The 55854-nt window shown below is 64.5% G+C and carries 58 protein-coding genes and 1 riboswitch (2 of these 59 running past the window's edge); of the genes, 30 read left to right on the top strand and 28 right to left on the bottom strand.

Annotated elements, in window-relative coordinates; all coding sequences use genetic code 11:
• The 12 genes from sucD (C2I35_RS19975) to C2I35_RS19920 all read left to right on the top strand — a co-directional run.
• Positions 1-330: the 3' portion of a succinate--CoA ligase subunit alpha gene (gene sucD, locus C2I35_RS19975; RefSeq protein WP_103764792.1), read on the top strand. The gene continues 555 nt to the left of window position 1, outside the view; 330 of the gene's 885 nt are visible here — the last part of the coding sequence; its start codon lies off the left edge, out of view; its stop codon occupies positions 328-330.
• A gap of 201 nt (positions 331-531) precedes the next feature.
• Positions 532-1698: a succinate--CoA ligase subunit beta gene (locus C2I35_RS19970; protein WP_103764791.1), complete on the top strand. Its 1167-nt coding sequence runs from the start codon at positions 532-534 to the stop codon at positions 1696-1698.
• The gene (gene sucD, locus C2I35_RS19965) at positions 1698-2570 is read left to right on the top strand and encodes a succinate--CoA ligase subunit alpha (protein WP_103764790.1); all 873 of its coding nucleotides are present in this window, start codon (positions 1698-1700) and stop codon (positions 2568-2570) included. Before C2I35_RS19970 ends, sucD (C2I35_RS19965) begins: the two co-directional genes overlap by 1 nt.
• 212 nt (positions 2571-2782) lie before the next feature.
• A riboswitch (cobalamin riboswitch) is annotated at positions 2783-2993 on the top strand.
• 126 nt (positions 2994-3119) lie between these two features.
• Positions 3120-5066: a TonB-dependent receptor plug domain-containing protein gene (locus C2I35_RS19960; RefSeq protein ID WP_103764789.1), complete on the top strand. Its 1947-nt coding sequence runs from the start codon at positions 3120-3122 to the stop codon at positions 5064-5066.
• A 1-nt stretch (position 5067) separates the two neighbouring features.
• Positions 5068-5922, top strand: a complete 855-nt coding sequence (locus tag C2I35_RS19955; protein WP_103764788.1) for an ABC transporter substrate-binding protein — start codon at positions 5068-5070, stop codon at positions 5920-5922.
• On the top strand, positions 5919-6902 hold the full coding sequence (locus C2I35_RS19950; protein WP_103764787.1) for a FecCD family ABC transporter permease: 984 nt from the start codon (positions 5919-5921) through the stop codon (positions 6900-6902). The genes C2I35_RS19955 and C2I35_RS19950 overlap by 4 nt, the downstream gene beginning before the upstream one ends.
• A complete protein-coding gene (locus C2I35_RS19945; RefSeq protein ID WP_103764786.1) occupies positions 6899-7657 on the top strand; it encodes an ABC transporter ATP-binding protein in 759 nt (252 codons plus the stop codon). Before C2I35_RS19950 ends, C2I35_RS19945 begins: the two co-directional genes overlap by 4 nt.
• Positions 7658-7812: 155 nt before the next feature.
• The gene (locus C2I35_RS19940) at positions 7813-10062 is read left to right on the top strand and encodes an acyl-CoA dehydrogenase (RefSeq protein WP_103764785.1); all 2250 of its coding nucleotides are present in this window, start codon (positions 7813-7815) and stop codon (positions 10060-10062) included.
• The gene (locus tag C2I35_RS19935) at positions 10059-11357 is read left to right on the top strand and encodes an acetyl-CoA C-acetyltransferase (protein WP_103764784.1); all 1299 of its coding nucleotides are present in this window, start codon (positions 10059-10061) and stop codon (positions 11355-11357) included. Before C2I35_RS19940 ends, C2I35_RS19935 begins: the two co-directional genes overlap by 4 nt.
• On the top strand, positions 11354-13429 hold the full coding sequence (locus tag C2I35_RS19930) for a 3-hydroxyacyl-CoA dehydrogenase NAD-binding domain-containing protein (RefSeq protein WP_103764783.1): 2076 nt from the start codon (positions 11354-11356) through the stop codon (positions 13427-13429). Before C2I35_RS19935 ends, C2I35_RS19930 begins: the two co-directional genes overlap by 4 nt.
• Positions 13422-15254, top strand: coding sequence for an acetyl-CoA hydrolase/transferase C-terminal domain-containing protein (locus C2I35_RS19925; protein WP_245890569.1), 1833 nt, complete (start codon positions 13422-13424; stop codon positions 15252-15254). The genes C2I35_RS19930 and C2I35_RS19925 overlap by 8 nt, the downstream gene beginning before the upstream one ends.
• 64 nt (positions 15255-15318) lie before the next feature.
• The gene (locus C2I35_RS19920; RefSeq protein WP_103764782.1) at positions 15319-16557 is read left to right on the top strand and encodes an FAD-binding domain-containing protein; all 1239 of its coding nucleotides are present in this window, start codon (positions 15319-15321) and stop codon (positions 16555-16557) included.
• Positions 16558-16561: 4 nt separating this feature from the next.
• On the opposite strand, the gene C2I35_RS19915 is transcribed toward C2I35_RS19920, so the two are convergent.
• The 5 genes from C2I35_RS19915 to dctP all read right to left on the bottom strand — a co-directional run bounded on the left by C2I35_RS19915 (position 16562) and on the right by dctP (position 22272).
• Entirely contained in the window at positions 16562-18079 is a 1518-nt protein-coding gene (locus C2I35_RS19915) for a malonate--CoA ligase (RefSeq protein ID WP_103764781.1), read from the bottom strand.
• Positions 18076-19338: a malonyl-CoA decarboxylase gene (locus C2I35_RS19910; RefSeq protein WP_103764780.1), complete on the bottom strand. Its 1263-nt coding sequence runs from the start codon at positions 19336-19338 to the stop codon at positions 18076-18078. The genes C2I35_RS19915 and C2I35_RS19910 overlap by 4 nt, the downstream gene beginning before the upstream one ends.
• On the bottom strand, positions 19335-20651 hold the full coding sequence (locus tag C2I35_RS19905; RefSeq protein ID WP_103764779.1) for a TRAP transporter large permease: 1317 nt from the start codon (positions 20649-20651) through the stop codon (positions 19335-19337). Before C2I35_RS19905 ends, C2I35_RS19910 begins: the two co-directional genes overlap by 4 nt.
• On the bottom strand, positions 20651-21202 hold the full coding sequence (locus tag C2I35_RS19900; RefSeq protein WP_103764778.1) for a TRAP transporter small permease subunit: 552 nt from the start codon (positions 21200-21202) through the stop codon (positions 20651-20653). The genes C2I35_RS19905 and C2I35_RS19900 overlap by 1 nt, the downstream gene beginning before the upstream one ends.
• An 83-nt stretch (positions 21203-21285) precedes the next feature.
• A complete protein-coding gene (dctP, locus tag C2I35_RS19895; protein WP_103764777.1) occupies positions 21286-22272 on the bottom strand; it encodes a TRAP transporter substrate-binding protein DctP in 987 nt (328 codons plus the stop codon).
• A 133-nt stretch (positions 22273-22405) separates the two neighbouring features.
• Between dctP and C2I35_RS19890 the strand changes: the two genes are divergently transcribed.
• Positions 22406-23062 carry a GntR family transcriptional regulator gene (locus tag C2I35_RS19890; protein WP_103764776.1) on the top strand — a complete coding sequence of 219 codons (657 nt, stop codon included), beginning with the start codon at positions 22406-22408 and terminating at the stop codon, positions 23060-23062.
• Between the two features lie 9 nt (positions 23063-23071).
• Here C2I35_RS19890 and C2I35_RS19885 read toward each other — a convergent pair whose 3' ends face one another.
• Positions 23072-24394 carry an aspartate aminotransferase family protein gene (locus C2I35_RS19885; RefSeq protein ID WP_103764775.1) on the bottom strand — a complete coding sequence of 441 codons (1323 nt, stop codon included), beginning with the start codon at positions 24392-24394 and terminating at the stop codon, positions 23072-23074.
• Between the two features lie 121 nt (positions 24395-24515).
• Here C2I35_RS19885 and C2I35_RS19880 point away from each other — a divergent pair, with 121 nt between their 5' ends.
• From C2I35_RS19880 to C2I35_RS19870, 3 genes are all read left to right on the top strand, one after another.
• On the top strand, positions 24516-25475 hold the full coding sequence (locus C2I35_RS19880) for a TAXI family TRAP transporter solute-binding subunit (RefSeq protein WP_103764774.1): 960 nt from the start codon (positions 24516-24518) through the stop codon (positions 25473-25475).
• Between the two features lie 115 nt (positions 25476-25590).
• Positions 25591-28182 carry a TRAP transporter permease gene (locus C2I35_RS19875; protein ID WP_425442951.1) on the top strand — a complete coding sequence of 864 codons (2592 nt, stop codon included), beginning with the start codon at positions 25591-25593 and terminating at the stop codon, positions 28180-28182.
• A gap of 12 nt (positions 28183-28194) precedes the next feature.
• Positions 28195-28614: a universal stress protein gene (locus C2I35_RS19870; protein WP_103764772.1), complete on the top strand. Its 420-nt coding sequence runs from the start codon at positions 28195-28197 to the stop codon at positions 28612-28614.
• Here C2I35_RS19870 and rnc read toward each other — a convergent pair.
• The 11 genes from rnc to folK all read right to left on the bottom strand — a co-directional run bounded on the left by rnc (position 28611) and on the right by folK (position 37893).
• Complete coding sequence (gene rnc, locus C2I35_RS19865) at positions 28611-29300, bottom strand: ribonuclease III (protein WP_103764771.1); 690 nt, start codon at positions 29298-29300, stop codon at positions 28611-28613. The two genes, C2I35_RS19870 and rnc, sit on opposite strands and share 4 nt — an antisense overlap.
• Before the next feature lie 7 nt (positions 29301-29307).
• Positions 29308-30147: a signal peptidase I gene (gene lepB / locus C2I35_RS19860; protein ID WP_103764770.1), complete on the bottom strand. Its 840-nt coding sequence runs from the start codon at positions 30145-30147 to the stop codon at positions 29308-29310.
• Between the two features lie 116 nt (positions 30148-30263).
• Positions 30264-30665, bottom strand: a complete 402-nt coding sequence (gene acpS, locus C2I35_RS19855; RefSeq protein WP_103764769.1) for a holo-ACP synthase — start codon at positions 30663-30665, stop codon at positions 30264-30266.
• 11 nt (positions 30666-30676) lie between these two features.
• A complete protein-coding gene (locus tag C2I35_RS19850; protein ID WP_245890568.1) occupies positions 30677-32104 on the bottom strand; it encodes an alpha/beta hydrolase in 1428 nt (475 codons plus the stop codon).
• Complete coding sequence (locus C2I35_RS19845; protein ID WP_103764768.1) at positions 32101-32547, bottom strand: hypothetical protein; 447 nt, start codon at positions 32545-32547, stop codon at positions 32101-32103. The genes C2I35_RS19850 and C2I35_RS19845 overlap by 4 nt, the downstream gene beginning before the upstream one ends.
• Positions 32548-32617: 70 nt before the next feature.
• Positions 32618-33061: an ABZJ_00895 family protein gene (locus tag C2I35_RS19840; protein ID WP_103764767.1), complete on the bottom strand. Its 444-nt coding sequence runs from the start codon at positions 33059-33061 to the stop codon at positions 32618-32620.
• Positions 33058-33828, bottom strand: coding sequence for a pyridoxine 5'-phosphate synthase (locus C2I35_RS19835; protein WP_103764766.1), 771 nt, complete (start codon positions 33826-33828; stop codon positions 33058-33060). Before C2I35_RS19835 ends, C2I35_RS19840 begins: the two co-directional genes overlap by 4 nt.
• A 153-nt stretch (positions 33829-33981) precedes the next feature.
• On the bottom strand, positions 33982-34695 hold the full coding sequence (locus C2I35_RS19830) for a DUF2062 domain-containing protein (protein ID WP_103764765.1): 714 nt from the start codon (positions 34693-34695) through the stop codon (positions 33982-33984).
• 19 nt (positions 34696-34714) lie between these two features.
• The gene (locus C2I35_RS19825) at positions 34715-36859 is read right to left on the bottom strand and encodes a RelA/SpoT family protein (protein WP_103764764.1); all 2145 of its coding nucleotides are present in this window, start codon (positions 36857-36859) and stop codon (positions 34715-34717) included.
• Positions 36860-36897: 38 nt separating this feature from the next.
• Positions 36898-37251 carry a DNA-directed RNA polymerase subunit omega gene (gene rpoZ / locus C2I35_RS19820; protein WP_103764763.1) on the bottom strand — a complete coding sequence of 118 codons (354 nt, stop codon included), beginning with the start codon at positions 37249-37251 and terminating at the stop codon, positions 36898-36900.
• A 75-nt stretch (positions 37252-37326) separates the two neighbouring features.
• Entirely contained in the window at positions 37327-37893 is a 567-nt protein-coding gene (gene folK, locus C2I35_RS19815) for a 2-amino-4-hydroxy-6-hydroxymethyldihydropteridine diphosphokinase (RefSeq protein WP_103764762.1), read from the bottom strand.
• A 157-nt stretch (positions 37894-38050) separates the two neighbouring features.
• Here folK and C2I35_RS19810 point away from each other — a divergent pair, with 157 nt between their 5' ends.
• The 10 genes from C2I35_RS19810 to C2I35_RS19765 all read left to right on the top strand — a co-directional run bounded on the left by C2I35_RS19810 (position 38051) and on the right by C2I35_RS19765 (position 44732).
• On the top strand, positions 38051-38614 hold the full coding sequence (locus C2I35_RS19810; RefSeq protein WP_103764761.1) for a LabA-like NYN domain-containing protein: 564 nt from the start codon (positions 38051-38053) through the stop codon (positions 38612-38614).
• A gap of 140 nt (positions 38615-38754) precedes the next feature.
• Positions 38755-39705, top strand: coding sequence for a 4-hydroxy-3-methylbut-2-enyl diphosphate reductase (gene ispH, locus C2I35_RS19805; RefSeq protein ID WP_103764760.1), 951 nt, complete (start codon positions 38755-38757; stop codon positions 39703-39705).
• Positions 39706-39911: 206 nt separating this feature from the next.
• A complete protein-coding gene (locus C2I35_RS19800) occupies positions 39912-40571 on the top strand; it encodes a lysophospholipid acyltransferase family protein (protein WP_103764759.1) in 660 nt (219 codons plus the stop codon).
• On the top strand, positions 40568-41518 hold the full coding sequence (locus C2I35_RS19795) for a phosphatidate cytidylyltransferase (protein WP_103764758.1): 951 nt from the start codon (positions 40568-40570) through the stop codon (positions 41516-41518). The genes C2I35_RS19800 and C2I35_RS19795 overlap by 4 nt, the downstream gene beginning before the upstream one ends.
• Positions 41515-41883: a hypothetical protein gene (locus C2I35_RS19790; protein WP_103764757.1), complete on the top strand. Its 369-nt coding sequence runs from the start codon at positions 41515-41517 to the stop codon at positions 41881-41883. The genes C2I35_RS19795 and C2I35_RS19790 overlap by 4 nt, the downstream gene beginning before the upstream one ends.
• On the top strand, positions 41880-42536 hold the full coding sequence (locus tag C2I35_RS19785; protein ID WP_103764756.1) for a CDP-alcohol phosphatidyltransferase family protein: 657 nt from the start codon (positions 41880-41882) through the stop codon (positions 42534-42536). The genes C2I35_RS19790 and C2I35_RS19785 overlap by 4 nt, the downstream gene beginning before the upstream one ends.
• A gap of 61 nt (positions 42537-42597) precedes the next feature.
• The gene (locus C2I35_RS19780; protein ID WP_103764755.1) at positions 42598-43050 is read left to right on the top strand and encodes a DUF3429 domain-containing protein; all 453 of its coding nucleotides are present in this window, start codon (positions 42598-42600) and stop codon (positions 43048-43050) included.
• Positions 43047-43652, top strand: a complete 606-nt coding sequence (locus C2I35_RS19775; protein WP_103764754.1) for a class I SAM-dependent methyltransferase — start codon at positions 43047-43049, stop codon at positions 43650-43652. The genes C2I35_RS19780 and C2I35_RS19775 overlap by 4 nt, the downstream gene beginning before the upstream one ends.
• Positions 43645-44112, top strand: coding sequence for a ribonuclease HI (gene rnhA, locus C2I35_RS19770; protein WP_103764753.1), 468 nt, complete (start codon positions 43645-43647; stop codon positions 44110-44112). The genes C2I35_RS19775 and rnhA overlap by 8 nt, the downstream gene beginning before the upstream one ends.
• The gene (locus tag C2I35_RS19765; protein WP_103764752.1) at positions 44109-44732 is read left to right on the top strand and encodes a trimeric intracellular cation channel family protein; all 624 of its coding nucleotides are present in this window, start codon (positions 44109-44111) and stop codon (positions 44730-44732) included. Before rnhA ends, C2I35_RS19765 begins: the two co-directional genes overlap by 4 nt.
• 1 nt (position 44733) lies before the next feature.
• Here the strand turns inward: C2I35_RS19765 and C2I35_RS19760 are convergent, their stop codons facing one another.
• The 5 genes from C2I35_RS19760 to def (C2I35_RS19740) all read right to left on the bottom strand — a co-directional run bounded on the left by C2I35_RS19760 (position 44734) and on the right by def (C2I35_RS19740) (position 47277).
• The gene (locus tag C2I35_RS19760) at positions 44734-44973 is read right to left on the bottom strand and encodes a GlsB/YeaQ/YmgE family stress response membrane protein (RefSeq protein ID WP_103764751.1); all 240 of its coding nucleotides are present in this window, start codon (positions 44971-44973) and stop codon (positions 44734-44736) included.
• A 14-nt stretch (positions 44974-44987) separates the two neighbouring features.
• Entirely contained in the window at positions 44988-45230 is a 243-nt protein-coding gene (locus tag C2I35_RS19755; protein WP_103764750.1) for a hypothetical protein, read from the bottom strand.
• A gap of 97 nt (positions 45231-45327) precedes the next feature.
• On the bottom strand, positions 45328-46233 hold the full coding sequence (fmt, locus tag C2I35_RS19750; RefSeq protein ID WP_103764749.1) for a methionyl-tRNA formyltransferase: 906 nt from the start codon (positions 46231-46233) through the stop codon (positions 45328-45330).
• Positions 46234-46253: 20 nt separating this feature from the next.
• A complete protein-coding gene (gene def, locus C2I35_RS19745; protein ID WP_103764748.1) occupies positions 46254-46748 on the bottom strand; it encodes a peptide deformylase in 495 nt (164 codons plus the stop codon).
• Between the two features lie 4 nt (positions 46749-46752).
• The gene (gene def, locus C2I35_RS19740; protein ID WP_103764747.1) at positions 46753-47277 is read right to left on the bottom strand and encodes a peptide deformylase; all 525 of its coding nucleotides are present in this window, start codon (positions 47275-47277) and stop codon (positions 46753-46755) included.
• Between the two features lie 97 nt (positions 47278-47374).
• Between def (C2I35_RS19740) and C2I35_RS19735 the strand changes: the two genes are divergently transcribed.
• Positions 47375-48562, top strand: coding sequence for a MalY/PatB family protein (locus C2I35_RS19735; RefSeq protein WP_103764746.1), 1188 nt, complete (start codon positions 47375-47377; stop codon positions 48560-48562).
• Between the two features lie 105 nt (positions 48563-48667).
• On the opposite strand, the gene C2I35_RS19730 is transcribed toward C2I35_RS19735, so the two are convergent.
• From C2I35_RS19730 to cbiE, 3 genes are all read right to left on the bottom strand, one after another.
• A complete protein-coding gene (locus tag C2I35_RS19730) occupies positions 48668-49018 on the bottom strand; it encodes a hypothetical protein (protein WP_103764745.1) in 351 nt (116 codons plus the stop codon).
• Positions 49019-49119: 101 nt separating this feature from the next.
• A complete protein-coding gene (locus C2I35_RS19725; RefSeq protein WP_103764744.1) occupies positions 49120-49650 on the bottom strand; it encodes a DUF6882 domain-containing protein in 531 nt (176 codons plus the stop codon).
• A 74-nt stretch (positions 49651-49724) separates the two neighbouring features.
• The gene (gene cbiE, locus C2I35_RS19720; protein ID WP_103764743.1) at positions 49725-50927 is read right to left on the bottom strand and encodes a precorrin-6y C5,15-methyltransferase (decarboxylating) subunit CbiE; all 1203 of its coding nucleotides are present in this window, start codon (positions 50925-50927) and stop codon (positions 49725-49727) included.
• Between the two features lie 215 nt (positions 50928-51142).
• Here cbiE and C2I35_RS19715 point away from each other — a divergent pair, with 215 nt between their 5' ends.
• On the top strand, positions 51143-52117 hold the full coding sequence (locus C2I35_RS19715; protein WP_103764742.1) for a glutathione S-transferase family protein: 975 nt from the start codon (positions 51143-51145) through the stop codon (positions 52115-52117).
• Positions 52118-52126: 9 nt separating this feature from the next.
• Here C2I35_RS19715 and C2I35_RS19710 read toward each other — a convergent pair whose 3' ends face one another.
• Positions 52127-53707 carry a methyl-accepting chemotaxis protein gene (locus C2I35_RS19710; protein ID WP_103764741.1) on the bottom strand — a complete coding sequence of 527 codons (1581 nt, stop codon included), beginning with the start codon at positions 53705-53707 and terminating at the stop codon, positions 52127-52129.
• 10 nt (positions 53708-53717) lie between these two features.
• Positions 53718-54023: a hypothetical protein gene (locus C2I35_RS19705; protein ID WP_103764740.1), complete on the bottom strand. Its 306-nt coding sequence runs from the start codon at positions 54021-54023 to the stop codon at positions 53718-53720.
• 231 nt (positions 54024-54254) lie between these two features.
• On the opposite strand from C2I35_RS19705, the gene rpmB reads away from it, so the two are divergent.
• Complete coding sequence (gene rpmB, locus C2I35_RS19700) at positions 54255-54545, top strand: 50S ribosomal protein L28 (RefSeq protein ID WP_103764807.1); 291 nt, start codon at positions 54255-54257, stop codon at positions 54543-54545.
• 129 nt (positions 54546-54674) lie between these two features.
• Entirely contained in the window at positions 54675-55349 is a 675-nt protein-coding gene (locus C2I35_RS19695; protein ID WP_245890567.1) for a YdeI/OmpD-associated family protein, read from the top strand.
• 97 nt (positions 55350-55446) lie between these two features.
• Here C2I35_RS19695 and rpe read toward each other — a convergent pair whose 3' ends face one another.
• Positions 55447-55854, bottom strand: the 3' portion of a protein-coding gene (gene rpe, locus C2I35_RS19690; RefSeq protein ID WP_103764805.1) for a ribulose-phosphate 3-epimerase. It continues 276 nt past the right edge of the window; the window shows 408 of its 684 coding nt (coding positions 277-684); its start codon lies off the right edge, out of view; it ends in the stop codon at positions 55447-55449.

Here is a 55854-nt window from a genome sequence, read left to right as displayed (position 1 = left end):
ACCGAGCATATCGACGTGCTGGAATGGTTCCTGGCCGATGACGAGACGGAATCGATCATCATGATCGGCGAGATCGGCGGCAGCGCCGAGGAAGACGCGGCGCAGTTCCTCAAGGACGAGGCCAAGAAAGGCCGCTCCAAGCCCTGCGCCGGGTTCATCGCGGGCCGCACCGCCCCTCCGGGCCGCCGCATGGGCCACGCCGGCGCCATCGTCGCCGGCGGCAAGGGCGGCGCCGACGACAAGATCGAGGCGATGAAATCCGCCGGTATCGTTGTCGCCGAATCCCCCGCGGGATTGGGTGAGGCGGTGCTCGAGGCGATCGGAAAATAAGACATCAAGCGTCGGGCCGGGAGCATTTCCCGGCCCACGCAGTCCGCGGCAGCCCCGCCATACGGACGCGTGTTCATACCAAGGTCTAGCCTTCAAGGGGGCTGGCGCCATAGGAGAACACAACGCATACTCACCTCATTGACACGACTGTTAGTCTTGGCATACCAAATACCAAGAGCCATCGCCGAGGGGAGGCCGCGCATGCTGCTTGCAGAATACCAGTCCAAGGAATTGCTGGCCCAGTACGGCGTGTCCGTGCCGCCGGGCAAGATGGCCCGCACGCCTGACGAGGCCGAGGCCGCCTGCGCCAACATTCCGGCCCGCAAGTTCGTGGTGAAGGCGCAGATCACCTCGGGCGCGCGCGGCCTTGCCGGCGGCATCAAGTTCGCCGCCACCGCCTCTGCGGTAAAGGACGAGGCTGCCAGGCTTCTGGGAAAGCAACTGATCACGAACCAGACCGGCGCCACCGGTGAAACGGTGCATGCCGTCTATGTCGAAGCCGACGTCAAGCATGACGCCCAGTATTACATTGCCTTCGCACTAGACCCCGACACTGGCGCACCGCTACTCGTCGCCTCCCCCGATGGTGGGGTGGAATTCGAGCAGAAGGCGCAGATGAACGCCAGCGAAGTCGCCAAGCACAGCCTGACCGGCAGCATTGATGCGGACCGCGCCGGTCTGACCGAGTTTCTGTCCGGCATCGGGATGGAGGACGAGAAGGCTGTCGAGCAACTGCTATCGGCCTGCGAAGCGTTCATCGAGAACGACATGGCGCTGCTGGAGATCAACCCGTTCGTCCGCACGCCCGACGGCACCTGGATGGCCATCGACGCCAAGGTCGCGCTGGATGCCAGTGCCGCGTTCCGGCACCCGGAATGGGATTCGATGGTCTCGGGCGAGGGTCTGCCCGCCGTGGAAACCGCAGCGCAGAAAAGCAACATCAACTTCGTCAAGCTGACCGGCAACCTCGGGGTCGTGGTCAACGGCGCGGGGCTGGGCCTGGCCACGAACGACATGATCATCGATGCGGGCGGCAAGCCCGCGAACTTCATGGATATCCGCACGACCGCCACCAGCATGGACATCGCCCGCGGCGTCGAACTGCTGCTGCAGGAGCCTTCGGTCACTGCCATCCTGCTGAATGTGCATGGTGGCGGCATGACGGTCTGCGATACCATCGCCGAGGGCGTGAACTTCGCCTATTCGCGCAACAAGGGCACCAAGCCCGTTATCGCCCGTCTGGCCGGCCAGAACGCCGAATGGGGCCAGCGCATTCTCGTCGACCGAAAGGTGCCGGTCGAGATTTGCGGCACCATGTCCGAGGCCGTCAACCGCGCGGTCGAAATCGCATCCAAGGGGGCACGCTGATGGCAATTCTGGTCAACGAGAACACCCGACTCCTGGTTCAGGGCATGACCGGTCGCGCCGGCACGTTCTATACCGACCAGGCGATGCGTTACGGAACGAACTGCGTTGCGGGCGTACGTCCCGGGCGTGGCGGCACCTCGCATCTCGGCTTGCCGGTCTTTCACACCTGCGCCGAAGCGGTCAAGGAAACGAAGGCCAATGCCAGCCTTGTCACCGTGCCCGCCCCCAAAGCCGCCGACGCCATGATCGAGGCGATCGAAGCCGAGATAGAGGTGGTCGTCTGCATCACCGAACGGGTGCCGCAACACGACATGCGCAGGGTCAAGGAGGCGCTCGAAGGGTCGCAGACAATGCTGATCGGCCCGAACAGCCAGGGAATCCTGACGCCCGGACAATGCAAGATAGGGGTGATGCCGACCGTCGACGCGAAGCCGGGCCAGATCGGCATCGCGTCGCGCTCGGCCTCGCTCACGTCCGAGGTTCTGGCCAGTTGCAGCGCCGCCAATCTGGGCCAGTCCACAACCGTCGGTGTCGGAGGCGACGTGCTGCACGGGATCGGCTTTGTCGGCTGCCTGGAAAAGTTCCGTGACGACCCGGATACGAAGGCCGTGGTGCTGATCGGCGAAATGGGCGGACGCGAAGAGGAACTGGCCGCCGAGTATCTCTCTTCGGTCGATTACGGCAAGCCCGTGGTGGGTCTGGTGGTGGGGCGCCACGCGCCGGTCGGCCGCCGGATGGGCCACGCCGGCACATTGTCGGTCTTCGGCAACCTGTCGGCTGATGACAAGGTTTCGCTTCTGCGCGATGCGGGCGTCGTGATTGCCCGCGACGCAGGAACCGTGGTGGAAACCGTCCAATCCTGCCTGTCCTGATTTCGGGAAATTCTCGAACGACCTGTCGCGTCGTACCCGAAGGCAGGCCAGGACACTCAAGAAAACCGCTCAGGCACCGGATGAACTTACGGATTCGGTTTCCTGGGCCGACGACCGTGCGACGCAGGTCGAAACCCAGACCAAATTGACACGGCAAGACGTCAGCCGGTCCCGCGTTGGGATTTTCTCTTTCCTCACCCAACGTCATGCACTAACACTCGAGTCGCTTCGGTTCCTGTCGGCTTTCCGGCGGGAGAATAGGGAATGCGGTGCGACGCGCCAGGCGTCAACTCCGCAACTGCCCCCGCAACTGTAGGCGGAGAGCGAGGCCGGACCATGTCACTGTCATGCGGCGCATGATGGGAAGACCCGGCCAAGCGTTGACCCGCAAGTCAGGAGACCTGCCGAGGTGATCACCCTGTCCGAACGCGGGGCGCGTTTCGACAACGGATCTTCCGTAGCGGTGACACTTGCACCGTCTGCGAAGAGTTTCCTTCCAGGCATGAACCAAAAAATCAGCGCATCAAGCGCGCCCCGGAGGGACAATCCATGTCACGCCCGTTCAAGTCCGTCCTTGCGGCAACCACCGCCCTTTTCATCCAGCCTGCCGTCGCGCAGGATGAACCCTATGACCTCGGCACGATCTTCGTCTCCGGCGGTCTGACGCCCATCGAAGGCAGCGCGTATGGCCGGGCCGGTAGCGTCATCACCGAGGAAGAAATCGAGGACCGCAACGCGGTCTACGTCGCGGACCTGCTGCGGTCGCTGCCGGGTGTTTCCGTATCCCGCACCGGCGCCTATGGCAGCGTCACCCAGGTGCGTCTGCGCGGTCACGAAGGCAACCACACGCTCGTTCTGATCGACGGGATCGAGGTCGCCGCCCCCAATACCGGCGAGTACGACTTTTCCGGCCTTCTGGCCGCCGATATCGAGCGCATCGAGGTCATTCGCGGACCGCAATCGGCGCTTTACGGCTCCAACGCCATCGGCGGGGTCATTTCGATCACCACCAAGACGGCGCAAGAGCCGGGTTTCTCTGGCAACGTCGGTTTTGAAGTGGGATCGGACGGCACCACCGAGGGCCGCCTCGGCCTGCGCCTGAATACCGAACGCGGTCAACTCAGCTTTTCCGCTGCGCGGCGCGAAACCGGCGGATTCGACATTTCCGGCACGCCCGGCGGCGAGGATGACGGCGATCTGAACCGCACCTACAACCTCAAGGGCCGCTACCGTGTGAACGAGGTTCTGACGATCGGCGGCAGTATCCGCCATGTCGACCGCACCGGCGACAGCGACAGCGGCGTGTTCGGCGCCCCGACCCGCGCAGGTCTTGTCGTCGATGACCTGTCGGGCACATCGCTTCAGGAAACCTATGGTGGCCTTTACGCAGAACTCGATACGCTTGGCGGGCGGCTCCTGAACCGGGTTGACCTGTCTTTCGGCACGATCGACCGCCAGGGTGTGAGCGGCGCCGGCGTGCGCAATTCAGACAATTCCGGCACCCGCGCAAAAGTCGCCTATCGCGGCACGGTCGCGCTGGACGCGCCCACCCTCAACAGCGCCAACCATACCCGTAGCTTCGCCGCCGAATGGGAGCGTCTGACCTACAAGGAAAACGATCCCACGATCGTCTTCGCGCCGGGACAGCTCGTCAAACGTTCGCGTGAACAGACGGCCATCGCGCTCGAATACCAGGGCGATTTCGGAAATGGCTTTGCGCTACAGGGCAGCGTGCGGCACGATTTCAATGACAAATTCGAGGATTTCACGACCTACGCGATCGGTGCCTCCTACCAGTTGCCCAACCAGACGACGCGCCTGCATGCCTCTTATGGCACCGGCGTCCAGAACCCGACGCTGATCGAGCAATTCGGCTTCTTCGCCAACTTCGCCGGCAACCCGAACCTTGAACCCGAACAGAGCAAAGGCTGGGATTTCGGTGTCGAGCAGCAATTCCTGAACGGTCGTGGCCTGATCGACGTGACCTATTTCAACGAGGAACTGACGGACGAGATCACGTCGGTCTTCGACCCTGGCACGGGGATCTCGACACCAGTCAACCAGACCGGCACAAGCGACCGGCAAGGCATCGAGGTCGCCGCCAGCGCCGCCCTGACCGACCGGCTGGACATGTCGCTCAGCTATACTTGGCTCGACGCCGAAAACCCTGACGGCAGCGTCGAGGTCCGGCGCCCCGAGCACGAGGCGCTGTTGCGGCTGGGCTACCTGATGCCGAATGACCGCACCCGCCTGAACCTCGAGGTGCAGCATGTCGCCGGTCTCTTCGACAGCGACTTCACCGCGGCGTCGCTCGGTGCGAATGTGGTAGAGCTTCAGGACTATACGCTTGTGAATGTCGGCTTCAGCCACGAAGTTACCGATGACATCCAGGTCTACGGACGGATCCATAACGTGACGGACGAAAGCTACGAAGAACTGGACGGATACTCGACCCAAGGCCGCACCGCGTTCTTCGGCGTGACCGCGAACTTCTGACATGGCGGCGCGGCGCTTTCATATCGTCGCGACCCGGCTCGCCCTCGCAGTGATCCTGTGTTGGGCGGGCCTTGCCTCCGCCGACGCGCCGCGCCGCGTCGTGTCGATGAATCTCTGCACCGATCAGCTTGCCATGCTGCTTGCCGGGCCGGGGCAGTTGCATTCGGTTTCCGACATCTCGCTCGACCCGCGGATGTCGGCGATGACCGAAGAGGCGCGGGACTACGTGATAAACCAGGGCCTGGCCGAAGAAATCTACCTGATGAAGCCCGACCTGGTTCTGGCGGGCAATTTCACGACGCGCGCCAGTGTCGCCATGCTGCGCCGGCTGGGCGTCGAGGTGGTCGAGTTCGAGCAGGCTCGATCCCTGCCAGAGATCCGCAGTAACATTCTTCGCATGGGTGAGATTCTGCACCGGCAGTCCGCCGCACGCGAGATGGTCGCCCATTTCGATGCGCGCCTTGCCGCGCTGCAACAGGACAGCGGCGACCGGCCCGACGCGATGCTGTACTACGCCAGCGGGTATACGTCGCCGGCAGGCACGTTGTCGGATCAGATCCTTCAGGCCGCGGGCTTCGACAACGCGGCGGTCAAGGCCGGGCTCGGCACTCAGATGAAAATCCAGCTGGAAACGCTGGCGATGCTTGATCCCGACATCGTCATCACTTCGCAGCCATATCCCGGCGCCTCGCGCTCCGAGGCGATCATGCAGCATCCGGTGGTCGAGGCGCTGCGCGCCGAATTGCCCTTTGCCACGGTCACGGACAGCGACTGGGTCTGTGGCACGCCCCACGTGCTGCGCGCCATAGAATCGCTGGCCGAGACCCGTCATCGGCTGACGAAAAACACGCCATGACCCGTCTGGCGATCATCCTGTGCGTTCTGGTCGTCGGGCTGTTCTTCGGATCCCTGCTGATTGGCCCCGCCGAGATCGGCATCACCGACAGCCTTTCAGCGCTCTTCGTCGACGACGGCGGCGCGATGACGCTTGTCATGCGCGAAATCCGCCTGCCCCGAGCCTTGCTGGCCCTGATGATCGGCGCCAGCCTCGGTCTTGCCGGTGCCGCGATGCAGGGCTACCTGCGCAATCCGCTGGCGGAACCGGGGCTGATCGGCGTGTCCGGCTCCGCGGCGTTCGGCGCGGTGCTGGCCATCCACACCGGCGTGGCCGCGTCCTTCGCGCTGGCCCTGCCCTTCTCGGCCCTGGCCGGTGCGCTTTGCGGCGTGTTCCTGATCATGGCGCTGGCCGGGTCGCGCGGCACGTCGCTGACCCTGATACTGGCCGGGATCGCCGTTTCGGCGCTGGCGGCCGCGCTGACGTCGCTCGTGCTGAACCTGTCGCCCAACCCCTTCGCCGCAAGCGAGATCGTCTTCTGGATGATGGGCTCGCTCGCCGACCGATCCATGACCCACGTCTGGCTTGCCGCGCCGTTCATGGCGGTGGGCTTTGCCCTGCTGGGCGGCCTTGGCCGCGGGCTCGACGCGCTGACCCTGGGCGAGGATTCGGCGCAGGCCATGGGGATCGGCCTGACCCGTCTGCGCCTGATGCTGGTGCTGGGGACCGCCTGTGTCGTCGGCGCGGGCACGGCCGTGGCCGGCGCAATCGGATTTGTCGGCCTCGTGGTGCCGCACCTGTTGCGGCCCCTGGTCGGCGCGCATCCGTCGCGCTTGCTCTGGGCCTCGGCCCTGGGCGGTGCGGCGATGGTGCTGACCGCCGACATCGCCGTGCGGGTGGTCCTTCCGTCGCGCGACCTCAAGCTGGGCGTGCTCACGGCCCTCGTCGGCGCACCGCTCTTCCTGCACCTGATCCTGAAACTGCGGCGGGAACGGATATGACGCTTCTCTCGGTCAAGGACCTGTCGGTGTCGCTCAAGGGGCGGGACGTTCTGCGCGACGTCACCTTCGATATCGGACCGGGCGAGTTCGTGGGGCTTATCGGCCCCAACGGCGCCGGCAAGACCACGCTGATGCGCGCGGCACTGGGTCTTCTGCCGTTCACCGGAACATGCAGTCTTGCGGCGCTGTCCGAGAACGCGCGGGCCCGGCAAGCGGCATGGATGCCGCAAGCGCGCGAGATCGCCTGGCCCGTCACCGTGGAAACCGTGGTCACGCTGGGCCGGACACCGCACCTGAAGTCGATCCAGAACCCCGCCGACCACGATCGCAAGGCTGTCGACACCGCGCTGGACCGGATGGAACTCGGCGGCATGCGCCACCGCGATGCCACCCAGCTTTCGGGCGGCGAACAGGCCCGGGTCCTGATCGCGCGCGCACTTGCGCAGGAGACGCCGCTGCTGCTGGCCGATGAGCCCATCGCGGGCCTTGACCCCGCACACCAGATCTCGACCATGCAGACCTTTGCGGCGCTGGCACGAAGTGGCAAATCCTCACTGGTTTCGCTGCATGACCTGGGGCTTGCAGCACGCCACTGCACCCGGCTCATCCTGCTCGGCGGTAAGGGCCTGGTTGCCGATGGTCCACCGCAGGATGTTCTGACCTCCCGGCGCCTGGCCGATGTGTTCGGCGTCACCGCCTGGTTCCAGGAGACGCCCAGCGGCATGGTGTTCCAGCTTTTGGACACGCTCAGCTGACGCGCCAGCTCTCGGGTTCCGGCCCCCCTCTGCCGGAACATCGCGCAAAATGCTATGATGCAGGTCTCATCCGAATGCGCTGTCGGTCTTGCCGACCGCGCGCGAACGGAACTTTTGCTCAAGCCCGCACGTTTTGTGCCGAAAGGAGTTCCCGCATGTCCAGCTTCCGCGCACGCGCGATCACCAAGCCCGTCTTCAAATGGGCCAAGGGCGTTTTGCCCGGGATGTCCAAGACCGAAAGCGAAGCGCTGAACGCCGGCGAAGTCTGGTGGGAGGCCGAGCTTTTCTCGGGGAACCCGGACTGGTCCAAGCTGCGCGCGGTCAAGACGCCGAAACTGTCGGACGAAGAACAGGCCTTTTTCGACGGTCCCGTGCAACAGCTGTGCGAGATGATCGACGATTGGAAGATCAACCACGAAACCGGCGACCTTGCCCCGGAGGTCTGGCAGTTTCTGCGCGACAACAAGTTCTTCGGGATGATCATTCCCAAGGCGCATGGCGGGCTGGAGTTCTCAGCCTTCGCCCATTCCGAGATCGTTCGCTATATCTCGACGCGCTCTGTCGCCGCCGCCGTGACCGTCATGGTGCCCAACTCGCTTGGCCCCGGCGAGCTGATCCACCAGTTCGGCACCGACGAACAGAAAGACTACTGGCTGCCCCGCCTTGCCGACGGGCGCGAACTGCCCGCCTTCGGCCTGACCAGCGCCGAGGCCGGGTCAGACGCAGGCGCGATGGTCGATGACGGGGTCGTCTGCAAGGGCCAGTGGAAAGGCGAGGAAGTGCTGGGCATCCGCTTGAACTGGGCCAAGCGGTACATCACGCTGTCGCCGGTCTGCACCGTGCTGGGTCTGGCCTTCAAGCTGCGGGACCCCGATGGCCTTTTGGGTGAAACGCCCGATATCGGCATCACTTGTGCGCTCGTTCCGACCGACCTCGAGGGTGTCGAAACCGGTCGCCGCCACATCCCGTCCTCCACGATGTTCATGAACGGCCCGACCACGGGCAAGGATGTGTTCATCCCGCTCGAAAACATCATCGGCGGGCAGGAGTATGCCGGCGAAGGCTGGATGATGCTGATGAGCGCGCTTGCCGCCGGGCGTGGCATCTCGTTGCCCTCCATGGGTTGCGCCGCCATTGCCCTGTCGGCCCACACGACCGGCGCCTACGCCCGTATACGCGAACAGTTCAACCTGCCCATCGGCAAGTTCGGCGGCGTGCAGGCGCGACTTGGACGCCTTGCCGCCGACGCCTATTCGATGGATGCCGCACGCCACCTGACCTGCGCCGGGCTGGACGAAGGGCGCGCGCTGTCGGTGATCTCGGCGATCATGAAGGCCCATGCGACCTTCCGCATGCGCGAGGCGCTGAATGATGCGATGGACGTGCATTCCGGCAAGGCGGTGATCGACGGGCCGTCGAATTACCTGCTGCCACTCTACCGCGCCGTGCCCATCGGCATCACGGTCGAGGGGGCGAACATCGTCACCCGCAGCCTCATCATTTTCGGGCAGGGCTCGATCCGCGCCCATCCCCATATGCTCGACAACATGCTGGCCTTGGAAGAGGACGACCCCGACAAGGCGCTTGAGATGTTCGACAAGTCCCTGTGGGCCCATGTCGGGCACAGCACCCGCACCCTGTTCCGCAGCTGGGGCCGGGCCTTGACCGGCGGCCGCTTCGCACCGGCCCCCGCGGCGGGCGATGCAACCGATATCTACAAGCAGCTGTCGCGCTGGTCCGCGGCCTATGCGCTGACCGCCGACATGCTCTTCCTGTCGCTGGGGGGAGAGCTCAAGCGCAAGGAAATGATCTCGGGCCGCATGGGCGACATCCTGTCCGAGATGTACATTCTCTCCGCCGCGCTCAAACGGTGGGAGGACGAAGGCCGCCAAAAGGCCGACCTGCCGGTTCTACGCTATGTGGCCGCCGACGCGTTCCACAACATCCAGACCGCCCTGGACGAGGTCATCGCCAACCTGCCGGCCCGCTGGGCGGCATGGCTGCTGCGTGTCTTCACCCTGCCGGGCATGGCCCAGCGCAAGCCCGGCGACAAGCTGACCGCACAGTGCAGCGACCTTCTGTACGATCAGTCCGAGGCCCGCGACCGCATCGTCGGCCGTATCGCCGGTGGATGTAACCGCGACGGTGTGCAGGTGCTGAACGAATGCTACGCCAAGGTCACCCAGATGGCGCCGGTCATGAAACGCCTGCGCGATGCGAAAAAGACCCCGCAGGAGGCTCTGGAGGCTGGCATTCTGAGCGATGCCGAGATGGCCGATATCGAGGAGATGTCGCGCCTGGTCGACGAGGTCGTCGCCGTGGAGGACTACGCGCCCGAAGATTTCGCCGCGCTTTTCCCCGCGCCGCAGCAACATGAGCGCACCCAGCGCGAGGCGGCGGAATGACGGCAACGAGTGGCAACCGCGTCTTTCTCGTAGACGGCGCCCGCACGCCTTTCCTGAAGGCGCAAGCCGGCCCCGGGCCGTTCACGCCCGTGGATCTTGCCGTGCAATGCGGCAGGCCGCTGCTGGCACGTCAGCCCTTCGACCGCGCCGCGCTCGACCTCGTGATCCTTGGATGCGTCAACGTCATCGCCGACGAGATGAACCCGGCGCGCGTCGCCGGATTGCGTCTTGGCCTGCCGGAGGCGACCGTGGCGTTCACGGTTCAGATCAACTGCGGCTCGGGGATGCAAAGCATCGACACTGCCTATCGTTACATCCGCGACGGCAGCCACCAGATGATCCTTGCCGGCGGGGCCGAGGCCCTCAGCCACGCGCCCCTGACCCTGCGCCAGTCCGCTGTCGAATGGTTCGGCCGGATGAGCACAGCCAAGGGACCGCTGGAGCAGGCCAAGAACATGGCTGGGATAAGACCTGAGTTCTTCAAGCCCGTCATCGGCCTGGAACGCGGCCTGACAGACCCCATCACCACGCTCAGCATGGGCCAGACCGCCGAGGTGCTTGCGCATCATTTCGGCATCGACCGCGAAACCGCCGATGCCTACGCCATGCAAAGCCACCACCGCCTTGCCGCCGCTCACGAGGAAGGCCGGCTGAAGGGCGAACTGATGCCCGCCTTCGCCAAGGACGGCACGGTTTATGACCACGACAACGGCGTGCGCCCCGACAGTGACATGGACGGCCTGGCAAAGCCCAAGCCGGTGTTCGAGCCGCCATACGGCAAGGTCACGGCGGGCAATTCCAGCCAGATCACCGACGGTGCAAGCTGGTGCATCCTGGCCTCCGAAAAGGCCGTCGACGCGCACGGCCTTGAACCGCTGGCCGAGATCACCGACAGCGAATGGGCCGGGCTCGATCCGTCGATCATGGGCCTCGGTCCGGTCATGTCCGCCACCCCGATTGTAAAGCGCCACGGCTTCGGCATCGGGGATATCGAGCTGTGGGAACTGAACGAGGCCTTCGCGGCCCAGGTGCTGTCCTGTCTCGCCGCCTGGAACGACGAAGACTTCTGCCGCGAGGTGCTGGGGCTCGACGGCGCCTTTGGCCGGATCGACCGCGATCAACTGAATGTCGATGGCGGTGCCATATCGCTGGGCCACCCTGTCGGCACCAGTGGCAACCGCATCGTGCTGCACCTTGCCAACGCCATGAAGACGCGCGGTGCGAAACGCGGCATCGCGACGGAATGCATCGGCGGCGGGCTTGGCGGCGCGATGCTGCTGGAGGCTGTGCAATGACCGGACATGTTCTGAATTTCCTCGGCGAGACCAAGCTGGAACTCGGCCCGGTCGGGGAAGCCGACGGCAACTGGCGCACGGCACGGGACGGCGACAACGTGCTTTGGCTCGTCCTCGACAAGGCCGGCAGCAGCGTCAACACGATCTCCGAAGACGTGATCCGCGAACTGGACGACCACATCGCCGCCGCCGAGGCGGACAAGCCCGCCGCCCTTGTCATTCGCTCGGCCAAGAAGGCCGGTTTTGCCGCCGGGGCCGACATCACCGGGTTCGAGTCCATGACCGATCAGGGCGCCGCGGACATGCTGAGACAGGCGCATGACGTGCTTGACCGGATCGAGGCTCTGCCCTGCCCCACCATCTGCGTCGTCCACGGAGCAGCTTTGGGGGCCGGCTTCGAACTGGCGCTCGCCTGCGACTACCGCATCGCCACGCCGGGCGCATCCTTCGGCTTTCCCGAGGTACAGCTTGGCCTGCATCCCGGGCTTGGCGGCACGTTTCGCCTGCCCGCCCTGATCGACCCGACCGACGCCATGACCATGATGCTGACCGGCAAGACCTCTCATACCAAGCGGGCCAAGTCACAAGGCATCGCCGACAAGATCGTCGAGGAACGCCACGTTGCCGCCGCGATCACTGCGGCCAGGAACGGCAAGATCGAGCGTCAGTCGCCAGGCCTCAAGTCCCGCGCTTTTTCTTTCGACCAGGCGCGCGGCCTCTCCGCCCGCCAGATGCGCAGCAAGACGGAAGAGAAAGCCCCGAAAGAGCATTACCCGGCGCCCTACGCCCTGATCGACCTGTGGGAAGAGCATGGCGACGATCGCGATGCGATGCAGCAGGCCGAGATCGACAGCTTCGCGCGGCTTCTCGATACGGACACCTCGAAGAACCTGCGTCGTGTTTTCTTCCTCCAGCAATCGCTGAAGGACGCCGGGCGCGGCGACGACGGCATCGCGCATGTCCACGTCATTGGCGCCGGCGCCATGGGCGCAGAAATTGCCGCCATCGCCGCCATCAAGGGCAAGAGCGTGACCTTGGGGGACATTCAAACCGATCCACTGGGCCAGGCGATCAAGACCGCCGCGAAGATCTGCGAAGACAAGCACCTTAGCGGAACCGAAACGCGCGATGCACTCGACCGCCTTATGCCGGACCCGCACGGCTACGGCCTTGCCCATGCAGATCTGGTGATCGAGGCGGCCAGCGAAGAACAGGACGTCAAGCAGAAGATCTTCAAAGGGCTGAAGGGCGCCTTGAAGAAGGACGCGATTCTTGCCACGAACACGTCCAGCTTGTCGGTCGATGACCTCGCCACCGCCGCGCCAGCCAAGTCTCGCTTCGCCGGGCTTCATTACTTCAACCCGGTCTCGAAAATCGACCTCGTCGAGGTCGTCAAGGGCGCCGCCACGAATGACAAGACCGCCAGCCGCCTTGCCGCGTTCTGCGGTGCGACCGGCAAGCTGCCCGCATTGGTGACCGACTATCCCGGCTTTGTCGTCAATCGCGCGCTCGTGCCTTACATGCTCGAAGCTATGGTGCTTATGGACGAGGGCGTCTCCAAGGAGGTCATCGACACCGCCGCGATCAGGTTCGGCATGCCCATGGGGCCGGTCACGCTGGCGGATCAGGTGGGGCTGGATATCGGCCTGCACGTGGCCGAAAGCCTGGCTGACAGTCTCGACACCGCCATGCCGCCGATCAGCGACGACTTGCGTCTGCGCGTTGAAAATGGCGAGCTTGGCAAGAAGACCGGAAAAGGCTTCTATGACTGGTCCGAGGGCACGCCGCACCCCGATGCCGACATGGACAACGCCCCCGACGGCCTGACAGACCGCTTGATCCTTCCCATGCTCAACGCCTGCGTCGAAGTCCTGCGCAAGGGTGTGGCGAAAGATGCCGACCAACTGGATGCCGCAATGATCTTCGCCACGGGATGGGCGCCCTTTCGCGGCGGCCCCATGCACTATGCCAAGACCCGCGGCATCGCCGACATAAAGAAACGACTGACGGACCTCGAGTCCGCCCACGGCCCGCGCTTCGCCCCTGATCCCGGCTGGTCAAACCTTGGCTGAAAGGCCTAAGGTCCATACCGACGCCGACGCGATGGCGCGGGCCACCTATGACGCGACGGGCGGCGAGATCCGCCTGGCGCTTCCGCTTGGGCTTGGCAAACCCGTCACCTTCGTCAACGCGCTGGTGCGTGCTGCCGTCGATGACCCGTCGCTGACGCTCAAGATCTTCACGGCGCTGACCCTGCAGCGCCCAGAGCCGTCCTCGGACATCGAGGCGCGCTTCCTCAATCCCGCGATGGATCGCTTTTTCGGCTCCGCGCCGTCGCTGGCCTATGCCGACCTGATCAAGCAAGGCGCCCTGCCCGACAACATCGAAGTCTCCGAGTTCTTCTTTCAGGCCGGAACATGGCTCGGCAACGATTACGCCCAGCGCAAGTATATCTCCGCCAACTACACCCATGCCCGCGATGTCCTGATCGCACAGAACCCCAACGTCCTGGCCCAGCTCATGCCGCGCGAGGGCGACCGCTTCAGCATGTCATGCAACACGGATATCTCTGCCGATCTCTTTGCGCGCCGCGCGGCGGGCCGGATGGATTTCATCGCGGTGGCCGAATTGAACGAAGCGCTGCCCTTCATGAGTGGTCCCGCGGCGCTTGATGCCGGCGAATTCGCCATGGTGCTGGAGCCGCCGGAACAGATCGACCTCTTTTCCGCCCTGCGCCGCCCCGTGGCCGATGCGCAGCATGCCATTGCCCTGCACGTGTCGCGCCTCGTTCCCGATGGCGGCACGCTTCAGATCGGCATCGGCGCCATCGGGGATGCCGTGGCCAACGCCCTGATCGCCCGCGACCGTGCATCCCTTCACGAGGTCTGGCGTCAATCACCGCTCCCGCTTCAGGGCGCCGAGGAAGGGCCGTTCCGCACAGGCCTCTACGCGGTCACCGAAATGCTGGTCGGTGGCCTGGTCGCCCTGTTCGAAGCCGATATCCTGAAACGCGAAGTGGAGGGCGCGGTGATCCACGCGGGCTTTTTTGTCGATGCCCGCGACATGTATGAACGTCTGCGCGCTCTGCCGCCCGACCGCCGTGACAAAATTCAGATGATGCCGGTCAGCTTCACCAACGCGCTCTACGGTGACGAAGCGGCCAAGCGCACCGCGCGGCAGGACGCCCGTTTCGTCAATGGCGCCATGCAAGTCAGCCTCCTGGGCGACGCGATGTCCGACGCCGCCAAACCCGGCCAGGTGGTCAGCGGCGTCGGCGGCCAGTTCAATTTCTTCGAACAGGCGTTTGCCCTCGAAGACGCCCATGCCATTCTCACCTTGCCTGCGACGCGGCAAAGCGGTGGCTCGCTCACCTCGAACATCGTCTGGCAGCTGCCTGTCACGACGGTTCCCCGCCACATGCGCGATATCGTCGTCACCGAGTACGGCGCGGCCTTTCTGCGCGGTCTGCCCGACGAAGAAGTCATCAAGCGCCTTATCTGCATCGCAGACAGCCGGTTCCAGCCCGGCCTCCTGGAAAAGGCCCACAAGGCCGGCAAGCTTGATCCGGACTGGACGATTCCCGACGCGCACACGCGAAACACACCCGAAACAATTGCCAGATGGCTTGCCCCCTACCGGGACACCCTGTTGCCCGACTATCCCTTGGGCACCGACTTCACCGACACCGAGAAGGTCGTTGTCCGTGCCCTCTCTCACCTGAAAGACGCGTCTGACAGCAAACTGGGTCTGCTGTCTCTGGTATGGTCAGGCCTAGCCCACGCACCACATCCGCACGAAGGCCCGGCGATGGAGCGCATGGGCTACGCCGCCAAACCCAGCTTGACCGAACCGCTTCAGGCGCGCGCCCTGCGCGGGGCGTTGCGCGACATCGCCTGAGTCTCGCGTCGACAACCTTCGGGTTCGCATTACCTCTCTGACCGACTGGCAGAACAGGCGTGCAATGACCGATGATATCTCCACTCCGGACTGGCCCACCCCGACACGCGAGGCCGCCGAGCAGCATCTCGCCGCCGTTCTGCCGCGCCTTGGGGTCCGCTACGCCCACCGGCGCAATGTCGACCATGGACAGGGAGAGCACCACCACGTCTCGCAACTCTCTCCCTTCCTGCGCCGGCGCCTGCTTTTGGAAACCGATGTCATGGCTGCGGCCCTCGCGCAGCACGGCGCTGAAGGTGCCGAGAAATTCCTGCAGGAAATCCTGTGGCGCAGTTACTTCAAGGGTTGGCTCGAACGCCGCCCGCAGATCTGGCACAGCTACCGCGACGGGCTTCGCGCCGACCTGGACCGCCTCGACGACGATCCCGACCTGCGCGATGCCGTCGAGCGCGTCCAAGCGGGTGAAACCGATCTCGACTGCATGAACGCCTGGGCGCGGGAATTGACCGAGACCGGCTATCTTCACAATCACGCCCGCATGTGGTTTGCCTCGATCTGGGTGTTCACCTTGCGCCTTCCCTGGCGGCTGGGCGCGGATTTCTTCTATCGCCACCTGCTTGACGGCGACCCGGCCTCGAACACGCTCAGCTGGAGATGGGTCTGCGGGCTTCACACCCGGGGCAAGTTCTACGAGGCGCAGGCGTGGAACATTGCCAAGTTTACCGATCATCGCTTCACACCCGATGCGTCCGACCTCGCCGAGGTGACGGCCGGACTGGAAGATCACGAACCCGACAGCCTGCCGGACCTTCAGCCCTTGCGCAGCCCCAACGCGCCCGATCCCGACACGCCGACCGCCCTGCTTGTGACCGAAGAAGACTGCCGGCCCGACGACTTTCCACTGGACCGTTTCGATATCCGCGCCACGGCCACGCTCGCCGCAAGCGCCCTGCGCGCGCCCGGCCCGGTGGGCGAAAAGGTGGTGGAATTCGAAGCAGCGGCACTGGCCGACACGGCCCAACGCATCGCGCGCAAGGCCGACAACCTGCAGGCGGGCGATCCAGACATGCTGGCCCACTGGGCCACGGAGGCGGGCGCGTCCCAGATCGTCACACCCTACGTGCCAACGGGACCCTTGCGCGACTGGCTCGACGCCGCCGAACCCGCGCTTGAAAAGGCCGGCATCACGCTGTGCGAATGGCGCCGCGATTGGGATGCGCTTGTCTGGCCCCACGCGACGACAGGCTATTTCAAGGTCCGCAAGAAACTGCCGGACCTTTTGCACCAAGCCGGTCTGGCCTAGGCCGTCAGGCGGCCGTGAACAGGTCCTTGAACTCGTCCCGCAGCAGGTTCTTCTGCACTTTCCCCATGGAATTGCGCGGCAACTCGTCCCTGACGATCAGTTTCCGGGGATGTTTGAACCGCGCAAGCGCCTTGGACGTCGCCTCGCCGATCGCATCAAGGTCCGGCTGCGCCCCGGCCTCGGGCACGATGACGCCCACCACCGTCTCGCCGAAATCCGCATGCGGCACACCGATCACCGCGCTTTCCAGCACGCCGGGCTGCTCGTCCAGCACCAGTTCGATCTCTTTTGGATAGATGTTGTATCCGCCCGAGATGATCAGGTCCTTGTTGCGCCCCACGATCTGGACATAGCCGCGATCGTCGATAATGCCGAGGTCGCCGGTGATGAAAAACCCGTTCTCCCGCAGCTCCGCCGCGGTCTTCTCCGGCATCTGCCAATACCCCTGGAACACGTTCGGCCCGCGCACCTCGATCTGGCCGACCTCGCCCTGCGCCACCTCCACGCCCGTCTCGGGGTCGGTGATCTTCAGCTCCACCCCCGGCAGCGGAAAGCCCACGGTGCCGGCGCGCCGGTCCCCGTCATAGGGGTTCGACGTGTTCATGTTGGTTTCGGTCATGCCATAGCGTTCAAGGATGCGATGGCCCGTGCGTTTTTCGAACTGCGTATGCGTCTCGGCCAGAAGCGGGGCACTGCCCGACACGAACAGCCGCATATGCGCCACAAGATCCCTGTCGAACCGCGCATCGTCCAGAAGGCGCGTATAGAATGTCGGCACCCCCATCATCGCGGTGGCATCCGGCAAAAGGTCGATGACCGTGTCCAGATCGAATTTCGGCAGGAATATCATCGCGCCACCCGCCACCAGCGTGATGTTGGTGGCCACAAACAGACCATGCGTGTGAAAGATCGGCAGCGCGTGCAGCAGGACATCGTCACTGGTGAACCGCCAGTGCTCCGCCAATGTCTCGGCGTTCGATAGCAGGTTCTCCTGGCTCAGCATTGCGCCTTTTGACCGCCCCGTGGTCCCCGAGGTGTAGAGCAGCGCAGCCAGGTCATCTTCCTTGCGGCTTACGGTCTCGAACGTCTCGGACGCGTCCGCCGCCTTCTCCGACAGACTGCCAGAGCCATCTTCGTCCAGTGTCTCCAGCGCCGCGCCGTGCTCCGACGTGATAGGCTGTAGCGCACTGCGCCTGTCTCCCTTGCAAATCATCATCGACGCGCCACTGTCTTCGATGAAATAGCTCAGTTCCTCCACCGTATAGCCGGTGTTCAGCGGCAGGAACACCAGCCCTGCCTGCACGCAGGCGGCATATGCGGCCAGGGCATAGTGCGACTTCTCGACCTGCGCGGCCACCCGGGCACCGGGCTGAAGCCCTGCCGCCGCGAATGCGTTGGCATATTGCGCGGTCAGCCGCAGAAACTGGTCGTGGGTCAGCGTGTCACCGTCTGGCAGATAAAGGAACGGCGTGTCTTTGCCCACGTGATCTCCGAACAGGGCATCGAAAAGGGGATTGGTCATGCGTGTCCCTCCTCCGGCATTGTTTTTGCGGCACTTGCGGCCAGCGATTTGATTTCGCTCGACGTCGCGACCCTCTGTTCGGCCGCGAAGCGTTCATGGTTCTGGGACACCTTGCTCAGGTCATAGAGGTAATTCACCATCACCCCCGCGGATTGCTTAATCCCGTTGGTCGACACGTCCGCCCCGGCATGAACCTTGTGAACCTGCGCCCCGTTGCCAAGGTGGAACCGCGCCACCGGGTCCAGCGGCAGGCCATCGTCGCGCTTGGCCTGCGTCAGGTAATAGGCGGCGTATTCGCACAGCGCATCGGGTTGCTGCGCCCCGGGGTTGATGTCGAGGCTTTCCATCCAACGGGTCAGGCCGGGGATCGGCGACAAGGTGACGAAATTCCTCAGCGCCGGATTCTCCAGCGCAAGATCCGCCGCCACCTGCTTGATCAGCGAGTTTCCGAAAGAGATCTGCGCCAAGCCGGATTGGCAGTTCGAGATCGAGTAAAACACGGCGGTGTTGGCCCGTTCGACGTCGATCTGGTCGCGTTCTTCGGCCAGAACCTCCTGGATCGAGCCCGGGATGCCATCGGTCAGCGCCACTTCCACGAAAATCAAAGGCTCGTCCGGCATGGCCGGGTGAAAGAACGCGAAACAGCGCCGGTCCGCCGGCTCCAGCCGCCGGCGCAGGTCGTTCCAGCTGTCGATCGCGTGCACGGCCTCGTAGGCGATGATCTTTTCCAGGATATGCGCCGGGCTTTCCCAGCTGATCGGGCGCAGAACAAGGAACCCGCGATTGAACCAGCTTGCGAACAAATGCCGGAAATCCAGGTCCAGAGCCTGCAACTCGTCATCGCCCCGGCCCAGCCGCAGCAGGTCCGTGCGCATCCCGACCAGCCGCTTGGTGGCGCCCGGCACCTGGTTCATCCGCCGGATCAACTCCTGCCGCGGCGATTCCGAGGCGTTCAGGAAGGCGCGGTAGGTGGCCTTGGACTGGCCGCGCTCGTACGCGTCCAGCGCGTCACGCACCTGCTCTGGGTTGATAACCATATCCCGCGCGAGGTGCCGGAAAAACTCCAGCTTCGCGGCATCGTCCCAGCCTTCGTACCGGCCCAGGATCTGCCGCGCCACGGCCTGTCCAGAGACCTCGCCGGTGGCCCCGATCAGGTCGGCGGTCAGTTCCTCGATGGGCCGATCGTCGCGCGGCACCCCCCGGGACGCGCCGTAGCGACGCTCGAAAACCGTGGACAAGAGGTCGGCCAGCAAGGTCATAGCTCCGCTCCCATCACCATATCGGGCAGCCACGTGGCGATACCCGGAAACAGGCACAGCAGGATGATCGCGATCACCATGCAGGCCACGAAGGGCAGTGACCCGGTCAGGATCGTCTTCAGCGAGATATCCGGCGCAATGCCGTTGATCACGTAAAGGTTCAGGCCCACCGGCGGCGAGATCAGCCCGATTTCCATGTTGATCGTCAGCACGACGGCAAACCAGATCGGGTCGAACCCGGCGGTGGTGATGATCGGCAGCAGGATCGGCGCGGCCATCAGGATCACCGCCACCGGCGGCAGGAAGAAGCCCGCGATCAGCAGGAAGACGTTGATCGCGCCCATCAGCACCCAGCGGTTCACGTCCAGCGTGCCGATCCATTCGGCGATGGATTGCGTGATGAAGAGCGACGACAGCATGTAGGAGAACACGCCGGCCGCCGCGATGATGAACAGGATCATCACGCTTTCCCGCGTACTGTCGCGCAGCACCGTCCAGATCTGGCGTGGGTCCCACAGGCGATAGATCACCATGGCGATCAACATGCACATCAGCGCGCCGACGGCCGCCGTTTCCGATGGCGTGGCGATGCCGCCATACATGGCGTAAAGCACGCCAAGGATGATGAACAGGAACGGCAGGACACGCGGCAGGATCTCCACCCGTTCCTTCCAGGTGTAGCTGCCCGCCGACAGCACGCTCGCGTTGCCCGACTTCCAAGTGGAATAGAGCGACCACGCCATGAACAGGCCCACCAGCAGCAGCCCCGGGAACACGCCCGCAAGGAACAACCGCCCGATCGAGGTCTCGGTGGCAATGCCGTAGACGATCATCGTAACCGACGGCGGGATCAGGATCCCCAGCGTCCCGCCCGCGGCGATGGACCCCGCGGCGACGCCATCGGGATAGCCCCGCTTGCGCATTTCGGGGATGCCCATCTTGCCGATGGCCGCACAGGTGGCCGGGCTCGACCCCGACATCGCGGCAAACAGCGCACAGGCCCCGAGGTTCGACACCACCAGCCCGCCCGGCACGCGGGTCAGCCAGCGTTCCAGCGCCTCGTACAGGTCCGCACCCGCGCGGGTCGAGGCGATGGACGCGCCCATGATGATGAACATCGGAATCGACAGCAGCGCGAAATTGTCCAGCTTGCCGAAAAAGATCTCCGGCATCAGCGACAGCGAGCTCATCCCGTCGAAGATGATCAGGAATCCGGCCGAGACGACCAGCAGACCCGCGGCCACGGAGATGCCCGAAAACAGGACAACGATGGTGATGATGGCAACCAGGCCACCCAGTGCAAGCGGATCCATCAGACGTCCTCCAGCCCGAAGGGCTTGTCGATGCCCGTGGTCATTGCAAAAAGGTCAGCCGCCAGTTGCAGCGCATAAAGGCCAAAGCCCAGCGGCAGCGCAAGATACGGCACCCAAAGCTTGGGGTTCCACGGCGTGTTCGACGTCTCGCCCCAGTCCCAGGCCTCGTGCCAGAAATGATACCCGTGCCAGAGCATCATGCCGACCACGGCCAGGGTCAGCGCCATGACGATCCCGGCCAGCACCCGCCGCGCCTTGTTGGGGATCATGATCGGCAGCAGGTCAACGTTCACGTGACCCCGCACGTATTGCACGTAGGGCAGGCCCAGCATGGTCGCGCCGATCATCAGGTACGTCACACCCTCGGTGTGCCAGATCGTGGACTGGTTCAGCACGAACCGGATGAAAATCATCTGACAGACGATCAACACGGACGCGACGATCATCAGCGCGGCGACGACGCCGCAAATCTGGCTGATCCAGCCGATGATCCGCAGAACGGGGTTGCCACCATGGCGGGCGGCCGCTGTGGCGTGGGCGGAACCGGACATCGCTCGGCCTCCGTTGAAAAAGTGGAAATGGTACGCGGCGTCGGGCCCGGCGCGGTGCCGGGCCCGATGATGGGTTCAGCGGATCACTCGACGGCCAGCGCCTTGTCCAGCAGTTCCTGACCTTCGGGCGAGCCTTCCAGGAACGCCTTGTAGGCCGTTTCCTGTGCGATCTCGCGCCAAGCGTCGAACTCTTCCTGGCTCATCTCGGCGATCTCGACACCGTTCTCGGCAAAGACGTCACGCGCATTGCCGTCCTGGCTCTTGGCCTCTTCGAGGTAGAACGCCTCGGCCTTCTCGGCGGCCTCCATCAGCGCGGTCTGCTGTTCCTCGCTCAGGCTTTCGAACTTGGATTTGTTCATCAGAAGCGGCTGGTACATGAACCACAGCGCATAGTCGCCCGCCGGGGTAAAGCACGACACCTGCTCGTAGATGCGGTAGCTGACAAAGGACGAGGACGAGGTGTTGGCGGCGTCCAGAACGCCGGTCTGCATCGCGTTATAGATCTCGGCCGAGCTCATCGACGCGATCGACGCACCGGCCCCCGCCAGCATCTGCTCGAACGCCTTGCCTGCGGCACGGGTCTGCAGGCCTTCCACGTCCTCGGGCGCGGTAATGCACTGCTCCTTGCCGGCAAAGCCACCGGCCAGGTAGCCGTGGACCAGCACCATGATGTCATCCTCGGCCATGATGGCCTCGATATCGCCCATGAACTCGGATTCGTTCAAACGCGCGGCGTGGTCGTGGTTCTTCACCAGCCCGGGCATCAGGGTCAGGTTGTAGGCGTTGCGCAGGCCGCCTGCATAGGACAGCGGAAAGACGATCATGTCGACCTGCCCACGGGCCAGCGGCTTGTATTGCTCGCGCGCCTTGAACAGCGATTGCGACGGGAAAATCTGGATATCCAGATCGACATCCGCCGCCGCGACCTCGTCGGCAACCATCTGCGCCACCTTGTGACGCACGTCGCTCGTGGACCATTGGTGCGACAGGCGCAGATCTTCGGCACTTGCCGTCAGGCTGCCTGCGAATAGCGCTGCTGCCGCGACTGCGGCTGTGAAATTCAGTTTCATATGTTCCTCCCAAAACGTCCTGATTCGTACTCGGACTGCCCCGCACCCTAACGAGATTGTGTCACCAGTCAAATTCTTTGTATACAAGAATGGATTTCTTGCGCTCTAGACTGCGGTGTGCTAGCGGATTGAAATGGAACGCAAGCGCGCAGATCTCATCGCGGACGCCATCGAGGAGTTGATCCTCGACGGAACCTTCGACGATGGGGACAGGCTTGACGAGGTCCAGCTGGCCGAACGCTTCAACGTCTCCAGAACCCCGATAAGAGAGGCGCTTCAAAGGCTTATCCTGTCCGGCCTGGTGGAACAGCTGCCACGCCGCGGGGTCTTCGTGCGCCAGCCAGGCCCCGTCGAACTGATCGAGATGTTCGAGGTCATGGCCGAACTTGAAGCGGTTTGCGCCCGGCTGGCCGCGTCACGCATTTCCGACGCGGCCCTTGCCCAGTTGCGCGCCATAAACGAGCGATGCCGCACCGCGACCGAGGCGCAGGACGCCGATGGCAACTACGACCAGAACGATCTTTTCCACGCCACGCTCTACGCCCAGACCGGCAACGCGTTCCTCGAACAGGAGTGTCTGCGGCTGCAGCGCCGCCTGCGCCCGTTCCGCCGCCTGCAACTGCGCTGGCGCGGACGCATGGCGCAATCGGTGGCCGAACATGACGCCATTCTGGCCGCGATCGAGGCCGGAGACGGCGATCAGGCCGGCAATCTGCTACGCCAGCACGTCGCTGTCCAGGGCGAGAAATTCCACCGCCTGATGTCCAGCCTGAAGCCCGCCGCCGAGTGACCCCGGCGATCAGGCCAGCGCAGTCTCCACTGCCTGGCCCAGCTTGTCGACCAACTCGTCCAGCTGGTCTTCGGTCAGGATGAAGGGCGGCGCCAACAGCACGTGATCGCCGCGCTGCCCGTCCACGGTGCCGCCCATCGGATAACAGATCAGCCCCGCCTCGAACGCCGCTGCCTTGACCCTCGCGTGCAGCTTCCGGCCCGGATCGAACGGCGCTTTCGTCTCGCGATCCTCGACCAGTTCGATCCCCTGGAACAACCCGCGCCCGCGAATGTCGCCCACATGCGGGTGCTGCCCGAACCTGTCGACCAGCCGCTCCCGCAGCGCCTTGCTCAGCGGTGCCACCCGCGCCGCCACGCCATCGTCCAGCAAACGGTCCAGCACCGCCCCCGCCGCCGCGCAGGCGGTCGGATGGCCCAGATAGGTATGGCCGTGCTGGAAAAATCCGGACCCTTCGGCGATCGTGTCGTGGATCAAGGCCGTGCACATCATCGCGCCGATCGGCTGATACCCGGCCCCCAGCCCCTTGGCGATGGCGCAAATATCCGGCGCGATCCTGTCCTGTTCGCAGGCGAACAGCGTGCCGGTGCGTCCCATCCCGCACATCACCTCGTCGAGGATCAGCAGGATGCCATGCCGGTCACAGACCTCCCGTACCGCACGGTAATACCCCTCGACCGGCGGGACCGCGCCCAGCGTCGCCCCCACCACGGGCTCGGCCACGAAGGCCATGATCGTCTCTGCACCGTGCTGCTGGATCTCGGCCTCCAGCTCTGCCACCAGCCGCGCGGCATAGCCCTGCGCGGTCTCGCCCTCCTGCATGCCCCGATAGGCATAGCAGGGCGAGACATGGCTCACCTCCATCAAGAGCGGCGCGAACGGCGCGCGCCGCCACGCGTTGCCGCCCGTCGCCAGCGCCCCCAGCGTATTGCCGTGATAGCTTTGCCGCCGCGCGATCACCCGGCTGCGCTGTGGCTGTCCCGCCTCGATGAAATACTGCCGCGCCAGTTTCAGCGCCGCTTCCATCGCCTCGGACCCGCCGGACACGAAGTAAACCCGCTCCAGACCCTTGGGCGCCACGGCCACCAATCGATCCGCCAGGGCCTCCGCCGGCTCGGACGACAGGAACCCGGTATGCGCAAAGGCAACCTTGTCCAACTGCGCCTTGATCGCCGCCGTCACATGCGGGTCGCCATGCCCCAGGCACGACACCGCCGCACCGCCGGAACCATCGAGATACGCCTTGCCCGATGTGTCGTAGAGGTAGGCCCCTTCGCCCCGTGACACGGTCGGCGGCGCAGCGCGGCTGTTGCGGTGAAACACGCGGCTCATTCGGCTAACACCTTGAATTCAATAATTTGTCGCCCGATGGCCTTGCAAGCGAGGCAAGTTCTGGCTCTACTGTGCCCATCGACTCATCCCAGGATGATGTTCGCAACAGAGGGAGAACACCATGAAAAACTACCTTCTCGGCGCGTTTGCCGCCGCAGGAATCGCCATTTCCGCCTCCGCATCGGCGCAGGAGTTCATCTCCATTGGCACCGGTGGCGTGACGGGCGTCTATTATCCCACCGGCGGCGCGATCTGCCGTCTTGTCAACAAGTCCCGCAAGGATCACGGCATCCGCTGCGCCGTGGAATCCACCGGCGGCTCGGTCTACAACATCAACACGATCAAGGCAGGCGAGCTGGAATTCGGCGTCGCGCAGTCCGACTGGCAGTACCACGCCTATAACGGCACCTCGACCTTCTCGGACAACCCCTTTCCGGAAATCCGTTCGGTCTTCTCGGTCCACCCCGAACCCTTCACGCTGATCGCCCGGTCCGATGCCGGCATCGAAAGCTTCGAGGACCTCAAGGGCAAGCGCTTCAACGTGGGCAACGCCGGTTCCGGCCTGCGCGCCACGACCGAGGTGCTGATGGCCGAATACGGCATGACCATGGACGATTTCGCGCTGGCGACCGAGTACAAAGGCTCGGAAATGTCGCAACAGCTTTGCGACGGCAACATCGACGCCATGGTCTACGTCGTGGGTCACCCGGCCGCCGCCATCCAGGAAGCGGCGACCACCTGTGACGTCACGCTCGTGAACGTCACCGGCGACGTGATCGACAAGCTGATCGACGAAAACCCCTATTACCGTACCGCCACGGTTCCCGGCGGCATGTACGCCGGCAACGACGAGGACGTCACCACCTTCGGCGTAGGCGCAACCCTCGTGACCTCCGCCGACGTGTCGGAAGACACGGTCTACGTGCTTGCGAAGGGAGTGATGGAGAACATCGACGACTTCCGCCAGCTGCACCCGGCCTTCGCCAACCTCGAGCCTTCCGAGATGGTTCAGGACGCTCTGTCGGCCCCGCTGCACCCCGGCGCGGAAAAGGCCTACAAGGAACTGGACCTGATGGAATAAGCCTCTGACACCCAAAGGGCGCCCCGATGCGGGCGCCCTTTTCACGACGACGAGACTTGCTTGAGGGGGCATGACAGTGAGCGATCAAACCGAGAATACACGCAGTGCCGATGATATGGTGGCCGAGGCCGATACCGGCGCGCGCAACCCGTCCGCCGCATGGCAGACAAGGCTGATCATCGGCACGTGCATCGTCTGGTCCTTGTTTCAGCTCTACATCGCTTCCCGCGTGCCGGGCATCGTGGCGCAGGCCACCGGCATGTCGATCTTCGCCAATATCGTCGCACAGGCCCGCTACGTGCACCTGGCCTTTGCCATCATGCTGGCGACGCTCGCCTTTCCGCTGTTCAAGACCTCGCCGCGCGACCGCATCCCCCTCTATGACTGGGCGCTCATCATCCTTGGCGTGTCCGCCTGTCTCTACCTCGTGGTGTTCCGGTTCGAGATCGCCGACCGTCCGGGGCTGTGGAACACGACCGACGTCACCATGTCCGCCATCGGCATGACCGTGCTGATGATCTCGGTCTACCGCTCGCTCGGGCTTCCACTGGTGATCATCGCGTCCTGCTTCATCCTGTTCGCCTTTTTCGGCGGGTATTCGGAATGGGCTCGCAACATCACCAATTACGGCGGCGCGTCCCTGTCCAAGGCGCTTGGTCACTACTGGATGCAGACCGAGGGTGTCTTTGGCGTGGCCCTTGGCGTGTCGACCACGATGATCTTCCTCTTCGTGCTGTTCGGCGCCCTGCTGGACCGTGCCGGCGGCGGCAACTGGTTCATCAAGGTGGCCATCGCCCTTCTGGGCGCCCTGCGCGGCGGCCCGGCCAAGGCCTCGGTCCTGTCGTCCATGATGACCGGCATGATCTCCGGCTCGTCCATCGCCAATACCGTCACCACCGGGACCTTCACCATCCCTCTGATGAAGCGCATCGGTTTCCCCGCGGAAAAGGCCGGCGCGGTCGAGGTCGCCTCGTCCACCAACGGCCAGCTGACCCCGCCAGTCATGGGCGCTGCGGCCTTCCTGATGGTCGAATACGTCAACATCCCCTATATCGACGTGGTCAAGCACGCCTTTCTTCCGGCTGTGATCTCCTACATCGCGCTTCTTTACATCGTGCATCTCGAAAGCCTGAAAATGGGCCTCAAGGGGCTGGAGAAACCGGGCCGCCGCATCGGCGTGCTGATGATCCTGATCCTGTTCCTCTCCGGCTTCATCTTCCTCGGCATCTGCACCTTCCTGATGATCGGCCTGCGCACCGTTCTCGAGCCGATCATGGGCAATTCCATCTATGCGGCGGTCGCGCTCGTGGCCGTGCTCTACATCGTGCTCGTCGCCATCGCCGCGCGTTATCCCGACCTCAAGATGGACAAGGACGAAGATGGCCCGCCCGAGGCGCCGCGTCTGACACCGACGCTGATCGGCGGGCTTTATTTCGCCATTCCGATCTTCATCCTGGTGTGGAACCTGATGGTGCGCACCGACACGCTCGACCGCCTGTCGCCTGCACTCTCGGCCTTCTGGGCGACGATCTTCATGATCATCATCGCGCTGACACACCGCCCTTTGAAGGCGATGTTCCGGGGTGAGGGCTTTGCCGGCGAAACATGGCAGGGCTGGCGCGATTTCATCGACGGGCTGATCCTGGGGGCGCGCAACATGATCGGCATCGGCGTCGCCACGGGCGCCGCCGGCATCATCGTCGGCACGATCTCCCTGACCGGCGCGCACCAGGTCATCGGCCAGGTGATCGAGGTCATCTCCGGCGGGAATATCTGGGCATTGCTGATCCTCGTCGCGATCCTGTCACTGATCCTCGGCATGGGCCTGCCGACCACCGCGAACTACATCGTGGTCTCGTCCCTGATGGCCCCGGTGATCATCTCGGTCGGCGCCACGGCGGGCTATCAGTTCGAGCTCATCGCCGTGCATCTGTTCGTCTTCTACTTCGGCATTCTGGCGGATGATACGCCACCCGTGGGCCTCGCGGCCTACGCGGCGGCGGCAATCTCACGCGGCGACCCGATCAAGACCGGTGTGCAGGGCTTTGGCTACGATATCCGCACGGCGCTCCTGCCGTTCCTGTTCATCTTCAACACCGACTTGCTTCTGATGGACGTGGGGCTGCTCAAGGGCATTATGGTGTTCTTCATATCACTGATCGCCATGCTGCTCTTCGCGGCTGCCACGCAGGGCTATTTCATCGCCAAATCGCGCAAGTGGGAAAGCGCGATGCTCCTCGTCATCGCCTTCATGCTGTTCCGGCCCGGCGTCTTCCTCGACCAGATATCAGAGCCGTACCAGACCGCCACAGGCAGCGAGGTGTTTGCGCTGATGGACACGGTCGACACCGGTCAGGACATTCGCCTGACCATCGAGGGGCCGGACTTCGACACCGCCGAGATCCGGCCAACCACCATCGTGGTCCCCGGTATCGCCGGCGACGGCACCGCGGCGCTCTCCGAACAGGGGCTCAATGTCATCGAAGAAGACGGCGTGCTCAAGCTCGAAGAACCCTTCCCCGGCACCCCGCATTTCGAAGCCATCGGCATCGAGTACGACTTTTACGGCGACAGCCCCGTTGTCCTGGACAAGGTCGAGGTCGAGAATGACCGCATGCCGAAGGAGCTGTTCTTCATCCCCGCCCTGATCCTGCTGGCAGGTATCGTCCTGATCCAGCGGCCCCGTGCCACCCAACCGGCCTTCTGAGGAGGACACGCCATGTTCCGGAAACTGCTTCTGGCCGTCGACATCAACGCGATGGAAGGCGCCGACCGCCTGGCGCAAGCGGCCAAGCTGCTGGCCGCAGGCGACGGTGCCGAAATCCACGTTATCAACGTGGTCCCGGGCAGCGGCATGAACATGGTCGGTGCCGCCTTCGAGGGCGACTACAACCGCGAAGCCAAAGCCGCCGCCGAGAAAGCGCTGAAAGACTGGTCTGATGGCGCCTTCGACGGCAAGGCGCAGGTGCACGTGACCGAGGGGACGATCTATGACAGCGTGCTGCGCATGGCCGACAAGATCGGCGCGGACGTGATCGTCGTAGGGGCGCATCGCCCCGAGCTTCGCGATTACCTCGTCGGCCCGAACGCCGCGCGGATCACCCGCCACGCCAACCAGTCCGTGATCGTCATCCGCTAGGATTTGTTGGCGGTCACCCGCGCCAGCAAGGCTTTTGCGGCCGACTGCTCCGCCTGCCGCTTGGCCCCGGCGGTGGCCTCTTCGGCCTCGCCGTTTTCCAGCCGCGCCTCGATGGTGAATTGCGGCGCGTGATCCGGCCCGCTGCGCGCCGTCTCCGCGTAGACCGGCGGGGCCAGCCCCTGCGCCTGGGCCCATTCCTGCAACGCGGTCTTGGCATCCCGCGCGTCGGCCTTGACGGATGTCACCCGGTCCCCCCACAGCCGCAGGATCACCTCCTGCGCCGCGTCGAACCCGGCATCGCGGTAGACGGCGGCGATCACCGCCTCCATCGCATCGCCCAGAAGTGCCTGCTTGCGCCGCCCGCCCGACATCATCTCGGACCGGCCCAGCTTCAGCACCTGGCCAAGGTCGATCTGCCGCGCCACCTCGGCGCAGGTTTCCTTGCGGACCAGCGCATTGTAGCGCGGCGCAAGCTGCCCTTCGGCGGCCCCCTTGTCGCTTTCCAGCAGCGCCTCGGCAATGACCAGCCCCAGAACCCTGTCGCCCAGGAATTCCAGCCGCTGGTTATCGTCCCGGTTGGCCGTGGTCATCGACCCGTGGGTGACCGCCCTGACCAGCAATTCGGGCCGCCCGAATTCATGCCCCAGGCGGCTCTCGAACGCTTTGAGATCGCCCGACAGCTTCATTCCTGCCTCAGTCCAGCTTCTCGAAAAAGCGGTCGCCGCGCCATGTCCAGAAGAACAGCATCGACCGGCCCGCCGACGAAAAGATCACCCGGTCCGCCCGGCCGATCAGGTTCTCGAACGGAACGTATCCCACCCCGCCCGGCGCCGTCAGCGGCGCGCGGCTGTCGGTGGAATTGTCCCGGTTGTCGCCCATGAAGAAATAATGCCCCTCGGGCACCTCGTAGACGCCGGTGCTGTCGTACCTTTGCGAGCCCACATTCAGAATGCTGTGCGACACGCCGTTGGGCAGGGTTTCGATCTGCCGCTCTTTCTCGCAGATGCCTCCCACGCCCACGGCCCCGTTGGCACAGCGCGGCGTCTTGCCCAGCGGGCCCTGCGCTTCCAGCACTTCCTCGAAGTTTCCGGCATCTTCGAGTTCGACCGGCTCGCCGTTGATGTTCAGCACGCCGCCTTTCATCTGGATACGGTCGCCCGGCAGGCCCACGACCCGCTTGATGTAATCCGTGCCGTTACTGGGGTGACGGAACACGATGATATCGCCCCGCTCGGGTTCCGAGCCGAAAAGACGCGTGTTGTCGTTATCCAGAAAGCCGCAGATGTTCTTGGCGTCGATGTCGATCCCGAGCCGCTCCATCTTGATGTTCGGGCAGGACGCATAGGAATAGCCATAAGCGAACTTGTTGACGAACAGGAAATCCCCGATCAACAGGGTATCTTTCATCGACCCGGACGGAATCCAGAACGGCTGGAACAGGATCGTGCGGAAAATACCGGCGATCAGCAGCGCCCAGAAGACCGTCTTGACGGTTTCCCAGATCGTGCTCGATGTCTTGGATTCTTCGGCCATGCCTGCCTCCGCTTGCTCTTCTGCGCTACATGCGGGGCGGGGTGACGAGTGTCAAGCCACGCTCACGTGCGCAGCCGGCGTTGCAGCCAGCCACAAAGTCGCACCGCATAACAATTTCACGCCGCCTGTCGCGCCTCGATCACCACAAAGGCCTGCGCCCAGGGATGATCGTCGGTCAACGTCACGTGGATAATCGCCTCGTATCCCTCGGGCGTCATCTCCGCCAGACGCTCGGCGGCCCAGCCCGTGACCTTCATCACCGGCTGCCCGGTCTCCAGGTTGCTGACCGCCATGTCCTTCCACGCGATCCCCATGCGCAGGCCCGTGCCCAGCGCCTTGGAACAGGCCTCCTTGGCCGCCCAACGCTTGGCATAGGTGCCCGCCACATCGCGGCGGCGTTCGGCCTTGCGCTGCTCGATTGGCGTGAACACCCGGTTGCGGAACCGGTCACCGAACCGCTCCAGCGTGCCCGCGATCCGGTCTATGTTGGCCAGGTCCGTGCCGATCCCCAGGATCATGAATGCGCCCCTTATCCGGCTGAAAACAGGGGGAAACTTACACCCAAAGCCCAGGCAAGCGCCAGCCCCAGACCGACACCCGGGCCAACCGCGCCAAAGCGCGTCGCGGCCATGCGCCCAATCCAGCCGAAGCTGAGGAAGAACAAAACGATCACCGGCGCGATCAGAAGCAGGAAGAAAAGCCCCTCGACATCCAGTGCTACGGCGAGGCCCAGCGATACCAGAAAGCCCAGCCTTGCCAGCACTCTGCGCCCCAGACCTGCGCCCTGAACCGCCCACGCGTCGGCCAGCATGAACGGTACGGCCCCCAGCGCCAGCGCCGCGATGATCCCGTACCGCTCGGGCACGGGCCAGAAGTTGGCGCCGTAGCGATCCAGCGCGAAGCCGAAGACGCCCACGGTCCAGACCAGCACCAGCACCCCGCCCAAGATGCTGATCGGCCCCGGCCGCGCCCCAGTGGCCCAAAGCGCGCCAAGCTGCACCAAACCGTATATCAGCAGGTGCAGCGCCAGGTAATCCGCCACCAGAACCGGCAGGACTTGCGTATCCACAGGCGCGGCCAGCGTTGGGGCCGCAAGCATCGGCGCCGCCACGATTGCAGCGAACCATCGCCACGACAGCTCATCGGGCAATCCCCCGGCCGCCGGGAACAGCCGTGCGACGGGCGCAAACAGCATCGTGATCGCCGCCAGCAATCCGATCAGCGCCCAACCGGTCGGGCGCACCTGCGCCTTTCCATCCCGTCCGTAATAAGCGTTCAGCCAGTCCAGTGCCGCGGTCCGGCCCGCCCGCGAATGCAGGATCGCCACATGGTCCACCGCCGGTACCACGATCGCCTCCCGCCGCACGCCTTCGGCCGCGTCAGCCACCGCGTCAGCGGCAAAGCCTTGCAAACGCGGCTCCCACGCGCCGGTGATCATCAGCATGTTATCCGGCGCCTGCGCCGTCACCGCGCCCGAAAACGTGGCCAACAGGACCAGCGGCCCAATGCCCTCGGTCTCCATCGTCGCCCGGACCAGCACATCGGTCGCCATCGAATGCCCGACCAGCGCCACGTCTCCGGCATCGGCCCGCGCCGCCGCGATCACCTCCAGCGTCTCGTTCACCAACAACCGCGTTGTGCCGTCCACGGCCGTGACATCGCCCGACATCGGTACGGGATGCCGCCCGTGCCCTTCGAAATCATAGGCATGGACGCGGTACCCCGCCTGCGCCAACAGCAGGCCATACCCCTGCATCATCTGCCGCGACCCGGCAAAGCCATGCGCCATGACCACCGCCGGCCCGTCCTCGGACCCGGCCCAGACGGTCACAGGCGTCGGCCCCACACTCATCTCTTCGAACGTGACCCCTGAACGCGCGCTTTCCAGCGTCCAAAGCGCCCAACAGCCCAAAAGCAGCGCCGCCACGGCCAGCCACCGATGCCATTGCACCGTCACCGAAAGCTGGCCTCGATCGCACCGCTGGCCTGGTTCAGGGTAAAGCGAAGCGCGCGACCCTCGGCCTCGATCGGCCCCATAACCCGCACCGTAAGCTCGAAGATCAGCCCGATTGAAGGATCATAGTCCGCCTCAAGCGAACCGAAATCGACGTCCGCGAACCCGCGCGTGCCCTCGACGCTCAGGATCCGGCACTGCCGTGCGCCCAGCTCGTCATAGGGCGGTGACAGGATCAGGATATGCAAAGGCGACGCGCCCGGCTCGATCCGGTCCAACAGTGCGATCCGCACCTTCCCGTCCGAGAACGTCCGCGTGTAATCCTCCCAGGGTTCGATCAGCCCTTCGGCACCGCTGCGCCAGTCGCAAGGACCGACGTCTTGCGCGTGCCCCTTGCCGCCCAACGCGACAAGGCCAACCGCCAGTGCAGCCAATGTCTTCCTCATGGCTCCGCCCCCGCATACCGCGTAGGGTGGGTGAAAACCCACCGCCGCCCCCGCACATCGCTCGCGCCCATCACTCGCCTCCCCGTTCCTCGCGGGCCTTGTCGCGGCTCATCGTGTTGCCCGCACCGATCCCGTAGAAGAACCGGTTGGCCAACAGGTAGCCGCCCGCATACATCAGCAGCAACGTCACGAATTGCTGAGATCCCGGCGCGGCAATGGCCAGCTTGGCAAATTCCGGCGCCACCTGCGGTCCGGCATAGGCCAGCGCCACGTTCAACACCGTTGCCGCACCCATCCCGATGAAGCCAAAGCGCCAGGCCCGGCTCGACCCGGGCAGGCCGGCGTGACGGCGCACATATTGCTGCCCTTCGATCAGCGCGGCGATCATCGCCGGCACCATGATCTGCGCGGCCGAGCCCAGCATCTCGTCCTTCGTGATCCCCAACAATCGCACCACCTGCGCCACGCCGATGGCCACGGCCAGAAAAACGGCGCTGTAGCGCAGCCAGATCATCCCGCCGAACGCAGCGTGTCGCCCCGCGCCTCGTCCATCAGCCGCCGCATCTCCTCGATCGCGGGCCCAAGGCCGCGAAAGATCGACTCCCCGATCAGGAAATGCCCGATATTCAGTTCCATCACCTCGGGGAACGCAGCGACCGGCTTCACCGTGTCATAGGTCAGCCCGTGACCCGCATGCACCTCCAGCCCCAGCGACTGCGCGAAAGCCGACATTTCCCGCAGGCTGTCCAGTTCCCGGTCGCGCTCTTCGAAATGGCCCTCGGCATGGGCATCGCAATAGGCGCCGGTATGCAGTTCGATCACCTCGGCGCCGATCCTGTGCGCGGCCTCGATCTGACGCTTGTCGGCGGCGATGAAAATCGACACCCGGCACCCCGCCTCGCGCAAGGGCGCGATGAAATGCGCCAGCCGGTTTTCCTCGCGCGCCACTTCCAGACCGCCTTCGGTTGTGCGTTCCTCGCGCTTCTCGGGCACGATGCAGACCGCGTGCGGCTTGTGGCGCAGGGCGATCTTCTGCATCTCGTCGGTCGCGGCCATCTCGAAGTTCAATGGCCCCTTCAGCGCCGCCATCAGCCCGTCGATATCCGCGTCCGAGATATGCCGCCGGTCCTCGCGCAGATGCGCCGTGATCCCGTCCGCCCCGGCCGCCTCGGCCAGCTTGGCGGCCCGGACCGGGTCGGGATAGGCCCCGCCGCGCGCATTCCGCACCGTCGCGACGTGGTCGATATTCACGCCAAGGCGCAGTTTTCCGGCATCGCTCATGAAATTCTCCAGCTTGTGATCGGCGACTCGGCCTTGACCCTAAAGCGTTTCGCGAAAAACCTGAATCACAGATTCTCGCGGAATGCGGTGCACCGTTCACTCGTTGCGCGCGTTCTGCCTTTCGCTGATGTCTCAGGTTAAAGGCAGAACGCTTTAGTGCTTCTCGGGCTCCGCGTCAGCCTTGTCCTTGTTCCCGGTCCTGGCCTCCTTGGCCGCGGCCTTTTCTGCGGCCTTCTCCGCCGCCTTCTCGCGAATCGCGGCCAGCTTGGCCTTGATCCGGCCCTTGCGACGGTTCTGATAAGCTTGGATCAATGGCAGGCTGATGTAATAGCAGGTCAGGCCCGCAATCGTGCCCGGGATCAACGCGCCGATCATGTAGGGAAAGAACACTTCGTCGTAAAAGACTGTCAGCCGGCTCCAATCCGCGCTCTGCTCGTTGAAGATCGCCCAAAGGTTATCCTTAAGGTCTCGCCCCGCATCGACGAACTTGCTGCCAAGGGTGCCATGCGCCTCCAGCTCGGGATTGTTGCGCAACCCCAGCATGAAATACCCGGTCTGAAGCGAAGACGCCCCGATAAATACGAAAGTGAGGGGATTGCCGAAAAACGTCGACAACAACGCCGCAACAATATTCGCACGCAAGATCCATGCGAGCGTGACCGCCAGCACAAAGTGCAGCCCGAAGAACGGCGTGAAGCTGACGAAGACTCCGGCAAAAATGCCGCGCGCGATCCGGTGCGGCGGATCCGGCAGGCGTCTGACCCGGTGCTTGACGTAGTGGAACGCCCGCGTCCAACCCGATCGTGGCCAAAGGAACCGTAACGTGGCCTTCCACCAAGGCAGTCTGTCACGGCGTTTGAAAACCACGGGGCGCGGCTCCTTCGGGTCAGCTCTGTTCCGTTCCGCTACTGGCCGCCAGCCGGCCGGGATCACGGAACCGTTCCACCGTGGCCACGTCGCTTTCTGCATCCAGAACCGAGATCACGCCGTGCAGATGTTCTGCATCACGCAACTCGACATCTATCAGCAGCCGGTAAAAATCCGGTTTGCGGTCCACGAATGTCAGGTCCGAGATATTGGCCTTCTGCTCTCCGATCAACGTGCAAATACGTCCCAGCACCCCGGCGTCATTGCCGATGGTCACATCCAGCGTCGCCTCGTAGACGGCCGCGTGCGTGCCGCCGTGCCATTGCAGGTCCATCCAGCGCTCTGGCTGTTCCTCGTAACGTTGCAGGTTCTCGCAGTCGATCGTGTGCACCACCACGCCCTTGCCGCGATAGGTGATGCCGACGATTCGCTCCCCCGGCAGCGGCTGACAGCATGGCGCACGGTCGAATCGCTGGTCCGGCTCCAGACCGATAACGGCACGGTCCAGCCCCACCTCGTTGCCGGTATCCGGCGCCAGGTCCGGGTAGACCGCGTTCAGAACCCGGCTGGTGGTCAGTTCGGCACTGCCCAGCCGCGCCAGGACCTCGTCACGGCCTTTCAGGCGCAGGGTCTTGGCCGCGCGTTCCAGCGCCTTGTCCGTGGGTTTCTTGCCCACATGCTCGAACGCCGCCCGCGCCAGCTCCCGGCCCAGCCGGATATAGCGGTCACGATCGACCTCGCGCAGCGCCCGGCGAATTGCCGCTCGCGCCTTGCCCGTGGTGGCGATATCCAGCCAAGTGGCCTGCGGCGTCTGCCCGTCGGCGGTGATCACCTCGACCGACTGGCCATTCTTGATCCGGGTCCACAAAGGCACCCGCATCCCGTCCACCTTGGCGCCCACGCAGCCATTGCCGATCCGCGTGTGAATCGCATAGCCGAAATCAATCGGCGTCGCCCCGCGCGGCAACTTCACCACGTCCCCCTTGGGCGTGAAGCAGAACACCTGGTCGGCATACATCTCCAGCTTCACCGCCTCGAGGAATTCGTCGTGGTCCTCCTCGCTGTCGAACTGCTCGGTCAGGCTGGAAATCCACTTGGCCGGGTCCACGGCAAAGGGGTTCTCGGCCGGCACGCCGTCACGATACGACCAATGCGCCGCCACGCCGGTTTCGGCCACCTCGTGCATCTGGCGGGTGCGCAGCTGCACCTCGACCAGCTTGCCGTCACGTCCCGACACCGTGGTGTGGATCGACCGATACCCGTTCGATTTGGGCTGGCTGATGTAATCCTTGAAACGCCCCGGCACCGCGCGCCAGCGCCGGTGGATCACGCCCAGCGTGCGGTAACAATCATCCTCGGCGGCCGTGATGATGCGAAACCCGTAGATGTCGCTCAGCCGGGAAAAGCCCATCTCCTTTTCCTGCATCTTGCGCCAGATCGAATAGGGCTTCTTCGCCCGGCCCAGGATCTCGGCCTTGATCCCCGCCTCCTGCAGCTCCAGCCGCATGTCGCCGGTGATCCGCTCGATCACGTCACCCGCCTCGCGCTGCAAGGTGATGAACCGCCGCATGATCGACGCCCGCGCCTCGGGGTTGATGACGCGAAAGGCCAGGTCTTCCAGTTCCTCGCGCATCCACTGCATGCCCATCCGGCCCGCCAGCGGCGCGAAGATATCCATCGTCTCGCGCGCTTTCTTCAGCTGCTTTTCGGGCCGCATCGCGCGGATCGTGCGCATGTTGTGCAGCCGGTCCGCCAGCTTCACCAGGATCACGCGCATGTCCTTCGACATGGCCATGAACAGCTTGCGAAAGTTTTCCGCCTGCTGGGTCTCGGTGCTGGACAGTTGCAGGTTGGTCAGCTTGGTGACGCCATCCACCAGGTCGGCGATTTCGCCGCCAAACCGTTCAGCCACGGCGTTGTACGACGCGCGCGTGTCCTCGATCGTATCATGCAGCAGGGCCGTGATGATCGTCGCATCGTCCAGCCGCTGTTCCGTCAGAATGGCGGCGACCGCCACGGGATGGCTGAAATAGGGCTCCCCGGAATGCCGGGTCTGGCCCTCGTGCATTTCCATTCCGAACGCATAGGCGTCGCGGATCAGGTCGCTATGACTTCTCGGGTTATAGGCGCGGACAAGATCGACAAGCGTATCTGCACCAATCATCTGGTCCGCGTCCCATCACCTGCCCGGAGGCCAGGGTCTCAGCCCTGGCCCTGCGCCTCCATCAGCGCGCGCAGCAGTTTCTCTTCGGACATATCGTCCTCGGCAGGCTTCTCGGCTTCTTCGCCCATCAGCAGCGCCATGGAATCGTCTTCCGGCTCGTCGACCTCGATCTGGCTCTGGTTCGATTCGATCAGACGCTCGCGCAGATCGTCTGCGGCTTGCGTTTCCTCTGCGATCTCGCGCAGCGCCACGACCGGGTTCTTGTCGTTGTCGCGGTCCACGGTGACCGGCGAGCCCGACGAAATCTCGCGCGCACGGTGTGCCGCCAGCATCACCAGGTCAAAGCGGTTCGGGACTTTGTCAACGCAGTCTTCAGTGGTTACGCGCGCCATGGGGCCTCCGGATAGGGCAGATATCTAAAGAAGCCCTTCATTTAAAGCGTCTCCCTAGGCTTTACAAGCAGAGAATCAGTCCAGCGCCACAACCTCCGCAACCGCATCGGCCGGCAGATCCGACAGCATTTCGGCCACGGTCCTCTTCAGAACCGGATGCACCCAGTCTGACGCGACGTCATTCAATGGCACCAGCACGAAGGCCCGCTCGTGCAACCGCGGGTGCGGCAGGATAAGGCGGTCGGGCGCATCCCGCATCTGCCGCTCAAGCGGCAAGCCTTGCCATGCGGTGTATGTCTCTTCGTCCGGCACCACGCGCGCCCCCGCAGCCAAAAGATCAAGGTCCAGCGTCCGCTGCCCCCAGCGTTGGTCCCGCGCGCGCCCGAACGCGCCCTCCAATTCGTGCAAAAGTTGTAGCAATTCGGCAGGACTGGCCTCTACCGCAAGCACAGCAGCCGCATTGACGTAGTCCGGTCCTGCGCCTGCGGGAAAGCAAGGTGTGCGGTACATCCGGCTTGCCTGCACCACGCGCGCACCCATCTGCGGCAACCGGTCCAACGCGGCCCGCAAGGTCGCCTCCGGCGCCCCGGCCTCGGACGGCAAGTTCCCGCCCAAAGCGATCAGGTAGTTTTGCTCAGGCATCGCTCGGCCTTATCCTCGTATATAGGTGTAGCGGTCTTGCGGAGGTCAGACTAAACTTTTAGGTACAGCTTCTGTCCTGCCGAGTTTCAAATCCACTCACAGGTTTATCGTCTAGTACATCGTCGCGGCAGGGCAAACACATTCGGAAGGACATTTTATGTTTTACAAGGACGAACGGCTCGCGCTGTTCATCGACGGCTCAAACTTATACGCAGCGGCCAAGGCACTGGGCTTTGACATCGATTACAAGCTTCTGCGGACTGAGTTCATGCGCCGTGGCAAGCTGCTCCGTGCGTTTTACTACACGGCGCTGCTGGAGAACGAGGAATACTCACCGATCCGCCCGCTGGTCGACTGGCTCAATTACAACGGCTACACCATGGTCACGAAACCGGCCAAGGAATATACCGACAGTCAGGGCCGTCGTAAGGTCAAAGGCAACATGGACATCGAACTGACCGTGGACGCCATGGAACTCGCGCCCCGGATCGACCATATCGTCCTGTTCTCCGGCGACGGCGATTTCCGCCCGCTCGTGGAAAGCCTTCAGCGCCAGGGCGTGCGTGTGTCGGTCGTCTCGACCATCCGCAGCCAGCCGCCAATGATCTCCGACGACCTGCGTCGTCAGGCCGATAATTTCATCGAGCTTGAAGACCTCAAGGAAGTCATCGGTCGCCCTCCGCGCGAGGACGCGCCCGAACGCCAGCAGGCCTCCGCCTGACGTAGCGCAGAGCTTGAGAACGGTGCGGGACGCGCATCATGCCAACGTCCCGCGCCGCCAAGCCAGTGCGACCGATATTCCCACCCCCTCTGGACGCAGCCTGTCACAGTCTTTACGTCTAAGGGTGAACAGGAGTGTCCATGACCAAGCCGCCCCTCACCCTCTATCTCGCAGCCCCGCGCGGCTTCTGCGCCGGCGTCGACCGCGCCATCAAGATCGTCGAGATGGCGCTCGAGAAATGGGGCGCCCCGGTCTATGTCCGCCACGAGATCGTGCATAACAAGTACGTGGTCGATGATCTGCGGGCCAAGGGCGCGGTGTTCGTCGAGGAACTCGACGAATGCCCGGATGACCGCCCCGTGATCTTTTCCGCCCACGGCGTCCCCAAATCGGTCCCGGCCGAGGCCGCCTCGCGCGAGATGGTCTATGTCGACGCCACCTGCCCGCTCGTGTCCAAGGTCCATATCGAGGCCGAGCGTCACGCCGTGAACGGCCTTCAGATCATCATGATCGGCCATGCCGGCCACCCCGAGACCGTCGGCACCATGGGCCAGCTGCCGGACGGTGACGTCCTGCTGGTCGAAACGCCCGAGGATGTGGCGCATGTCGAGGTCCGCGACCCCGGCAAGCTCGCCTTCGTCACGCAGACCACCCTTTCGGTGGACGACACCGCCGATATCGTCACCGCCCTTCAGGCCCGTTTCCCCGACATCACCGGCCCGCACAAGGAAGACATCTGCTACGCCACCACCAACCGGCAGGAGGCCGTCAAGGCCATGGCTGAAAAGGCCGACGCGATGCTTGTGGTCGGCGCCCCCAATTCGTCCAACTCCAGGCGGCTGGTCGAGGTCGGCGCCCGCGCCGGCTGTTCCTACTCCCAGCTTGTGCAACGCGCCGCCGACATCGACTGGCGCGCGCTCGACGGCATCACCACAATGGGGATCACCGCCGGCGCCTCGGCCCCCGAGGTGCTGATCAACGAGGTGATAGATGCGTTCCGCGACCGCTATGACGTCACCGTCGAACAGGTGGAAACCGCGCAGGAAAACGTCGAATTCAAGGTGCCCCGGGTTCTGCGCGAACCAGCCTGATGCCATGGCCCGCGACGGTATTTCCTGGCGCACGTATTTTGACCCGTCCCGATGCTGCCAGCGCCACGCCACTCGAAACGAAGCAAAGGCACCACCCGCGCGACCCGTCCCGGGCCTGACCCGGAACCTCTCTCTGCGAGTCAGGTTTTCCTGTCTTTTCAAATTCCACCGTGACTGTAGGCTCTCCCGAAAGACGGGAACTCAACTTGACACGCGACATCCTTGCCCGGCTCACCGGCAGCGCCATCACCACCTTCGCGCGGCTCATCACCGCCGTTCGTGCCATCTGGGACGGCTCAGATCCCGAACCGGTCCAGCGGGTCTATTTCGCCAACCACACCTCCAACGGCGATTTCATCCTGATCTGGACGGTCCTGCCGCCCAACCTGCGGCGCCGGACGCGCCCGGTGGCCGGGGCCGATTACTGGCTCAAATCCCCGCTCAAGACATTCATCGGCCGCGATGTCTTCAACGCGGTCCTGATCGACCGCGACACCGAGACCCGCACCCAGGACCCGATAAAGCTCATCCTCGACGGGCTTGATGCCGGCGCCTCGCTCATCCTCTTCCCCGAGGGCACCCGGAACACCACGGACAAGCCTCTTCTGCCGTTCAAAAGCGGGCTCTACAACATCTCCGATGCCCGCCCCGAGGTGGATCTGGTGCCGGTCTGGATCGACAATCTCAACGACGTCATGCCCAAGGGCAAGCTGGTGCCGATCCCGCTTCTGTGCACCGTCACCTTTGGCGCACCGATCCGCGTCGAACCCGGCGAGGACCGCAAGGATTTCCTCAATCGGGCCGAAACCGCCCTGCAGGCGCTTGCCCCAGCCGACGACAGTCCGGCAGAGAAGGCCACAGCATGACCGACACGCACGCGGATTTTCTCACCCTGCTGGCCGGTATCATCGGCGTCCTCATCGTCGCCAGCGGCATCGGCTACGTGCTCAAGCAGCGCGTCGCACCGGATGGCTCCAACGCGACGATCGAAAACCTCAATGCCCGCATCATCGCCTGGTGGGGCATGACGGCGTTTCTCGCCGTGGCGTTCCTCGCCGGGCGCGGCGGCGTCATCGCGCTTTTCGCCTTCACCTCCTTCGCGGCCCTGCGCGAATTCGTGACGCTGACAACCCGCCGCGCGTCCGATCACTGGGCCATCGCCTGCGCCTTCTTCGTGATCCTTCCCCTGCAATACTGGCTCATCTGGTACGAATGGTACGGCATGTGGTCGCTCTTGATCCCGGTCTATGCCTTCCTCATCCTGCCCATCATCGCGGTGCTGCAAGGCGACAGCCGCAACTTCCTCGTCCGCATCTCACAGATGCAATGGGCCCTGATGATCTGCGTTTTCTGCGCCAGCCACGTGCCCGCGCTCCTCTTCCTCGAAATCCCCGGCTTCGAGGCCCGCAACGTCCTGCTGATCGCCTTCCTCATCGTCGTGGTCCAGCTGTCGGACGTGCTGCAATACACGTGGGGCAAGCTCTTCGGACGCCACCCGGTCGCGCCCTCGCTCTCGCCGTCGAAGACATGGGAAGGACTGATCGGCGGCGTCGCCTCGGCCACGCTGATCGGCACGGCGCTGTTCTGGATCACGCCCTTCACCCCGCTTCAGGCCGCCGGCATGTCGCTCGTCATCACACTCGCGGGCTTTTTCGGCGGGCTGGTGATGTCCGCGATCAAGCGCGACCGGGGCGTCAAGGACTGGGGCCACATGATCGCAGGCCACGGCGGCTTCATCGACCGGCTCGATTCGGTGGTGTTCTCGGCCCCGCTCTTCTTCCACCTGACGCGGTATTACTGGTCGCTCACATGAGCCTCTTGCGCTCGAACCTCGTGCATATGGCCGGTGGCTTCGTCCTGATGGGCGGCTGGGCGGTCCTTGCCAACGCGGGCCACCCGACGCCGGCGCCGGTGATCGCCGGCATCGTTCAGGGCGCACTGTCCGCCGGCATCACGCTGGTGCTGAAATCGGTGATCGAACGCCTGCTGCCGCGCATCTCCGAAACCCCCGGCCTGATCCTGCCGCCGCTCGCCTGTGCCGCGGTGTCGATCACGGTGCTGTTCCTCGTGCATCGCACCGTCGGCACGCCGGAAATCGCGGCGACCCTCGCCCTGCCCGTCACCGTCGCCACCTGTTACGCCGCACTCTACAATTACCGCCTGAGGCACACCCCATGACCGACACCCGCCGCCCCCTGAACAGCCGAGACACCGGCTGGGCCCGCCGCATCGCGCGCTGGCTCAGCCGCACGTCGCTCACACCCAACCGCATCAGCCAGGGCTCGATCCTCTTCTCGGCCCTCGCCTGCCTCGCGTTCTGGGCCTCCGCGCACACCGGCACGACCGCCGCCATCGTCCTGCTGCTGATTGCCGCGCTCGGCTGTCAGGTGCGCCTGCTCTGCAATCTTTTCGACGGCATGGTCGCCGTCGAAGGCGGCAAGTCCGAACCCGACGGCCCCTTCTGGAACGAGGCCCCCGACCGCGCCGCCGATCTGCTGATCCTGACCGGCGCGGGGCTGGCCACCGGACAACTCGCGCTCGGCCTGCTGGCCGGAGCATTGGCCATCGCCACCGCCTATATCCGCGAACTGGGCCGGGCCGAGGGGCTGGGCCCGGATTTCTCGGGCCCCTTCGCCAAACCGCAGCGCATGGCCGCGATCACCGCCGGCGCAGTCCTGACCGCGATCGAACTGGCGCTATTCGACACGCGCTACGCCTTGCTTGTCGCGCTGATCGTGACCGCTCTCGGCACGGGCACCACCGCCCTCGCCCGCTCCGCCCGCATGATCCGCGCCATGAAACACCAGGCGCGCGACATGTCTGACACTTGATCCCGCCGGGGCGGCCTTCTAAACCAAGTCCGACGCTTGCAGCCAAGGACCGCCCCGCCCCGTGAACGAGATTCCCCGCACACCCCTGATCCTTGCACTGGCCGGCCTGCTGCCGTTCCTGTGGAGCGCCGCGACCGTGCTCTGGCCCGATCTGGCGATCTGGACCCAGCGCGTGGTCGGGCCGCGCTTCGTCGGGCCTTACGTGGGGCTGTTCTACGGCGCGGTGATCCTCAGCTTCATGTCCGGCGTGCTCTGGGGGTTCGCCACGCGCATGACCGGCCCTTCGGCCACCACCGGCTACGTGCTCTCGGTCATTCCCGCGCTCTGGGTGTTCTTCACCCAAGGCGGCGGCGCCTACAAGGCCGGGATCATGCTGATCGTCGGCTTCGCCGGTATCCTCGCGCTCGACTGGCTGTTCTGGCGCGACGGGGTGACGCCGAACTGGTGGATGCACCTGCGCCTGATCATCACCGCCGTTGTCGTGCTCTGCCTCGTGATCGGCCTCACGCAATGAGCCATGACGACGAGACCATCCGGGTCTACGGGTCCGAGGCCGCGCGCTATGCCGACATGACGAAGAATGCGGGCAAGGACCCGGCGCTGCGTCTCTTTCTCGACCATCTCGCCCCCGGCAGCCGCATTCTCGATCTCGGCTGCGGCCCCGGCATCGCCTCGGGCATCATGGCGTCCGAGGGACACGCGGTCACCGCCACCGACGCCACGCCGGAAATGGTCGCCCTCGCCGAGGCGCGACCGGGCGTCACCGCCCGGCGCGCCACTTTCGACGAGATCGACGAGGTCGCGGCCTATGACGCGGTCTGGGCCAATTTCTCGCTCCTGCACGCGCCCCGCGCCGACCTGCCCCGGTATATTGCGGCACTGGCGACCGCGCTGAAACCCGGCGGGCTGCTGCATATCGGCATGAAAACCGGCACCGGCGAACATCGCGACACGCTCGGACGGCTCTATACCTATGTCACCGAGGCCGAGCTTTCCGACCTTCTGACCGCGGCGGGCCTGCACCCGTTCAAGACGCGCACCGGCGCCGACAAAGGCCTTGATGGCAGTCTGGCCGAGTGGGTGACCCTCCTTGCAAGAAAGCCCGCTGATGACTGAGCTTTTCGCCTATACCGATGGCGCCTGTTCCGGCAATCCCGGCCCCGGCGGCTGGGGGGCGCTGCTCCAGGCCAAGGACGGCGACGACATCGTCAAGGAACGCGAACTCAGCGGCGGCGAGGCCGAGACCACGAACAACCGGATGGAATTGCTGGCGGCCATCACCGCGCTCGAGACGCTGTCAAAGCCCACGCAGATCACCATCGTCACCGACAGCGCCTATGTGAAGAACGGCGTCACCGGCTGGATTCACGGCTGGAAGCGGAACGGCTGGAAAACCTCGAACAAGAAGCCGGTCAAGAATGTCGATCTGTGGCAAAGGCTCGACGCCGCGGCCAACCGCCATGACGTGACCTGGGAATGGGTCAAGGGCCATGCCGGCCACCCGGAAAACGAACGCGCCGACGAACTCGCCCGCGCCGGCATGGCCCCCTTCAAGCCCGGCAAAGCCAAGTCATGACGGCGCTTTTCCTGCTGGACCACGCCTCGGTTCTGATCTTCGCGCTGACCGGGGCGCTGGTGGCGTCGCGGGCGCAGCTCGACGTGGTGGGCTTCGCCTTCATCGCCTGCCTGACGGCGGTGGGCGGCGGCACCGTTCGCGATGTGCTTCTTGATCGCAACCCGGTCTTCTGGATCGCCAACCCCAGCTTCATCGCCACCGCCTGCGCCGCCGCGATCCTGATCTTCTTCACTGCGCATCTGTTCGAGAGCCGGTACCGCCTCCTGCTCTGGCTCGACAGCCTTGCGCTGGCCGTGGCGGTTCCGGCCGGGGTCGCCACTGCGCTGGCCATGGCGCAACCGCTGCCCATCGTGGTGATCATGGGCATGGTCACAGGCTGCCTCGGCGGGTTGATGCGCGACGTTGTGTGCAACGAGCTGCCTCTGGTGTTGAAGCAAGGCGAACTCTACGTCACCGCCGCCTTCGCAGGGTCGCTGGCCGCCGTGGCGGTATCGCTGATCACGCGGCAGGAGATCTTTATCCTGATCGCCTGCGCCGGCGTCACCTGGGCCTTGCGCGCGGGGTCATTGGCTTTCGGCTGGCGCCTTCCGGTCTACCGCTCGCGCCCGCCGCGGGCGTAAGCTATTTCCGCGCCTTGTACGCCTGGTAGCCCCAGATCAGCACGAGCGCCCCCAGCACCGCGCCAATGATACCGCCCAGCAGGCCAAGGAAGGCCAGGATACCTTGCAGGATCAGCCCACCCAGCAGCGCCCCGGCCACACCAATGCCGATCGTCACCAGCGGGTCGGCGTCGATGCGCATGATCCGTGTCGCAAGATAGCCCGCAACGGCCCCGATGACGATGAGATAGATCAGTCCCATGCTGCGCCTCCCTCTCAGCGGCCTCTACGCCAGTGCGTCGGAATTATGATCAGCGCCCCGATGGACGAGATGATCGCATCCACCCCCGGCGCACCGAAACGAAAGCCGAACATGATGCGGATGAAGTAGAACAAAAAGGCCCCACCGACGCAGATGATGATCGATTGCAGGATCCCGTTGCGGGTGAAGCCGGATTTCTCGCTGAGATAGCCGACGATCCCGGCGATCACCACGGTGCCGAACAGTTGCAGATACATGAGACCTCGTTGCTCTGGTTGGCGCGATGCTGGCCTGTTTCCGGACCGGACGCAAGCGCGGGTCACTGGGATATTCTTGGCCAGAGGAAAAGGAGGGTCAAAGGCGGGTTCCCTTGGGGAGCGCCATGCCGCGCAGAAAGTCCTCCGTCCCCTGCGGCCCACGTCCGGCCTTTTGCAAACGCAGGACTTTCACCGCGCCGCTGCCACACGCGATGGTCAGCGCGTCGTCGAGCACCTCGCCGGGCGTCCCGTTGCCCGCGCCAATTTGCGAGGCAAGGAACTTGATCCGCGTGCCCTCGTGGTCGATCCACGCGCCGGGAAAGGGTGAAAGGCCACGGATCTGGCGGTCGACAGCTTCAGCAGGACGGGTCCAGTCGATCCGCGCCTCCGCCTTGTCGATCTTGTCGGCATAGGTGACGCCGTCCTCCGGCTGCGGCTCGGGCGTCAGCGTATCGAGCTGTGCCAGAGCCTCGGTAATCGCCTCCGCACCCAAACGCGACAGGCGATCATGCAGCGCTCCGGTTGTCTCCTCCGCGCCGATCGGTGTCTCGCGACGCAACAGCACCGGCCCGGTGTCCAGACCCGCCTCCATCTGCATGATGCAGACGCCGGTCTTGTCATCCCCCGCCATGATCGCGCGGTGGATCGGCGCCGCCCCGCGCCAGCGCGGCAGCAGGCTGGCGTGGATATTCAGGCAGCCTCGCTTCGGCGCGTCCAGAATGGCTTGCGGCAGGATCAGCCCATAGGCGACCACCACCGCCGCGTCGGCGTTCAGTGCGGCAAAATCCGCCTGCTCGGCCTCGCCTTTCAGACTGACGGGATGGCGCACGGCCAGACCCAGCGCCTCGGCCCGCGCCTGGACCGGGCTGGGGCGGTCCTTCTTGCCGCGCCCTGCCGGGCGGGGCGGCTGGCAATAGACCGCCGCGATCTCGTGCCCGGCATCCACCAGCGCGTCCAGCACCGGCACCGAAAATTCGGGCGTTCCCATGAAGATCAGGCGCATGACACTCTCCTGCTGGCGCCTCAGCGCTGTTTGCGGGCGCGGCGCAGCAGCATGTCGCGCTTCACCTTGCTCAATCGGTCGAAATACATGCGCCCGTTCAGATGATCGACCTGGTGTTGCACGCTGGTCGCCCAAAGCCCGACGAAATCCCGCTCCTCGACCTCACCTTCAGCGTTCAGGAACCGCACCGTCACGGCGCGCGGGCGACTGATCCTGGCATGCACGCCGGGCAGGTTCGGGCTGGCCTCGTCATGCTCGCGCATCTGGGCGCTGGCGTGCAGGATCTCGGGGTTCGCCAAGCGCACCGCCTGACCGCGCGCATCGCTGGCATCGACCACGGCCAGCCGCTTCATCACGCCGATCTGCACGGCGGCCAGCCCCACGCCCGGCATCGCGTCCATCGTCTCGATCATGTCGTCCCAGATCGCGCGCTCGGCATCGGTGACCGCAGCGACCGGCGCCGCGGGCGTGCGCAACCGCTTGTCCGGCCAGGGCACGAAGGGGCGCACGGCCACGCGGCTAGCCCCGCGCCTTTTCGCGCTTCAGCTTCTGCATTTTACGCGTGATCAGCTGGCGTTTCATCGGGCCCAGGTAGTCGATGAACAGCTTGCCGTTCAGGTGGTCGATCTCGTGCTGCACGCAAGTAGCCCACAGCCCGTCGAACGTGTCGGACTGTTCGTTCCCGTCCCGGTCGATCCACGTCACGTCCACCACCTTTGGCCGCGTCACCTCGGCGAACTGGTCGGGGATCGACAGGCAGCCTTCCTCGTAGACGTTCGTCTCGTCCGACGACGCCACCACCTCGGGGTTGAACATCACCAGCGGACGCGGCGGCTCGCCGGCCTCCTCGTCCTTGGCGCAATCCAGCACGATCAGCCGGTCCATCACGCCGATCTGCGGCGCGGCGAGGCCAATGCCAGGCGCGTCATACATCGTCTCCAGCATGTCGTCGGCCAGCGCGCGCAATTCGTCGCTCAGGTCGGATACCGGGTCGCACACCTTTTTCAGGCGCGGGTCGGGATGGATCAGGATCGGTCGCAGCATGGGCGTCCATTTAGGCGATAGATCAGCGCGGCGCAACGCCCTTGCACCTGCGGCACTTTCCGCTAGCTTCCCGCCCGAGGCACAACCGGAGGACACCATGACCATCCATCCCGATTTCGACCGTCTTATCGACCGGCGCGGTACCAACTGCGCGAAATGGGATGCGATGCAAAAAGCCTACGGAGTCGATCCCGTGGATGGCATTCCGATGTGGGTGGCCGACATGGATTTCTCCGCCGCCGACGTGCTGCAAGAGGCGGTGCAGCAGCTTCTGGAGAAGGCCAATTACGGCTATTTCACCGGCGAGGCCGAAATGAAGACGGCCGTGGCCTGGTGGATGGAGACGCGCCACGGCTGGTCCCCCGACCCGCGCCACATGTTTTCCACCGCCGGTCTCGGCAATGCGATCGCGCTCTGTTTGCAGACCTACAGCGATCCGGGCGACGAGATCATCATCTTCACGCCGGTTTATCACGAGTTTACCAACAAGATCGTGAACGCGGGCCGCACGGTCAAGGAAAGCCCGCTTCTTCGCGACGCGGACGGCATGTATCGCATGGATCTTGAAACGCTCGAAACGGCGATGACGGGACGCGAAAAGATCGTGCTGTTCTGCTCGCCGCACAACCCGGCGGGCCGTGTCTGGTCCGTCGAGGAGCAACAGGCGCTCGCGGCCTTCTGTATCAAGCACGACCTGATCCTGATGTCGGACGAAATCCACCATGACCTTGTGTTTCCCGGCGCCACGCATGTGCCGATGCCGATCGCCGCGCCAGAGATCATTGAGCGGCTGATCATGCTCACCTCGTCGTCCAAGACCTTCAACACTGCCGGGTCGCGGCTTGGCACCGTCACGATCCCGGGCGCCGATCTGCGCGCGCGCTTCGTCGATGCCCTCAAAGCGCTGAACCTGTCGCCCAATCTGCTGGGCTACGTCCTGACACGCGCCGCCTACACCCAGCGGGGCGCTGACTGGGTCGATGCCCTGGTGGGCTACCTCGACCGGAACCGCGTCACGTTTCTCGAGGCGATACGGCAAATTCCCGGCCTGCGCGCGATGCCGATGCAGGCGACGTACCTGGCATGGGTCGATTTCACCGATACCGGCATGGACATGAGCGAGGTGCTGCGCCGGGTCAAATCAGACGCGCGTATCGCGCCGTCCGTCGGCGCCGAGTTCGGCAGCGGGGGCGAAAGCTTCCTGCGTTTCAACATCGCCACGCCGCGTGCGCGTCTGTCGGAGGCGGCAGCACGGCTGCAGGACGCGTTCTCGGACTTGCAGTAGGGTCGCCCTCGGGGATTTCGCATTGCGCGCAGCTCAATGCGAATGATACGAGGGGCCAGCCCCTCGCGCTCCCCGGGATATTTTCGGCCAGAGGAAAAGGCCGGATCAGCCTTCCGCGATCAGCGCCACCGGCGCGTCATCGGGGCGTTCGAAATCCACCGGCTGCTCGCCCGTAGCCTCGTTGACGACCTTCAGCTCAAACCGGATCTCGCGTCCGTCCTCTTCGGACGCCACGATAAGGCACCGCTTGAGGTGCCGCGCCCCATCGTAAAGGTCCACCAGCCCGCGCAGATGCGGCGCCGCCCCGGCAGGCAGGGCAAAACCGTCATTCCAAGCCCGCAGAACGGCGTGCGATTGCGCCCCGGCCTCGACCCTCAAACGGTTGCTTTTCTGCCAGCCACGCATCCGCGCTTCTTCGAGGCCCGCAAGGATCTCCGGGGAAAGAAAAGTCGTCATGGCCAGCACCTGTGCAAAGAATCGTCCCGATAGAATGTAGGGCTAAACCATGACAGTCACGTGAAAATTTCGCCGCATTGCCGCAATGCAGGCGCGGCGCGTCACTCGCCCAGAAGTCCGGTCAGCTGATCGCCCAGATAATAGCAGACAGCCACCTGCCCGCCTGCGCCATGCGGCCCCATGAAAACCCCGTCTGCATCCGAGATGTAGGCGCAGATCGCCTGGAACTCCGCCAGCCGCGCCGCGTCCACCGGCCCGCCCCGGCTCAGCAGGTCCTCGATCTCCTGCCGCTCCCCGAATTGCTGTACCGCCCAGGCCGCCTGCTGCATCGGCAGGGGCACGTCCGGATGACCCCAGGCCCACATCCAACTGCCATCGTCGGAATAGGTGCCGATCACCTGCGCCTGCGCCGCGGTCTCCTGCCCGCCATCGGGGAAGAAAACGATCCGGCCTTTCTTCAGGTTCAGTCGAAACGCGCTCGATCCGTCCCGCGGCGGTGTGAAACGGCCACCGGCCATGCGGGTCTTCAGGAAAAAGCCCGCGTTGACCGCCAGTTGCCGATAGCTCTCCGGCAATTGCGTCGCTCCGGCATCGGCCTGGCGACCGGCGAATTCCAACAGGATCTCGTTCATTCTCTCGTTCCTTTCGGGATGGCGGGTGGGGCGGCGTTGCGCCGCAGCGCAACCAGCGTCACCTGCCATCGTGGTTAACGCTTCACCATGCTCCATTGCATGACCGTCTCCAGTGCGCGCCACCGGATCTCGCCCTCCACCGGCTCGGCCCGCTCGACCGACAGTCTGACAAGATCTCCGCCATGTGCACCATGGAGATCCGACAGCACAGCTTCGGTTTCCGGCGTGTCCGCATTCGCCACCAACCGCCCCAGCGGACGCAGCCGCGACCACGCCGCGTCGAACACCTCGCGGCTCATCCCTCCGCCGATGTACACGGCGTCCGGCGCGGGCAGTCCCTCGAACGCGGCCGGCGCGCTGCCATCGACAAGGTCGAGCTTCGGAACGCCAAGCGCCAGCGCGTTCGCCGCGGCCATCGCCCGCCGGTCGGCCCGTGGCTCGACCCCGATGGCCCGGGCATAGCGCGCGCCGCGCATCCATTCCACGGCGACCGAGCCGCATCCGGTCCCGATATCCCACAGGACCGCGCCGCGCATGGGCATCAGTCTGGCCAGCGTCACGGCACGTACCTCGCTCGGGGTCACTGTGCCGTCATGCTCGAACAACTCGTCCGACAACCCGGGCACGCGCAGCAATAGTGCTGCGTCCGGCGCGGCCACGCAGTCCACCGCCAAGGTGTTGAACGCGGGCACTACGTGATCCCACGTTTCCGCCATGCCATCAAAGCGCATTTCCTGCGCGCCGCCCATCGCGGCAAGCACCGTCATGCGGGACGCGCCGAACCCCCGCTCGGTCAGAAACCGAGCGATCCGGCCCGGTGTGCCAGCGCCTGTGGCCAGGATGATCAACCGCGCCTCCGGCTGGATAAAGGCAATCATCTGTTCCACCGGACGGCCATGCACGGTCAGCGTTTCCACGTCCGGCAAGCTCCAGCCCATCCGGGCGGCAGCCAGTTGAAATGCGCTCACCTGCGGATGATAGGTGATGTCTGCGGGATCGAGAACGCGCCCGATCCGGGCCCCTATTGAAAACCACAGGGGGTCCCCCGCCGCCAGCACCACCACACGCCGCCCGCGCAGGCTGCGCAACAGCGCGATCAGGTCGTCGAACGCCTCGGGCCACGCCAGGCGCTCGGCCTCGCCCGCGCCCTTCAATGCCGGATGACGGTCGCCGCCGATGATGAATTCGGCGGACTCGACCACGGCCCGAGTCGCGGGCAAGAGGCCTTCCATGCCGTCCTCGCCGATGCCTACGACATGCAACCAGGCTGTTTCCATCGCTCGTCCCTCCCTGGCGCGAGGGCCTCGCCGGGCGCTACTCCACCTGTCGCGAAGACACCTACAGCAGGCGTCACGAACGGGCAAACCAAAGCGGGCACATGGTGCCCATTGCGTCGCCCTTGTGTGTGCCTGCACAGCCTCTGCGCGGCGATTGGTCCTGCCCGAAACCATCTGTGCCGCTATGTGTTGACCCAAGGACAAAGGAGGCTCCGATGGGCGAACTGATAGACGGCACCTGGCACACCGGCTGGTACGACACCAAGAAACACGGCGGCGCTTTTAAACGCGAAACGTCGAAATTCCGCAACTGGATCACCTCCGACGGCAGCCCCGGTCCGAGCGGCGAAGGCGGTTTCAAGGCCGAGCCAGGTCGCTATCACCTTTATGTTTCGCTGGCATGCCCTTGGGCGCACCGCGCGCTGATCTTCCGCCGCCTGAAGGCGCTGGCGGACCTGATCGACGTTTCCGTCGTGCATCCCGACATGCTGTCGGATGGCTGGACCTTCGACTCCGAGTACCCCGGCGCGACGGGTGACAAGCTGTTCGGACTCCCCTTTGCGCGCGACCTGTATATCCGCGCGGACCCGAACACGACCGGCCACGTCACTGTCCCGATCCTGTGGGACATGCAGCGCGAAACCATCGTGTCGAACGAAAGCGCCGAGATCATCCGCATGTTCAACACCGCCTTCAACGACATCACCGGCAATACCGACGACTACTATCCCGAGGACCTGCGCGGCGAGATCGACCCGATCAATGAGCGCGTCTACAACACCGTGAACAATGGCGTCTACAAGGCCGGGTTCGCAACCACCCAAGACGCCTATGACGATGCGGTCACACCGCTTTTCGAGTCGCTGGACTGGCTTGAAAACCTGCTGTCAAAGCGGCGCTATCTTGCCGGCGATCGGGTGACCGAAGCCGATTGGCGGCTGTTCACCACGCTCATCCGCTTCGACAAGGTCTATCACGGGCATTTCAAATGCAATCGGGCCCGGATCGTGGACTATCCCAACCTTTGGGGTTTCCTGCGGGAACTCTATCAATGGCCCGAGGTGTCGATGACCGTGAATTTCGACCACATCACCCGGCACTACCATTACAGTCATGACAGCGTGAACCCGCACCGCATCATCCCTATCGGCCCCGATCTCGACCTCACCGCGCCCCACGGGCGCGGCTGACAAGGCCGGTCAGGCGGCGCGCCAGTCACCGGCGTCTGGCTCCGTACCGGCGTTGGCACCTGCTGCGCCTTCGGATTTGCGCCCCTTCAGGCGGAACGCTGTCACCATTCCATGCAGGGTTTCGGCTTCCTTTTTGAGCGAATTCGAGGCTGCTGACGATTCCTCGACCATCGCGGCGTTCTGCTGCGTGACCTGGTCAAGCTGCGCGACGCTGGTGTTCAGTTCCGAAAGGCTGGTCGACTGTTCGTTCGCACCATTGGCAATATCGCCGATCAGGTCCGCGATGTTCCCGACGCGCGTGACGATGTCGGTCAGCGCGTCGCCCGCGCTGTTGACCAATGACACGCCATTCTCCACATGCGCGCCACCCGCCCCAATCAAGCTCTTGATTTCGCGTGCCGATTCCGCACTACGCTGCGCCAGTGCCCGGACCTCGGAGGCGACGACTGCGAAACCGCGTCCCGCATCGCCCGCACGCGCCGCCTCTACCCCGGCGTTCAACGCCAGAAGATTGGTCTGGAAAGCGATGTCGTCGATCACGCCGATGATCTGATTGATTTCGTCCGACGACTTCTTGATCTCGGACATTGCCCCTATCGCGTCACGCACGACGTCTCCACTGGTCTCGGCCTTGCCGCGGGTCTGTTGTACGACCTCCTTGACGCGCGTGGTGCCCTCGGCGGCCGATCGCACGCTGGATGTCATCTCTTCAAGCGCCGCGGCTGTTTCCTCCAGCGTGGCAGCCTGACCTTCCGTCCGTCGGGACAAGTCCAGCGACCCGACGCTCAGCTCTTCGGCGCGCAGATGAATCTCCGTCGCATTCTCGGCGACCGCGCCGATCAGGTCGCGCAGGCTCCTGACCGTGGTGTTGAAGTCCTCTCGCAGGCTTTCATACTCGGGCGGGAACGGATCTTCGATCGTCTCGCTCAGGTCGCCGGCCGCAAGCGTGTTAAGCCGGTCGCGCAGCACACCCACGAGGTCACGCGCCTCCTGGCCCGCCCGCTGCGCCGCCTTCCGCGCGGTGTCCGCCTCTTCCGTCAGCCGCAATGCCTCGCTGCGCTGCTCGATCATCGTCGCGCGACGCCGTTTCGCGTCCAGCATCGACAGGGACAGGATGCCGCCCTCGATAACGACGATCGTACCGTGGATGGCCGTGCGCATCACGTTGCTCAGAAGGTCCGCCGCAGGATAGACCATCGCCGGCAGCGCCAGCGTCAGGCCAAGGTGATGCACCGCCGTCAGCCCGCAGGCCATGATCAACACCCGGATACTGCCCATGGTGGAAACCACCGCCAGCACGGCAAAGAACATCATATGGGTGTCGATCTGCCACGGGTGCCCTGACAGCGCCGCCGTCAGCAGGGCCGATTGCCCCACGAGTCCTGCTGCCAGTATTCCGCGCGTCAGTCTGCTGCGCCCCCGATGCGCCAGCAGGCCCGCTCCGGCGAAACCAAGCGACAGAAGCATGAGCGGCAGGGCGGCATTGCCGACGACCCATGCAGCCGCCGCCGGTAGCGGCATCATCAGCAGCAGCATAAGTGCCGCGAATTTCATGCGCTTCTCATCGTCGTCGCTACCGTACTCTGTCATGTCAGGCTCCCTAGAAACCACAAATTGACGCCAGCGCCGTCGCGTCGAGAACTGCCCACGCGCCGCCCGCGACCGCGTCCTCCGGCCTCTCCAGCACGGCAAGCCGCGCCAATGGCGCCACCACCAGCCCGATTTCCCGGCCTCCGGCCGCCGCGATGATCCGGCCCGGGTCCGCGCCCCATGGCGGCACCAGGACCAGCGCCGGCCGCCCCGCCTTAGCAGGGCCGGACATCATCAATGTCACGGGCAGCGTCGCAAGAAGCTGCACGGCGAGAAACCCTGCAAGGCAGGAATCGATGACAAATGACCGTCGCATATCGCGGGTTTTAGAGGTAGAAACCCTAACAGCAGGTTTAGCCGGCCGGAAAAACCGGCCGCGCATCTGCATGGGGTAACGCAGGCCTGCAAAAAGCGCGCCCGAATCCCTTGACGGCCTGTCCCAATGGCCGTAGATACGCGCAACGGAATTCAGGGCGCTGCCTATGGCGGTGCCCCTTTGCATTGAGTGGGTCCGCCCGTGCGGCCCGACAAACACGAGGATGAACCCATGTCGCGCCGCTGCGAACTGACCGGAAAAGGCCCGATGGTTGGCAACAACTCCAGCCACGCCAACAACAAGACCAAGCGTCGCTACCTGCCCAACCTGAACGACGTGACCCTGCAATCCGAAACGCTGGGCCGCGGCATCAAGCTGCGCATCACCGCCGCAGCCCTGCGCAGCGTCGACCACCGCGGCGGGCTGGACCGCTTCCTGGCCAAGGCCAAGGACACCGAGCTTTCGGACCGCGTGCTCAAGGTCAAGAAAGAGATCGCCAAGGCGCAGGCCGCTAGCGCCTGATCGCCACTCGGCATCCAAAGAGACGAAGGCCCTGCCATTTGGCGGGGCTTTTCTTTTGCGGCCGTCTCTCCGCTTCATGAGCGAAGGCCGGCTTCGAGCCCAAACTCACACCGAGGGCGGGCGCAGCGAATGGTGGCGTCTAAAAGTGCGCAGGACGACGCAGCGTGGTATACTTGCCGAATGATGATCTCGGATATCGAGGACTATTTTTTAAAAGGATGCGGCCGGTGCGAGCGATTCGGCTCATCCAACTGCTCGACGAAGGTTTGGGAGAAGGGACTGGCGAAGCTGCGGGACATCTGCCTATCTGCCGATCTGAAAGAGACGGTCAAATGGGGCCACCCCTGCTATATGCATGCGGATCGCAACATCGTCATCATCGGCGCGTTTCGGGAGAATTTTCGGCTCAGCTTCTTCAACGCTGCGCTGATGCAAGACAGCGAGGGCGTGCTTGAAAAGCAGGGACCGAACACTCGACACGCAGACATGATCCGCTTCACCTCGAACGACGGCCCTGCAAAGCAAGAGAATGTGATCCTCGCCTATCTGGACGAGGCGAAGGCCTATGCTGATGAAGGAAAGAAGCCTTCCAAGACCGAGCACGAACTCGACCTGCCAGAGGAGCTTGTCGAGGCCCTCGATGCGGACCCTGAACTTTCGGAAGCATTCCACGGGCTGACGCCGGGTCGGCAGCGCAGCTATGTCATCAATCTTAATGGCGCAAAGAAGTCAGAAACTCGAGTGAACCGGATCGAGAAGTTCCGAGAGAAGATCATCGACGGGAAAGGGGCCAACGAGCGGTAACGCAGACGTTTGGCAAATGGCAGCTCAGTCCACAAAAAGGACATCGGCCGAAGATGCGATCCACACGGTCCAACCCTATCGGTTGACGGCGTGCGCTTCAGTCCGCCACCGCTGCCCGAATGGCCTGCATGTTCTGCCCGTAAACCTCGGGCTTCTCCACCGAGCCGCCCTTGAACACGGCGGACCCGGCCACCAGCACATCCGCGCCCGCCTCCACCACCAGCGGTGCGGTTTCCGGCGTCACGCCGCCGTCGATCTGGATATGCACCTCGCGGTCCCCGATCATCTGGCGCAGCCGGCGCGTCTTCTCGACCCCGGACGTGATGAACTTCTGCCCGCCAAAGCCGGGGTTCACCGTCATCAGCACCACCATGTCCACCATGTCGAGCACGTATTCGATGCTCTCCAGCGGCGTGCCGGGGTTCACGCAAACCCCCGCCTTGCACCCCGCCCCGCGAATGGCTTGCAAGGTCCGGTGAATATGCGGCCCGGCCTCGACATGGGC

The organism is Roseovarius confluentis (assembly GCF_002917925.1).
GTDB lineage: Bacteria > Pseudomonadota > Alphaproteobacteria > Rhodobacterales > Rhodobacteraceae > Roseovarius > Roseovarius confluentis.
The sequence above is the reverse complement of the archived record's forward strand: the minus strand, read 5'-3'. Positions and strand labels throughout refer to the sequence as shown.

Bases quoted from the DNA above. Each gene is read 5' to 3' on its own strand.
- C2I35_RS19710 (WP_103764741.1), bottom strand. From the start codon at position 53,707: ATGACAGAGTACGGTAGCGACGACGATGAGAAGCGCATGAAATTCGCG.
- C2I35_RS19735 (WP_103764746.1), top strand. From the start codon at position 47,375: ATGACCATCCATCCCGATTTCGACCGTCTTATCGACCGGCGCGGTACC.
- folK (WP_103764762.1), bottom strand. From the start codon at position 37,893: ATGCCTGAGCAAAACTACCTGATCGCTTTGGGCGGGAACTTGCCGTCC.
- C2I35_RS19875 (WP_425442951.1), top strand. From the start codon at position 25,591: ATGGTGGCCGAGGCCGATACCGGCGCGCGCAACCCGTCCGCCGCATGG.
- C2I35_RS19920 (WP_103764782.1), top strand. From the start codon at position 15,319: ATGACCGATGATATCTCCACTCCGGACTGGCCCACCCCGACACGCGAG.
- C2I35_RS19890 (WP_103764776.1), top strand. From the start codon at position 22,406: ATGGAACGCAAGCGCGCAGATCTCATCGCGGACGCCATCGAGGAGTTG.
- acpS (WP_103764769.1), bottom strand. From the start codon at position 30,665: ATGATCCTGGGGATCGGCACGGACCTGGCCAACATAGACCGGATCGCG.
- C2I35_RS19960 (WP_103764789.1), top strand. From the start codon at position 3,120: ATGTCACGCCCGTTCAAGTCCGTCCTTGCGGCAACCACCGCCCTTTTC.
- C2I35_RS19940 (WP_103764785.1), top strand. From the start codon at position 7,813: ATGTCCAGCTTCCGCGCACGCGCGATCACCAAGCCCGTCTTCAAATGG.
- cbiE (WP_103764743.1), bottom strand. From the start codon at position 50,927: ATGGAAACAGCCTGGTTGCATGTCGTAGGCATCGGCGAGGACGGCATG.
- C2I35_RS19880 (WP_103764774.1), top strand. From the start codon at position 24,516: ATGAAAAACTACCTTCTCGGCGCGTTTGCCGCCGCAGGAATCGCCATT.
- C2I35_RS19810 (WP_103764761.1), top strand. From the start codon at position 38,051: ATGTTTTACAAGGACGAACGGCTCGCGCTGTTCATCGACGGCTCAAAC.
- ispH (WP_103764760.1), top strand. From the start codon at position 38,755: ATGACCAAGCCGCCCCTCACCCTCTATCTCGCAGCCCCGCGCGGCTTC.
- C2I35_RS19695 (WP_245890567.1), top strand. From the start codon at position 54,675: ATGGTGGCGTCTAAAAGTGCGCAGGACGACGCAGCGTGGTATACTTGC.
- C2I35_RS19840 (WP_103764767.1), bottom strand. From the start codon at position 33,061: ATGATCTGGCTGCGCTACAGCGCCGTTTTTCTGGCCGTGGCCATCGGC.
- sucD (WP_103764790.1), top strand. From the start codon at position 1,698: ATGGCAATTCTGGTCAACGAGAACACCCGACTCCTGGTTCAGGGCATG.
- rnhA (WP_103764753.1), top strand. From the start codon at position 43,645: ATGACTGAGCTTTTCGCCTATACCGATGGCGCCTGTTCCGGCAATCCC.
- C2I35_RS19705 (WP_103764740.1), bottom strand. From the start codon at position 54,023: ATGCGACGGTCATTTGTCATCGATTCCTGCCTTGCAGGGTTTCTCGCC.
- C2I35_RS19870 (WP_103764772.1), top strand. From the start codon at position 28,195: ATGTTCCGGAAACTGCTTCTGGCCGTCGACATCAACGCGATGGAAGGC.
- C2I35_RS19835 (WP_103764766.1), bottom strand. From the start codon at position 33,828: ATGAGCGATGCCGGAAAACTGCGCCTTGGCGTGAATATCGACCACGTC.
- C2I35_RS19795 (WP_103764758.1), top strand. From the start codon at position 40,568: ATGACCGACACGCACGCGGATTTTCTCACCCTGCTGGCCGGTATCATC.
- C2I35_RS19825 (WP_103764764.1), bottom strand. From the start codon at position 36,859: ATGATTGGTGCAGATACGCTTGTCGATCTTGTCCGCGCCTATAACCCG.
- C2I35_RS19970 (WP_103764791.1), top strand. From the start codon at position 532: ATGCTGCTTGCAGAATACCAGTCCAAGGAATTGCTGGCCCAGTACGGC.
- C2I35_RS19910 (WP_103764780.1), bottom strand. From the start codon at position 19,338: ATGACCTTGCTGGCCGACCTCTTGTCCACGGTTTTCGAGCGTCGCTAC.
- C2I35_RS19785 (WP_103764756.1), top strand. From the start codon at position 41,880: ATGACCGACACCCGCCGCCCCCTGAACAGCCGAGACACCGGCTGGGCC.
- C2I35_RS19930 (WP_103764783.1), top strand. From the start codon at position 11,354: ATGACCGGACATGTTCTGAATTTCCTCGGCGAGACCAAGCTGGAACTC.
- C2I35_RS19885 (WP_103764775.1), bottom strand. From the start codon at position 24,394: ATGAGCCGCGTGTTTCACCGCAACAGCCGCGCTGCGCCGCCGACCGTG.
- def (WP_103764747.1), bottom strand. From the start codon at position 47,277: ATGCTGCGACCGATCCTGATCCATCCCGACCCGCGCCTGAAAAAGGTG.
- rnc (WP_103764771.1), bottom strand. From the start codon at position 29,300: ATGAAGCTGTCGGGCGATCTCAAAGCGTTCGAGAGCCGCCTGGGGCAT.
- C2I35_RS19905 (WP_103764779.1), bottom strand. From the start codon at position 20,651: ATGGATCCGCTTGCACTGGGTGGCCTGGTTGCCATCATCACCATCGTT.
- C2I35_RS19945 (WP_103764786.1), top strand. From the start codon at position 6,899: ATGACGCTTCTCTCGGTCAAGGACCTGTCGGTGTCGCTCAAGGGGCGG.
- rpmB (WP_103764807.1), top strand. From the start codon at position 54,255: ATGTCGCGCCGCTGCGAACTGACCGGAAAAGGCCCGATGGTTGGCAAC.
- C2I35_RS19935 (WP_103764784.1), top strand. From the start codon at position 10,059: ATGACGGCAACGAGTGGCAACCGCGTCTTTCTCGTAGACGGCGCCCGC.
- C2I35_RS19915 (WP_103764781.1), bottom strand. From the start codon at position 18,079: ATGACCAATCCCCTTTTCGATGCCCTGTTCGGAGATCACGTGGGCAAA.
- C2I35_RS19760 (WP_103764751.1), bottom strand. From the start codon at position 44,973: ATGGGACTGATCTATCTCATCGTCATCGGGGCCGTTGCGGGCTATCTT.
- C2I35_RS19775 (WP_103764754.1), top strand. From the start codon at position 43,047: ATGAGCCATGACGACGAGACCATCCGGGTCTACGGGTCCGAGGCCGCG.
- dctP (WP_103764777.1), bottom strand. From the start codon at position 22,272: ATGAAACTGAATTTCACAGCCGCAGTCGCGGCAGCAGCGCTATTCGCA.
- C2I35_RS19790 (WP_103764757.1), top strand. From the start codon at position 41,515: ATGAGCCTCTTGCGCTCGAACCTCGTGCATATGGCCGGTGGCTTCGTC.
- C2I35_RS19730 (WP_103764745.1), bottom strand. From the start codon at position 49,018: ATGACGACTTTTCTTTCCCCGGAGATCCTTGCGGGCCTCGAAGAAGCG.
- C2I35_RS19755 (WP_103764750.1), bottom strand. From the start codon at position 45,230: ATGTATCTGCAACTGTTCGGCACCGTGGTGATCGCCGGGATCGTCGGC.
- C2I35_RS19765 (WP_103764752.1), top strand. From the start codon at position 44,109: ATGACGGCGCTTTTCCTGCTGGACCACGCCTCGGTTCTGATCTTCGCG.
- C2I35_RS19900 (WP_103764778.1), bottom strand. From the start codon at position 21,202: ATGTCCGGTTCCGCCCACGCCACAGCGGCCGCCCGCCATGGTGGCAAC.
- lepB (WP_103764770.1), bottom strand. From the start codon at position 30,147: ATGGCCGAAGAATCCAAGACATCGAGCACGATCTGGGAAACCGTCAAG.
- C2I35_RS19845 (WP_103764768.1), bottom strand. From the start codon at position 32,547: ATGAGGAAGACATTGGCTGCACTGGCGGTTGGCCTTGTCGCGTTGGGC.
- C2I35_RS19950 (WP_103764787.1), top strand. From the start codon at position 5,919: ATGACCCGTCTGGCGATCATCCTGTGCGTTCTGGTCGTCGGGCTGTTC.
- C2I35_RS19955 (WP_103764788.1), top strand. From the start codon at position 5,068: ATGGCGGCGCGGCGCTTTCATATCGTCGCGACCCGGCTCGCCCTCGCA.
- C2I35_RS19715 (WP_103764742.1), top strand. From the start codon at position 51,143: ATGGGCGAACTGATAGACGGCACCTGGCACACCGGCTGGTACGACACC.
- rpoZ (WP_103764763.1), bottom strand. From the start codon at position 37,251: ATGGCGCGCGTAACCACTGAAGACTGCGTTGACAAAGTCCCGAACCGC.
- C2I35_RS19725 (WP_103764744.1), bottom strand. From the start codon at position 49,650: ATGAACGAGATCCTGTTGGAATTCGCCGGTCGCCAGGCCGATGCCGGA.
- fmt (WP_103764749.1), bottom strand. From the start codon at position 46,233: ATGCGCCTGATCTTCATGGGAACGCCCGAATTTTCGGTGCCGGTGCTG.